Source organism: Streptococcus sp. LPB0220 (assembly GCF_008727815.1).
In the GTDB taxonomy this organism is placed as follows: domain Bacteria; phylum Bacillota; class Bacilli; order Lactobacillales; family Streptococcaceae; genus Streptococcus.
This window is the reverse complement of record NZ_CP044230.1, coordinates 285,344-343,014: the sequence shown is the minus strand read 5'-3', so window position 1 is coordinate 343,014 and position 57,671 is coordinate 285,344. Positions and strand designations below refer to the sequence as shown.

48 protein-coding genes (2 of these 48 running past the window's edge) are annotated in these 57,671 nt (G+C 42.7%); 5 read left to right on the top strand and 43 right to left on the bottom strand.

Features of this window, described 5'->3' with window-relative positions; genetic code table 11:
* On the bottom strand, positions 1-1,684 hold the 5' portion of the coding sequence (locus LPB220_RS01865) for an SEC10/PgrA surface exclusion domain-containing protein (protein WP_150905279.1). 962 nt of this gene lie to the left of the window's left edge; 1,684 of the gene's 2,646 nt are visible here — the first part of the coding sequence; its start codon is at positions 1,682-1,684; its stop codon lies beyond the left edge, outside the window.
* A 47-nt stretch (positions 1,685-1,731) separates the two neighbouring features.
* The gene (locus LPB220_RS01860) at positions 1,732-2,697 is read right to left on the bottom strand and encodes a hypothetical protein (RefSeq protein WP_150905278.1); all 966 of its coding nucleotides are present in this window, start codon (positions 2,695-2,697) and stop codon (positions 1,732-1,734) included.
* A 330-nt stretch (positions 2,698-3,027) separates the two neighbouring features.
* Here LPB220_RS01860 and pepF point away from each other — a divergent pair, with 330 nt between their 5' ends.
* On the top strand, positions 3,028-4,824 hold the full coding sequence (pepF, locus tag LPB220_RS01855) for an oligoendopeptidase F (RefSeq protein WP_150905276.1): 1,797 nt from the start codon (positions 3,028-3,030) through the stop codon (positions 4,822-4,824).
* Positions 4,825-4,878: 54 nt separating this feature from the next.
* On the top strand, positions 4,879-5,670 hold the full coding sequence (locus LPB220_RS01850; RefSeq protein WP_150905274.1) for a DUF2785 domain-containing protein: 792 nt from the start codon (positions 4,879-4,881) through the stop codon (positions 5,668-5,670).
* Positions 5,671-5,834: 164 nt separating this feature from the next.
* On the opposite strand, the gene trxA is transcribed toward LPB220_RS01850, so the two are convergent.
* The 7 genes from trxA to LPB220_RS01810 form a co-directional block, all read right to left on the bottom strand.
* Positions 5,835-6,149 (bottom strand): thioredoxin, encoded by a 315-nt coding sequence (gene trxA, locus LPB220_RS01845; RefSeq protein ID WP_003013593.1) that lies wholly within the window; start codon positions 6,147-6,149, stop codon positions 5,835-5,837.
* 12 nt (positions 6,150-6,161) lie between these two features.
* On the bottom strand, positions 6,162-6,386 hold the full coding sequence (locus LPB220_RS01840) for a DUF4649 family protein (RefSeq protein WP_049475182.1): 225 nt from the start codon (positions 6,384-6,386) through the stop codon (positions 6,162-6,164).
* A gap of 532 nt (positions 6,387-6,918) precedes the next feature.
* Entirely contained in the window at positions 6,919-7,188 is a 270-nt protein-coding gene (gene rpsO / locus LPB220_RS01835; RefSeq protein WP_003004251.1) for a 30S ribosomal protein S15, read from the bottom strand.
* Between the two features lie 410 nt (positions 7,189-7,598).
* Positions 7,599-10,262, bottom strand: a complete 2,664-nt coding sequence (locus LPB220_RS01825) for a Cna B-type domain-containing protein (protein WP_150905272.1) — start codon at positions 10,260-10,262, stop codon at positions 7,599-7,601.
* A gap of 220 nt (positions 10,263-10,482) precedes the next feature.
* Complete coding sequence (locus tag LPB220_RS01820; protein ID WP_049491636.1) at positions 10,483-11,211, bottom strand: pseudouridine synthase; 729 nt, start codon at positions 11,209-11,211, stop codon at positions 10,483-10,485.
* Between the two features lie 2 nt (positions 11,212-11,213).
* Positions 11,214-12,365 carry an MFS transporter gene (locus LPB220_RS01815; protein ID WP_049491635.1) on the bottom strand — a complete coding sequence of 384 codons (1,152 nt, stop codon included), beginning with the start codon at positions 12,363-12,365 and terminating at the stop codon, positions 11,214-11,216.
* A gap of 105 nt (positions 12,366-12,470) precedes the next feature.
* Positions 12,471-13,634, bottom strand: coding sequence for an MFS transporter (locus LPB220_RS01810; protein ID WP_049491633.1), 1,164 nt, complete (start codon positions 13,632-13,634; stop codon positions 12,471-12,473).
* Between the two features lie 144 nt (positions 13,635-13,778).
* Here LPB220_RS01810 and LPB220_RS01805 point away from each other — a divergent pair, with 144 nt between their 5' ends.
* Together LPB220_RS01805 and def are read left to right on the top strand one after the other, a co-directional pair.
* Positions 13,779-14,465 carry a cyclic nucleotide-binding domain-containing protein gene (locus LPB220_RS01805; protein WP_049491631.1) on the top strand — a complete coding sequence of 229 codons (687 nt, stop codon included), beginning with the start codon at positions 13,779-13,781 and terminating at the stop codon, positions 14,463-14,465.
* A 60-nt stretch (positions 14,466-14,525) separates the two neighbouring features.
* Positions 14,526-15,140: a peptide deformylase gene (def, locus tag LPB220_RS01800; RefSeq protein ID WP_049491628.1), complete on the top strand. Its 615-nt coding sequence runs from the start codon at positions 14,526-14,528 to the stop codon at positions 15,138-15,140.
* 53 nt (positions 15,141-15,193) lie between these two features.
* On the opposite strand, the gene LPB220_RS01795 is transcribed toward def, so the two are convergent.
* From LPB220_RS01795 to LPB220_RS01720, 17 genes are all read right to left on the bottom strand, one after another.
* Complete coding sequence (locus LPB220_RS01795) at positions 15,194-16,198, bottom strand: hypothetical protein (protein ID WP_150905270.1); 1,005 nt, start codon at positions 16,196-16,198, stop codon at positions 15,194-15,196.
* 83 nt (positions 16,199-16,281) lie between these two features.
* The gene (locus tag LPB220_RS01790; RefSeq protein WP_150905268.1) at positions 16,282-16,947 is read right to left on the bottom strand and encodes a DUF443 family protein; all 666 of its coding nucleotides are present in this window, start codon (positions 16,945-16,947) and stop codon (positions 16,282-16,284) included.
* Positions 16,948-17,417: 470 nt separating this feature from the next.
* Positions 17,418-18,659 (bottom strand): aminopeptidase, encoded by a 1,242-nt coding sequence (locus LPB220_RS01785; RefSeq protein WP_150905266.1) that lies wholly within the window; start codon positions 18,657-18,659, stop codon positions 17,418-17,420.
* A 101-nt stretch (positions 18,660-18,760) separates the two neighbouring features.
* On the bottom strand, positions 18,761-21,613 hold the full coding sequence (locus tag LPB220_RS01780; protein WP_150905264.1) for an AAA family ATPase: 2,853 nt from the start codon (positions 21,611-21,613) through the stop codon (positions 18,761-18,763).
* Between the two features lie 172 nt (positions 21,614-21,785).
* Positions 21,786-21,935 carry a hypothetical protein gene (locus LPB220_RS10745; protein WP_191904616.1) on the bottom strand — a complete coding sequence of 50 codons (150 nt, stop codon included), beginning with the start codon at positions 21,933-21,935 and terminating at the stop codon, positions 21,786-21,788.
* A 14-nt stretch (positions 21,936-21,949) separates the two neighbouring features.
* Positions 21,950-22,627 (bottom strand): hypothetical protein, encoded by a 678-nt coding sequence (locus tag LPB220_RS01775; RefSeq protein WP_150905262.1) that lies wholly within the window; start codon positions 22,625-22,627, stop codon positions 21,950-21,952.
* 37 nt (positions 22,628-22,664) lie between these two features.
* Positions 22,665-27,059 carry a PolC-type DNA polymerase III gene (locus LPB220_RS01770; protein WP_150905260.1) on the bottom strand — a complete coding sequence of 1,465 codons (4,395 nt, stop codon included), beginning with the start codon at positions 27,057-27,059 and terminating at the stop codon, positions 22,665-22,667.
* Positions 27,060-27,257: 198 nt separating this feature from the next.
* Positions 27,258-27,797, bottom strand: a complete 540-nt coding sequence (locus LPB220_RS01765; RefSeq protein ID WP_150905258.1) for a DUF3592 domain-containing protein — start codon at positions 27,795-27,797, stop codon at positions 27,258-27,260.
* Positions 27,798-27,806: 9 nt separating this feature from the next.
* Entirely contained in the window at positions 27,807-28,175 is a 369-nt protein-coding gene (locus tag LPB220_RS01760; protein ID WP_225305921.1) for a hypothetical protein, read from the bottom strand.
* A gap of 191 nt (positions 28,176-28,366) precedes the next feature.
* Positions 28,367-30,949: an SA1320 family protein gene (locus LPB220_RS01755; RefSeq protein WP_150905257.1), complete on the bottom strand. Its 2,583-nt coding sequence runs from the start codon at positions 30,947-30,949 to the stop codon at positions 28,367-28,369.
* Positions 30,950-30,961: 12 nt separating this feature from the next.
* Positions 30,962-31,576, bottom strand: coding sequence for a hypothetical protein (locus LPB220_RS01750; RefSeq protein ID WP_375788263.1), 615 nt, complete (start codon positions 31,574-31,576; stop codon positions 30,962-30,964).
* A gap of 113 nt (positions 31,577-31,689) precedes the next feature.
* Positions 31,690-36,099, bottom strand: coding sequence for a type VII secretion protein EssC (gene essC, locus LPB220_RS01745; RefSeq protein ID WP_150905253.1), 4,410 nt, complete (start codon positions 36,097-36,099; stop codon positions 31,690-31,692).
* Between the two features lie 3 nt (positions 36,100-36,102).
* Positions 36,103-37,392 (bottom strand): type VII secretion protein EssB, encoded by a 1,290-nt coding sequence (essB, locus tag LPB220_RS01740; RefSeq protein ID WP_150905250.1) that lies wholly within the window; start codon positions 37,390-37,392, stop codon positions 36,103-36,105.
* 1 nt (position 37,393) lies between these two features.
* Entirely contained in the window at positions 37,394-37,636 is a 243-nt protein-coding gene (locus LPB220_RS01735) for an EsaB/YukD family protein (protein ID WP_150905248.1), read from the bottom strand.
* On the bottom strand, positions 37,637-38,092 hold the full coding sequence (gene essA / locus LPB220_RS01730; protein WP_150905246.1) for a type VII secretion protein EssA: 456 nt from the start codon (positions 38,090-38,092) through the stop codon (positions 37,637-37,639). It abuts the gene before it with no gap.
* Positions 38,089-41,112: a type VII secretion protein EsaA gene (gene esaA / locus LPB220_RS01725; protein ID WP_150905244.1), complete on the bottom strand. Its 3,024-nt coding sequence runs from the start codon at positions 41,110-41,112 to the stop codon at positions 38,089-38,091. The genes essA and esaA overlap by 4 nt, the downstream gene beginning before the upstream one ends.
* Before the next feature lie 131 nt (positions 41,113-41,243).
* Positions 41,244-41,531 (bottom strand): WXG100 family type VII secretion target, encoded by a 288-nt coding sequence (locus LPB220_RS01720; RefSeq protein ID WP_003016069.1) that lies wholly within the window; start codon positions 41,529-41,531, stop codon positions 41,244-41,246.
* A gap of 477 nt (positions 41,532-42,008) precedes the next feature.
* On the opposite strand from LPB220_RS01720, the gene LPB220_RS01715 reads away from it, so the two are divergent.
* Positions 42,009-42,560, top strand: a complete 552-nt coding sequence (locus tag LPB220_RS01715; protein WP_061455703.1) for a hypothetical protein — start codon at positions 42,009-42,011, stop codon at positions 42,558-42,560.
* 54 nt (positions 42,561-42,614) lie between these two features.
* Here the strand turns inward: LPB220_RS01715 and LPB220_RS01710 are convergent, their stop codons facing one another.
* The 17 genes from LPB220_RS01710 to LPB220_RS01630 all read right to left on the bottom strand — a co-directional run.
* Positions 42,615-44,465, bottom strand: a complete 1,851-nt coding sequence (locus LPB220_RS01710) for a proline--tRNA ligase (RefSeq protein WP_150905242.1) — start codon at positions 44,463-44,465, stop codon at positions 42,615-42,617.
* 15 nt (positions 44,466-44,480) lie between these two features.
* Positions 44,481-45,740 carry an RIP metalloprotease RseP gene (rseP, locus tag LPB220_RS01705; protein WP_150905240.1) on the bottom strand — a complete coding sequence of 420 codons (1,260 nt, stop codon included), beginning with the start codon at positions 45,738-45,740 and terminating at the stop codon, positions 44,481-44,483.
* Positions 45,741-45,776: 36 nt separating this feature from the next.
* Positions 45,777-46,580, bottom strand: coding sequence for a phosphatidate cytidylyltransferase (locus tag LPB220_RS01700; protein ID WP_023919527.1), 804 nt, complete (start codon positions 46,578-46,580; stop codon positions 45,777-45,779).
* Between the two features lie 9 nt (positions 46,581-46,589).
* Positions 46,590-47,339, bottom strand: coding sequence for an isoprenyl transferase (locus LPB220_RS01695; protein WP_003009971.1), 750 nt, complete (start codon positions 47,337-47,339; stop codon positions 46,590-46,592).
* Positions 47,340-47,493: 154 nt separating this feature from the next.
* Positions 47,494-47,820: a preprotein translocase subunit YajC gene (gene yajC, locus LPB220_RS01690; protein ID WP_003004444.1), complete on the bottom strand. Its 327-nt coding sequence runs from the start codon at positions 47,818-47,820 to the stop codon at positions 47,494-47,496.
* A 155-nt stretch (positions 47,821-47,975) separates the two neighbouring features.
* Positions 47,976-48,221: a hypothetical protein gene (locus tag LPB220_RS01685; RefSeq protein WP_003009969.1), complete on the bottom strand. Its 246-nt coding sequence runs from the start codon at positions 48,219-48,221 to the stop codon at positions 47,976-47,978.
* A 225-nt stretch (positions 48,222-48,446) separates the two neighbouring features.
* Positions 48,447-50,576 (bottom strand): AAA family ATPase, encoded by a 2,130-nt coding sequence (locus tag LPB220_RS01680; RefSeq protein ID WP_150905238.1) that lies wholly within the window; start codon positions 50,574-50,576, stop codon positions 48,447-48,449.
* 356 nt (positions 50,577-50,932) lie between these two features.
* Positions 50,933-51,232, bottom strand: a complete 300-nt coding sequence (locus LPB220_RS01675) for a hypothetical protein (protein ID WP_049473085.1) — start codon at positions 51,230-51,232, stop codon at positions 50,933-50,935.
* A gap of 18 nt (positions 51,233-51,250) precedes the next feature.
* A complete protein-coding gene (locus LPB220_RS01670; RefSeq protein WP_049473086.1) occupies positions 51,251-51,631 on the bottom strand; it encodes a type III secretion protein in 381 nt (126 codons plus the stop codon).
* A complete protein-coding gene (locus LPB220_RS01665) occupies positions 51,610-53,220 on the bottom strand; it encodes a lipase family protein (protein ID WP_150905236.1) in 1,611 nt (536 codons plus the stop codon). The genes LPB220_RS01670 and LPB220_RS01665 overlap by 22 nt, the downstream gene beginning before the upstream one ends.
* Positions 53,210-53,605: a DUF1310 family protein gene (locus LPB220_RS01660; protein WP_150905234.1), complete on the bottom strand. Its 396-nt coding sequence runs from the start codon at positions 53,603-53,605 to the stop codon at positions 53,210-53,212. The genes LPB220_RS01665 and LPB220_RS01660 overlap by 11 nt, the downstream gene beginning before the upstream one ends.
* A 186-nt stretch (positions 53,606-53,791) precedes the next feature.
* Entirely contained in the window at positions 53,792-54,190 is a 399-nt protein-coding gene (locus tag LPB220_RS01655) for a DUF1310 family protein (RefSeq protein ID WP_150905232.1), read from the bottom strand.
* 108 nt (positions 54,191-54,298) lie between these two features.
* Positions 54,299-55,063 (bottom strand): amino acid ABC transporter ATP-binding protein, encoded by a 765-nt coding sequence (locus tag LPB220_RS01650; protein WP_049485857.1) that lies wholly within the window; start codon positions 55,061-55,063, stop codon positions 54,299-54,301.
* Between the two features lie 19 nt (positions 55,064-55,082).
* On the bottom strand, positions 55,083-55,769 hold the full coding sequence (locus tag LPB220_RS01645) for an amino acid ABC transporter permease (protein WP_150905230.1): 687 nt from the start codon (positions 55,767-55,769) through the stop codon (positions 55,083-55,085).
* A gap of 3 nt (positions 55,770-55,772) precedes the next feature.
* Positions 55,773-56,465, bottom strand: a complete 693-nt coding sequence (locus tag LPB220_RS01640) for an amino acid ABC transporter permease (protein ID WP_150905228.1) — start codon at positions 56,463-56,465, stop codon at positions 55,773-55,775.
* 66 nt (positions 56,466-56,531) lie between these two features.
* Positions 56,532-57,410 carry a transporter substrate-binding domain-containing protein gene (locus LPB220_RS01635; protein WP_049498064.1) on the bottom strand — a complete coding sequence of 293 codons (879 nt, stop codon included), beginning with the start codon at positions 57,408-57,410 and terminating at the stop codon, positions 56,532-56,534.
* Between the two features lie 28 nt (positions 57,411-57,438).
* Positions 57,439-57,671: the 3' end of a uroporphyrinogen decarboxylase family protein gene (locus LPB220_RS01630; RefSeq protein ID WP_150905226.1), read on the bottom strand. Its footprint extends 769 nt past the window's final position; the window shows 233 of its 1,002 coding nt (coding positions 770-1,002); its start codon lies beyond the right edge, outside the window — the gene reads right to left on this strand; the stop codon is at positions 57,439-57,441.

The window sequence follows — 57,671 nt, the reverse complement described above, 5'->3', positions numbered from 1 at the left end:
GGTCAGCGATCGCTTTCTTATCTTTAGCTGCTTGTAGTACTTGTTCTTCTTTTTCTACAGAAGCGGTCAAAGATGCTTTATATTCGGCATCCGTACTGATGTAATCAGCTTTATCCTGATTTGTAGACTGTCTTGTTGACAAGATGTGAAGTGAACCAGAACTTACGCTGATACCGATTCCAGTACCTTGAAGACTAATCAAGTGTTTGGCATGACCATTTGATTGACTACCATCTTCGAACATCATCATACGAATGTTATCCGCAATGTCTTGTTTAAGGTTCAACATGGTATATCCGCCCATATTTTTTTTATGCCATTCTGGTAAAAGTTGACCAAGAGATTCTTTTGCACTATATTCAATTAACACATCAAATAGATGTTTGAAGTTTGCAAGCACTATATCAGGAGTCCCACCATTATTCTTGTAATAATCCGTATATTTTTGAGCGATATTATCGGCAAAGTCCTGACCGCCTACTGTCAATTGGAGCGGTTCAATTGTTTTACCAGGTTCGCGTTGGGACCAATATTGTTGGTTAAGGTCATTTAACATTTGAGCCGCAAATTCAGCAATTTCTTTGCGTTGTGCGACTGTGAGGTTTGCAAGGTTAACAATTTCTCCATTAACACCGATACCCATCTGGCTGTAGTCCGTTTTGGGTTGCAAACCCATGTTTTCTTTTTGGTGGGACATGAACCAAGCGGAGTCATCGATATCGTGTTTTGCATAGTCCGCAGGAACGACGATTTTACGAAGAGCTTCGTCTTGTTTCAACTTAGCTACTTTTTCTTGATATAGAGCATTTGCCGCATCAAGAGCTTTTTGAGCTTCATCTACTTCAGATTGAACGACGTTTGCTTTAGCTTTTGCTTCAGCTAATGCTTTTTCTTTAGCTTCTACGTTAGCTTTTGCATCAGTGAGGCTTTGCTCAAGAGCCGGAACGTTCTTTTCTGTACGTTCTTTATCGAGTGCTGATTTTGTCTCATCAATTTTAGCTTGACGTGATGCGTCGAATTCTTTTGCACGATTCAACTCATCTTGAGCCGCTTTGTGAGTTGTTTCAGCGTCTTTTAATTTATTCCCTGCAATCGTTACTGTTTCTTGTGCTTTGCTTAATGTTGTTTCATTAAGAGCTTTTTCAGCCTTCTTAACTTCTTCCTTGGCTAATTCGACTTTTGCTTTTTCATCTTCTACTTGTTTAGTAGCCTCTTCATAAGCTTTTTCTGATTCAGATTCTGCTTTTTCAGCTGATTTCACACCTTCTTCAGCAGATTTTACAGCTTCTTCAGCAGATTTTACCCCAGCCTCTTTTGTTTTAATGGTATCTTCAGCTTTTGCGATATTTTCTGGTGTTGCTTTTTCTGCAGCTTCCTTAGTTTTTTCATAGTTTGCTGCAGTCGTTTTTTCAGTAGCTTCAGCTTCCCTAGCCTTTTGATCAGCCACGCTGACAGCTTTTTCTTGTTCAGCTACTGATTTAGCTGCTTCATCAGCTTTCTCTTTTGCTGTATCAACTGCCTCTTTTGTAACCTCAGCAGGATGATCGATATTTGAAACAGTTGCTGATGTCCCTGTCTGAGGTTGAGCAACTGACGCTTCTTCAGCTTGTACAACTGAAGTCACAGCAGTTGCAGCGATAATAGTAGCACTGATAGCAATACTTTTCTTTGTTGTTTTATTCATAGTTATATTCCTTCTATTTTCTTCCCTACCTATTTATCCCAGATTTCTTATCTTCCATAACGAATATTCTCAAGTTCACTTGCTACAGCACGTGATGCAGCAGCTGCTTCTTGTGTTTCTGCAATTTGTCTAGCGCTTAAAATATTTGCATGTTCCTGAAGCTTGATCATTCGTTCTTGATTAATAATCTGCTCTTTTTCAAGTTCGATCATCTCTGCTTCAAAGGCTCGACGGGCTGCTCGGTCTAAATATGTATCGTATAAATTAATGGCTTCCTTTATATTATCTGCTTTGAAATTATTAAACGCGTGAATAAGATAGTTCACTGCATCTAGTGCATAATAATCTTTAGGGTACCATCCTTGACCAATTGCTACAGCTTGATTTCGGAAATTTTCCATCAAACGTCCCTCTTGCTGATAGGCCAATTCTAATCGTTGATTTTCTGCAACCACTGCTTGGTAATCTCTTAAATGCTGTTCATTTTTATTACGAATACCTTTATTCACAAACGCAATCATTAATTCCAGCTTATTTTGAATGATGAAATAGGTGGCTACAATTGACACTCCAAGTAGAATCAATGTTATAGGATTAGGAGTCAAAAGCAAACGTAGAGGAAATACAAGTAAGACCCCTCCCATAATCAGTGTCGCTGGATAAATCCAACTATCCTTTGAACCTTTCATACGACGAAACAATAGAAATAAAAATCCTGATAAGAACAAAACTTCAAAGATAATATCACCGATTAATCGATTCACAGCACCAAGTAAGATGACATACAATAAATCCCCTAATAGTATTGAAATACTTGAAAATACCATAATTGAAAAAGCAAGCTTGAGGGTTTTATGAGACAATGTTTTATCGTTATATTCATCTTGTTGAATCAACTTGGCTGTTCTCATTTGATTAACAAGTGTAACTTGACGTGAACGGGCTTGAATAAATCCCAATATATTCTCACGAATTAGTTCTAGTTTAGAGACAATTTCTTCTCTTGTTTCCATTAATAACCTCCTCTATCACTAATTAGCAACATTTTACTAAAATTTTGAATATAAGAATTGCCACAAAAAATTATTAAACAATCCTTATATTCTTTAGAGCCATTAGTGTTGAGTATTGCATGAAATGCAATACTCTGATGTACTTAGTATATCAGCGAAATTCCAATCCATGCCTTACTTAAATATAGTAGTTAGACTTAAGTTTTTTAATCTTAACTTTTTTCCAGCTCTTTTCAAGATTTTTACACAAGTATTTTCCCCTCTCCCTCTATGTTTCTGCTCCTTTTTCTGATATACTTAGTATAGTTATTTGATCAAAAGGAGAACACTATGGAATTAAAAAAACGTTCTGAATTTCCTGAGAAGGAACTCTGGGACCTCACAGCCCTCTATCAAGACCAGGAAGACTTCTTGCGTGCCATTGAAAAAACCCGCGAGGAAATTAATGAATTCGTCCGTAACTACAAGGGTAGGCTCCACACTTTTGAAGACTTTGAAGCTGCCTTTGCAGTCTTTGAACAAATTCAGATCCAACTCAGCCACATTGGCAACTACAGCTTTATGCCCCAAACGACGGACTTTGGCGATGAAGCTTTTGCGGAAATTGCCCAAGCAGGGATGGATTTCGAAACTTGGGCCAGCGTTGAACTTTCCTTCTTTGACGATGCTTTGGTAGAAGCGGATGAAGAAGTCCTCGAACGTCTCGGACAACTCCCTCACCTCACTTTTGCCATTCGTCAGGCTAAAATCAAAAAAGCTCACTACTTGGGAGCTGATGTGGAAAAAACTCTGACCAACCTTGGTGAAGTCTTCTACGGACCGCAAGACATCTATACCAAGATGCGGGCAGGTGACTTTGAAATGGCTGATTTTGAAGTAGATGGAAAAGTTTACAAGAATAGCTTTGTCACCTATGAAAACTTCTACCAAAACCATGAGAATGCGAAAGTCCGTGAAAAAGCCTTTCGTTCCTTCTCAGAAGGTCTCCGCAAGCACCAAAACACGGCTGCTGCTACCTATCTAGCCCAAGTCAAATCTGAAAAACTGATCGCTGATATGCGAGGTTACGACTCTGTCTTTGACTATCTCTTGGCTGAGCAGGAAGTGGATCGTGCCATGTTTGATCGTCAGATTGACCTGATTATGAAGGACTTCGCTCCAGTCGCTCAAAAATTCCTCAAACACGTGGCCAAGGTCAACGGCCTTGAAAAAATGACCTTTGCTGATTGGAAGTTGGACTTGGACAGTGCGCTCAACCCAGATGTCACCATTGATGACGCTTATGACTTGGTCATGAAATCTGTGGCTCCTCTTGGGGAAGAATATTCTCGTGAAATTGCTCGCTACCAAACCGAACGATGGGTTGATTTTGCAGCCAATGAAGGCAAGGATTCCGGTGGTTATGCGGCTGACCCTTACCGTGTCCATCCTTATGTCCTCATGAGCTGGACAGGTCGCATGAGCGATGTCTATACTCTGATCCACGAGATTGGACACTCTGGTCAATTCATCTTCTCAGATAACAACCAAAGCTACTTCAACGCCCACATGTCGACCTACTATGTGGAAGCTCCTTCTACCTTTAACGAGCTCCTCCTTAGCGACTATTTGGAACACCAGTTTGACGACCCTCGTCAAAAACGCTTTGCCCTAGCACACCGTTTGACAGACACCTACTTCCACAACTTCATCACCCACTTGTTGGAAGCAGCCTTCCAACGCAAAGTTTACACCTTGATCGAAGAAGGTGGTACCTTTGGTGCTAGCAAGCTCAATAGCATCATGAAGGAAGTCTTGACCGAATTCTGGGGCGACGCTGTAGAAATCGATGATGATGCAGCTCTAACCTGGATGCGTCAAAGCCACTACTACATGGGACTTTACAGCTATACCTACTCAGCTGGCTTGGTTATCTCAACAGCGGGATACTTGCATTTGAAAAACTCCGAAAATGGAGCGAAAGATTGGCTAGACCTCCTCAAATCAGGTGGCAGCAAGACCCCACTTGAGTCAGCCATGATCATCGGAGCAGATATCTCAACTGACAAACCACTTCGCGATACCATCCAATTCCTTTCAGACACTGTCGATCAAATTATTGCTTACAGTGCAGAATTGGGAGAATAGACTCCTCTACAGCTAACTCTAAAATAAGCTAGTAAAAATGCAGAGGTGCTAGGGATGTATCAAGAATTACAAAGTAAAGTGACAGAAGAAAAACCAAGCTATAGTCGGGAAGAAATCCAGTGGTTGCTGGAACATTTGGGTGATCCTTCACCAGAAATTCGCGATGATCTCGTTTTTACAAGCTTGGCTAGAGGGATTCAGGAAGAACTCTTTACACGGGAACAATTTCATTTCATTGCTGAGACGATTTCATCCGACGAAGGAATAGAAAAAGAGATTGATAAGATTGGGCTATCAACACTTGAGCGTTCTTTTAGAGCACTCGTTTATGCCAATCTCTTGTCTGCAGATGCCAACCAACAATCGATTTTTTATCAAAGATTAAAAGCTGATATAAGATATATTTTACTGGATCAAGGTTTACATTATCTTGAAAAAGAAAAGGATACAACAGGTTTTTCCAGTCAGTATGGCTGGGTTCACGCTTTTGCGCATGGAGCTGATCTTTTGACAGAAGTAGTTTGTCATCCAGACTTTCCTAATGACAAAGTTCATAAAGTCTTTAACACACTTGGTCAAATCTTTAAAAGAATTTCAATTCGTTTTACTGATGATGAAGATTGGCGTTTAGCTAGAGTGCTCTATGAACCTATTTTGCAAGGAAAAATCGAGCAAGAACAAGTAGCTTCTTGGATAAAAACGCTTGACTTTCTGATAGAAGAAAGGGAAGATTTTTATAAATTTTCCAACCTTAGATCCTGTCTGTTAGAAGTCTATATTCAACTTGATCAAAGAAACGTTTTACAAGATGAGTTGAAAAAAGCCATTCAATCTTTTCAATACTAACTATTGCACAGTGAATGTAAAACCCTCCAAATATTTTCAAGTCACTTTTCGTGAAAAAAATTATTGAAGACAAAAGAGCCTTGCTCCTCATTTAAGAGGGCAGGGCTCTTTCTTTGGATATATAAAAGCACTCCCATTTTACTACTGGAAGTGTGCTTGTGATATTAACTCAACTCTGCCACAATGGCCTTAATTTGTGCTGCGGTATGCACTCCTGCTACTTGTTTAACAACCTGCCCATCTTTTTTAAAGAGCAAGGTTGGAATGGACATAATGCCGAAAGCACGCGCTGTTTCTGGATTTTCATCCACATCCATTTTTAGGATTTTTAACTCATCTTCCGAAAGTTCTTCCGATAATTTTTCTAAAATAGGAGCTTGCATGCGACATGGACCACACCAGGTTGCCCAAAAGTCTACCAAGACCAAACCTTCTTTTGTTTCTGCTTCAAATGTTGCGTCTGTAATTGCTTTTGCCATTTTCTTTCTCCTTTAGTTTTGGTACTGCGTCAAATCTTGCTTCATCAAATAGAAGAAAACATCCCCGTAAGTCCCTTGGTAATCCAACTCATGCCCATTATAGGTCAGTTTCACAACAGGATAAAAATCTGCTACCCCAATCAAGCAAGCTTGTTGGGAGCGTTCAAACTCTTCGTAGGAATCAAAATGCATGACTCTTTCTTGTTTTGCACTGTCTAGATATGTAATTTCAATCATATCGATAACCTCTATTTCTTATGATGCATCAATTGTAACTCTAGACATTACATCTGTCAAATAAAACGACTTCCTCAGAATGATGAATCTCGTTCGATAAGGAAAAGACAAGAAAAAAGCCCTCTGAATCCAGAGAGCTCCATTCTTGCTAGATAAAACGTTTCTAGACAAGGCGACGAACCGAAGATTGTACCGGATTTCTTCTGAAAACAAAAAATCTCCCCGAAGGGAGATAGTTCTGGTCTATTTTACCTTACGATGCTAGGAACCGTAGCCGAAGATTATACTCGAGTATATCGAGGCAAGGTGACAAAAAACAAAAAAGCTACTCAACTAGAGTAGCTTTATTTCAAGATATGCTCAATTGAACACGGCCTAAGCACTTGGCAAAAAAGAACAGCTCCCTGAATTCAGAGAGCTGTTTTGAGCTCGGGCTAAAATCCTAGTGAAAAAGATGAAACTCCTTGTGTTCATCGAACACTGTGTCGTTTCCCTATTTTCATACGGATTTTTGGCGCCCTTAGCATCATGATTAACGACGAAGTCCAAGAGAGTTGATCAACTCACGGTAACGGTTAACGTCGTTTGTACGAAGGTAAGCCAACAAGTTACGACGGCGACCGATTTTCTTCATCAAACCACGGTAAGTAGCGTGGTCTTTTTTGTGTTGTTTGATGTGTTCGTTCAAGTGGTTGATTTCCCAAGTAAGGACAGCAACTTGTACTTCTACTGAACCAGTGTCACCTTCGTGACGTGCGTATTGTGCAATGATTTCATTTTTTTTCTCTTTTGAGATTGCCATGATAAGCTCCTTTTCTTTATGCTCTATCCGAGTGGCAGGTTTGGCATATCCTGCTACCAAGAAAGAGTTAGTTGTCTATTCGACCTTCTTATTCTACCAAGATTTCATCTTTCTGTCAAACACTTATGTTTCCTTCGAGAGGAGCTTTTCTCTTTTCTAAAAAGAACCTTGGGAATTTGGACAATTTGATGGATCATTCTTCAAGCAACTTATTCAAAAGAGAGTGGGACAGAAATCGGTAATTCGTTAGAATTTGATTTCGTCGTCCCACCTCCGAACAGTTGAGTAGGGCTGTAAAAGCTGATGGAATCAGCGTAGTAGAGCCCACACAACCACTGCGTCTTGCTCGACAATCCAAAAATAATTGAGAGGCTAGGACTTTTGTCCCAGCCCCTTTATCGGTATGAAGCTTATTTCTCTTTCCGTTTACCACGCAAGAGCAAAGCCAAAGCAAAAATTGCTAAGAGTGCACCGAGTATGGTCAATCCGTAAGCAACAACTTCACCAGTTGATGGAAGAAATTTTTTCTTTCCTTCTTTTGGTGTAGTTGGAGTTTCTGGTTTTTCCGGTGTGCTTGGCGGCGTTGTTGGTGGTGTCGTCGGTGGAGTTGTTGGTGGGGTTGTAGGCGGAGTCGTTGGCGGTGTACTTGGTGGTGTGGTAGGAGGTGTTGTTGGTGGTGTATGACGATTGGTTACCGTGAAACCATCAATGTTGCTTGTATAACCTGCTACTGGATCCTCTGTAATCGTGTAGGCAATCTTCTTACCTTCCTTGTATACAGGTAGATCCGTGAAGCTTGCCTGCCAATTATCAGTAGCTGTGATTTCTTTTACAGCTACTTCTTGACCATCCGCAAGGAGACGAACTGTGATTTTTTCAGGACGAAGACCATCTTTATTGTCTGCATCATCCCAGATCTTCTTGACCGCTACTTCCGTTACTTCTGGTGTGCGGCTATTGGTGATCACTACATTTCCCTTGTTACTGTCATCGACCGTACTAGTATAGCCTTTGACTGTTCCAACTTCTTTCACTTGGTACTGAATCTCTTTGCCTTTCGCTTTTAGAGGCAAATTGCTAAAGGTATGAGTCCAGTTATTTTTAGCAGAAAGTTCTACTTCTTTTCCTTGAGCTTTGCCATCTGCATAGAGCTGTACCTTAATGGTGCTTGGACGTTTGCCATCTTGGTCATTGTTGTCTTCCCAACGTTTTGTAACAGTAACGCTGGTTTTACCTGGCTTGTAGCTATTGGTAATGGTTGTTCCATCAATCGCAGCAGAGTAATTGGCTACTGTGTCTTCTGTGACTGTGTAGACAATTTGTTTGCCGTGATTGTATTTTGGAAGATTGGTAAAGACTGTCTTCCAATCAGTCGCTGCACTTAGCTCTTGGCTAGCTACTTCTGTACCATCTGCAAGGAGACGAACAGTGACCTTGTCAGGACGAACGCCATCTTGGTTATCATTGTCTTTCCAAACTTTCGTTACTGGAATCTCAACAACTTCTGGTGTCCGACTGTTGGTAATATTGGTTCCTTCAATAGTCGCTTCATAGCCTTCAACAGGTTCTTCTGAAACAGTGTAGGCAATGACATTGCCAGCATCATCGACCACATCGAGATTATCAAAATGATAAGCCCAAGTTACTACCGCATCTGGTTTCACTTCTTTAGAAGCGACTTTGACACCATTTGCTAGGAGATTGACTGTGATTTTTGATGGACGCTTGCCATCTTGGTTGTCATTGTCATTCCATGTCTTTTGGCCAGAGACACTTGTTTTTTCTTTTTGGTTCACAACATCACGAGAAATCGCAAGGTCATTTCCAAAATCGTCCTTGCTGATCTTGATAAGTTCTTCTGAGAGAACATAGCCAGTTGGAGCTTGAATTTCTTGAACCGTATAAGCTTGTTTGATCAAGCCCGTAATAGTGCCAACACCATTCTCATCTGTCGTAATGGTTCCCACTTGCTCACCAGTATCATCTGCTGTCACAGCAAAGACGGCACCGGCAAGCGCTTGGCCATTTTCACCTTTTTTGTGAATCGTGAAGGAATATTTCTCACCATTGAATTTTCCATCGAGGAACTGATACAGAACGTCTGCTACCTTATTTTGCTCCTTGATTTCTGTAGCTGTCATTGTCGCATTGTTTTTGTAGGATGTATTGATGGCTGGGACCTTGTCCAGATAGACATCATAGCGAACAGTCATCCCTTGTTCAGGAGCTAGATCTCCAATATGAACCGTTAGAGAACGACCATCAGCGCTGACAACAGGGGAGTAATTCTTGGTGACGTTTGTGGTATCTTTTAAATGATAAGCCCCATCTTCGTCACTAACCTGCCAAGTTCCTGTATGGATGTTGACAGAATCTGCTTTGATTTTTCCATCTGTAAAGGCCAATTGGTCTTTAATATCAATATTATGAAGGGCTGTGTGGCCTTGATTGATGTTCAATGTATAGGTCAATTTTAATTTATCATCTGAGTTGGTCCACCCCCACTTGCTAAAGACTTCTGGAGTAGGAGGATTCTCACCTGGATTGACCCCTTTGTAATCGATATTCCCACCTGAAATCACTTTCTTATCGATCGTAAGAGTAAAATCAAGTGTCTTTTGTCCTTTGACGACTTGGTGGTCTACACGCGCAAAGAAACGCAGTTTCCCTGTCACATTGGCCATTCTTTCAGGATAGTCCGTATAGGTTACGGTGATGACTTTTCTTTGATCATCTACTGTTGCTGTCGCAACTTTTTGACCGCTTGGATCCAGCAGGTCAATGGTGTCCGTTTCAAAGACCTTAAAGTCATCTCCAAGTTGGATAACGGTCTTATCTCCCTTTTTTACACGACCATTTGGCAACACAAAGTTTGCTTCAACTTGAAAACTCTCCCAAACACCGAGTGGATCTGTAATCGCTCCACCAGTTGATTTCGAGATGTTTACAGATGTCACAACATCATTGATCGTATCTGCATGGACTTTAGCTGGACTATTGGGTTTGGCAAATCCTAAAGCCGCTAGTAAAAATAGGGCAACTGTTGTCACAACAGAATAAAGCCACTTTTTCATAAACGATTTTTCTCCTTTTTCTACGTTTACTAGATAAGGTATGTGAGTCGAAAAATTATCACTACATATTGTGAATTTATACACAACCTATCTTTTTTCATTATAAACAATTTGCTTTGATAGTACAAGCAATTAAATTCATTTTTTGTCTTTTCAGTACATTTTCTTGATACAAATAAAAACAAGCAGTCTGTAAGAATCAGACTGCTTGTTTTTTTGCTTATAAGGGAACTCCGAAGACCTCTAGGGACTTGAGTTCAGAAGGATGGAGTCTTCGCCATTCTCCCAATTTCAGGCTTGGATCTAGCGTTAGAGGACCCATAGAAATCCGCTCTAAATCCACCACTTCCTTGCCACAGGCAGCGACCATGCGCTTGACCTGATGGAATTTTCCTTCAGCAATTTCGATTTCGACGTAGGAGCTGGTATTTGCCTCATTCACCTCTAAGATCTGCAATCTCGCAGGTAAGGTGGTGAAGTCTTTGAGGGCAATGCCTGCTTCAAAACGGGCTACATCTGTCTCATCCATGATCCCATCCACCTGGGCACGGTAGATCTTCGACACATGCTTCTTCGGCGAAAGCATGGCATGAGCGAGCTTGCCATTATTGGTCAAAAGCAGCAAGCCATGGGTATCGATATCCAGGCGCCCGACAGGAAAGACTTCCTTGTGACGGGCTGTCTCATCCAATAAATCCAGCACAGTTTGGTGGTGATCATCTTCAGTCGCTGAGATGACCCCAGCTGGTTTATTAAGCAGATAATACACGAAGGTTTCATGGACCAGGTCTTCTCCCATAAAGGTCACCTGATCCTTGTCTGGATCAATCTGCAGTTTGCCTGCTGTCTCATTTTTCCCATTTACTGCGATTTTCTTTTGCTTGAGGAGTTGCTTGACCTCGGTCCTGCTCCCCACGCCGCAATCCACTAAAAATTTATCTAGCCGCATAATTACTTCCCGCTCTTTCGCACAATCCAAAGGCCAAAAAAGGAAACCAGGATCATGAGGATACCAGAAAATCCAAAAATGAAGACTGGAGCAGATGAGATCGTCCCTAATAGACTAAGGACAAAGGTCGTTGCGATCGAACCTGTACTACATCCCAAAACCGCAATGGACGTTGCCTGGCTCAAGACCCCTGCTGGCATCTTATCAGATAAGACATTGTAAACTGTTGTCAAAGCCACACTGTAGGCGAAGCCAGAAGCAATGGTTACAAGGGCAAGAATCAAGAGATTTGGAGAGACCCCGATCAACATTTGGGCCACACCATAAGCTACTCCCGAAACCAATAATAAACGATCACGGAATAGATAGGTCAAGGGCGAGAAAGCCAAACCTGCCAAGATCCCAACAAATTGCATGGCTGCTAAAATAACCCCCGCAGTTTGGGCAGTGCCATGTCCCACTTGCTCTACCACACTTGGAATCCGAACGGTGATCATGACATTGGACAAGACGATAGCTGCCGCAACGACTGCTAAGCCGAGCGCTGTCCGCCATTGACCCCCTGTCATCTTGACATCCCGGTGTTTTTCCTCCACTGCTTCCGTCGTAGATCCATAGGGCACAAATAAGAGATACAAAAGTAAGATAGGAATGCTGATGCCGTAAACGAGAAAGGCAGCCTGCCAGCCAAAGCGAATCAAAAGGCTAACTCCAAAGGTTAAAACGGCCGTCCCAACAACCTCTGCAGAACCACGAATACCAAGGGTTTGGACGCGTTCTTTTCCTTTATAGCGCTCACTGATAATGGCAATAGCAGAAACATTGAGCAAACCAACTGCCATCCCGAAAATAATCCGAGACAAAAAGACAACCGGATAAGCTGGACTGATTAAGGGAATAAAGCCACATAGAGCGTAAGCAACTAAGCCCGTCACAATCATCTGACGCTCTGAAAATAGGCGTCCAATCCATTTATTGAAGATGAGTGAAACCATGATCCCGGCAGAAGGAAGCGAGACCAAGAGCTCAATCATGCTGTGAGGAATTCCCTTGTAATAGGCAAACATGGCCGACTGCGCACTCGAAATCGAAAACGAGGTCGTCAAAATAAATGAAAGCGCGAGAATACTCACTTTCTCCATGATTTTTTTCATTATTCTATCCTTTAAACTAATCTTTTTTTCACACTCCTCCTATAATAACACGAGCTAGTGACAGGACGCAATAGATTGAATTAAAAAAACGAAATGATTTCTCCATCATTTCGTTCGTGCTAACAATTGTGAGGCAAAAACTCCCGTTAGGACCATCAAAGCACCAATCCAGACAAAGAGCAGGTTATTAGAGGGAGCTAGTGGCGTCACCAACTGGATGAAGAAAGAAGAGAGGGCTGATCCGAGATTGCAGCCGATCAAGACCAGCGAGGTCGCAAGGTTCAGGAGATTGGTCGGGATTTTTTCAGATAGGTGATAGAAGATACTGGTGACTCCCGTACTGTAAGTAAATCCGGCTAAGAGGGTTCCTAGAACCAAGCTCCACAGCTGTCCGGACAAGCCAATCAAAGCCAGAGCTAGACCGAAACCAATGCACATGATCATGAGCAAGTTCTTTTTGAAAACATGTGTCAAACTGGCAAAGCCTACCCCTGCTACAATCCCTGTTAATTGCATCAGACTCAAGACGGTTCCAGCTGTTGTCGCCGTTCCCATACGAGCGTCAACAATGATATCCGGCACGCGCAGGCTAATGATGGAATTGAAACAAATGATGATACCAGCAATCACGGCTAGCATTAGACTAAAACGCCATTGAGGAGAGCGAAGGCGGACGGATCCTGACTTTTTCACCTTCAAGCTAGCCTGTTTTTTCTCCTTAGGATAAGGGACAAAAAGGATATAGAGGAGTAAAATCAAGTAACCACCACCATATACGGCAAAGATCGCTGGCCAGCCTAGGGGTAAGAGTTGTCCCACCATAAAGGTCAAGATGGCAGAGCCCACCACTTCAGCAGATCCCCGATAGCCCAGCATCCGAGTCTTGTCATTGCCCGAGTAGCGCTCACTGATAATCGAAATAGCCTTGGCATTGATCATTCCTGTCCCCAAACCAAAGAGCAAACGACTTAGAAAGATGAGAGGATAGTCCTGTACGACCAAAGGCAAGAGCCCGCTAGTTGAAAAGAGTAAAAGCCCTGCGACAATCATCTGACGCTCACTCATCCACCGCTCGATCACGCTATTTAAAAAGAGCATGGCCACGACCGCAAAGGCTGGCAGGGAAACCAAGAGTTCTACCTGGCCTGCTGAATAGCCGAAGTGGCTAAAATAGGCCTTCATAGCCGGCAAACCGGCTGTTATTGAAAAAGATGAGATCAACATGAGCGACAAGCTCAAGAGACTGATTCTTTCCATTGTTTTTTTCATTGTTTATTTCCTACACTTTACTGGTAACATTTGATTTTACTGGTTTTTTCAGAAAAGATTCAAACTAGTATTTTTAATAGAATCCTAGTATAATCAATTTAGAAATAGAAAAACAGGACATTTGTCCTATTTTAGGAGATTGAGATGAAAAAAATTTCCCCATCTACCAGACTCAAGGAAATCATCACAGACTACCAATTGGACCAGATCTTTCCGGGCGACTGCCTCAGCCAGCTGGACCTCGTTCTCTACCAGGCTGGAGATTATATCTGCCGCCAGGGTTCTGAGCAAGATGTCATTCCTTATTTTCTCAAAGGCCGGCTCAAGATCGTTCACAGTCTTGAAAACGGCAGTGACACCATCCTTGAAATCCAAGAAAAACCTGGACTCTTAGGAGAGATTGAGCTCCTGCTCGATCGGGTCTGTATTACATCGGTCATTGCAGACCAGGACTCGCTAGTCGTCCAGCTCCCAGCCCAGCACTTTAAGAAACGCCTCCTGCTTGATCCAACCTTTTTGCGCTCTACGGCCAAGACCTTGGCTGAGAAATTGCACCAGATCAACTATTTGGCTCCTGCCAACTTTCATTATTCGGTCAAGGAACGCCTCGCTACGCATTTTCTGGAACATTGCGATGAAAATGGGACCCTCAAACCCAAGATGAATCAGCTGGCCCTGCGTTTTGGGATCAGCTACCGCCACCTTAACCGCGTCATCAAGCAGATGATCGAAGAGGGGTTAGTCCAAAGAGAAGGGCGAGTCTATACGATTTTAGATCCCAAAATGATGAGTGATTTGTCCATCAAACATGCGGAAACCATCGACAGATAACTTTAATTTTAGGCTCTTTTGTGTTATCATGGAGGGTAGAAAGAAAGTGAGAGTAAAACGATGAAAGCAATTGAAAAAGTTACAAGAGCGTCCCATTTGATTGATATGGATGACATTATCCGCGAAGGAAATCCAACACTTCGAGCTGTTGCAGAAGATGTGACCTTCCCTTTGTCTGATCAGGAAATTATCCTGGGTGAAAAAATGATGCAATTCTTGCACTATTCTCAAGACCCTGTTATGGCTGAAAAACTTGGCCTCCGTGGAGGAGTGGGACTCGCTGCCCCTCAGCTGGATATCTCTAAACGAATCATCGCTGTTTTGGTTCCCAATCCAGAAGATGCCGATGGCAACCCACCAAAAGAAGCCTATAGCCTTCAAGAAGTCATGTACAATCCAAAGGTTGTCGCCCATTCTGTTCAAGATGCAGCTCTTGGCGACGGGGAAGGCTGTCTCTCAGTAGACCGCAACGTCCCAGGCTATGTGGTTCGCCATGCCCGCGTGACCGTGGAGTATTTCACAAAAGACGGTGAAAAGAAACGCATCAAACTCAAAGGCTACAACTCCATCGTCGTTCAACATGAAATCGACCACACTAACGGCATCATGTTCTATGACCGCATCAATCCAAACAACCCATTTGAAATCAAAGAAGGACTCTTGATTTTAGAATAGCGTAACCGACAAAAATACCTAACTGAGAATACTCTCGGTTAGGTATTTTTTTGTTATTTTTTGCCTTGCTTTTTCTTTGAAAACTTACGCATAATGGCACGCGCCAGGCTAATAAAGAAATCCAAGACGAGCCCCAAGGTAAGCATTCTGACAATCCACACTAATAAAATTGGTCGTGCTGGACTCGAGCCATTATATCCTAAATGATCAAGTAATTCAATTATTAATACAAAAAATAATATTTCTAGTGGTATGCGAATTTTAGCTTTCTTCAAACTGAAGCCTTTCAACCAATCCCATAGTAAATCCCACAACGTCGGATTATCCTCAGGTTCATCCTCCCAGTATTCCTTGCTTTTTGTTTTCAAATACAAGAGGTAACCCACTTCTGTCAGCAACTGAGTGAAGGCATAGCTGAATAATATGCTTACGGATACTCCCAGCACTACTCCAAAATAGCCAGTAAGGGTCGCTCCTATCATGAAGCAAACGAAGATGATCGTTAGGGCATTGCTACTATAACTACTTGATTTTGCGAAATAATTCCCCAGGGTTCTAGTTGGCGAAAAGCCAATCTTTAACTGCTTCTTAAGCCAAAAATAATGATAAATAAAGCCCAATAAGGTACAAATCACAAGAAAAGGAATGACGATGAAGCCATATTTCGGGAAACCTACCTCAAATTCCTTATTTGCCAGAGCAGAAACAATGATGAGTAAGCCCATGACTTGGAGCGATAAAAACATTCCTGCATAGGTGAATAAGAGTAGAGTCGTTGACAATACTTGTCTTCTATATATAAATGCCCCCATTAACGGCAAGAAAAATGCAATAATATGGTAAAGACAATAGATGACGAGGATATCAAAAAACCAATGACTAAATGGTTTTATACCTTTCGATACATCATACGAATAAAAGCAAAGGATTTCAAATGCGAACAGAAATACGCCTGTCCACGAATTGATCATCATAGCCGATGAAGCGCGTGTATTGGCTAAACTTTGGAAATAGAATTTGTTAGCCTGCTCAATATCGACGTTCTTTTCATTTTTCATTACATGCTTCTTTCTAAGAAATTGTTTTAAGGCCAAAAAGTAGATAGAGGCTGATCTTACTTCTGAGTTTCACTCGACTGGATCTACTTGACTTTAGCTTTGAAATCATCGCCTGGAGCATATAAGCCTAAAATAGCTGATGCTAAATACATAAATGAAGTAACAAATAGGCCCATATGAACAATTAGATTTGGTTTAATTTTACTCAAAACTGAGTAAATCATTGCACTTGACAAAAACAAAGGAACTATCAAAAATAAAAGATTTCTTAGTACTATCCTAAATTTTACTGGGCGACAATAGATTCTTTTAGCTTTCTTAGAAGCTATCATCACCGTCTCTATTTTCCTAGTACTCAGCCAAATACGAAGCCCAATAACAATACATAGAACAAGGATCATTAACACTAGATTGAGTAGATGGGAACTAAAATATAAATAATCCTCTATCGGAAAAGCTCTGCCTAGTAAAACTGCTAAGGAACCAGCACCAAGAGCTGAAATCCCTGCTTTAGTCTGAGTAGAAAATATGTTCTTATCTCTTTCAAGCACTTTCGGAGCAATTGCTTCTACTTCATCCTCTGTCAGCTGATAAGCTTTATGAGGGACAAAATAGGTAAACCATGAGAGAAAATAACTTGTTATAATTGGCCGATCGACTTCCATTAAATACCACTTATTCTCTACTTTTAACAAACGATAGCGAAAATTCATTTTCGGTAAATACTCGATTTTTGCGGGTTTAAACATAGATTGATCTTACTTTCTATACTATTTTATTCTTATACAGTCAAAATTATCTTACTTATTCACGAAAGAACATACCATCCATCATACCTGATTTTACTTTGATGATCAAGTTTTGACCAAAAAAGTATCCAACTTCTTAGCAGTTGGATACTTTTTACTCTATTATTTTTTGGGTACAGGGGTTGATGGCTCAAAACACTGTTTTGAGGTAGTAGATAGGGATTGCGGAGCAAGGACCTTCCTCATCAACTGGGTGGGGGGGACTAAGAAGGTCCTGTGGACCTTTTTTGCCCGAGCCTTAAAATCGAAAAGCGAGGTAGAAATCGAGACTGCGTCTACCGATTTCTGTCTCTTAGCACAGTGGTTGATTGACGGTACTCGAACCTTTCGGTTCTTCGTCCAGTCTAATCAACTGTGTGGGGGCAGGACTACGAAATCGAGACTGCGTCTACCGATTTCTGTCCTGCTCCCTATATTGCCCAATCTCCGTTGCGGAAGACTGGGACGCGGGTGCCGTCTTCTCGGATGCCGTCGATATTCATTTGGCTTGAGCCGATCATGAAGTCGACGTGGACATCTGAGCGGTTAAGGCCGGCTGCTTCGAGTTCTTCTTCTGTGAATTCTGCGCCCCCTTCTACGCTGGTGGCATAGGCTGCCCCGATGGCCAAGTGGTTAGATGCATTTTCATCAAAGAGAGTATTGAAGAAGGTAATGCCTGATTGGGAAATTGGGCTTGGATCTGGTACGAGAGCACATTCACCCAAGGCACGCGCTCCCTTGTTTTTGAAGACCAAATCTTTCATGACTTGATCGCCTTTTTCTGCGGTGATATCTACGATTTCTCCATTTTCAAAGGTCACTTTGATGCCTTCGATGATGTTCCCATTGTAGCTAAGCGGTTTTGTAGAGGTAACATAACCTTCAGCACGACGGAAGTCAGGAGCTGTGAAGACCTCTTCTGTCGGCATGTTTGGCAAGAAGCTTTCACCTTGGGCATTGATGGCTCCGGCAGATTCCCAGACGTGGTTTTTCGGCAAGCCAAGAGTCAAATCAGTCCCTGGGGCTGTGTAATGAAGAGCTGAGAATTGTTCCTTATTCAGTGTATCTGCCTTGCTCTTGAGAATAGCAGCATGCTCTTCCCAAGCCTTGACTGGATCTTCCTCATAGACCCGGCATGTCTTGAAGATTTGATCCCACAGGAGATCCACTGCTTCTTCATCGCTCGCCGCATTAGGGAAGACCTTTTTCGCCCATTCTAAACCTGCTGCTGCAGCAACGGTCCAGCTGACCTTGTTGGATTGAGTAGCGATGCGCATTGGTTTCATGGCCATGCCCAAAGCCTTAGCTGAGGCAGAAAGCTTCTCTGCATCAACACCATTTAAGGCACCTGGATCAGACGAGCGCACACCCAAGCGACTAGCCTTGTGGTCTAAGAGGTAGTTCATCTCCGCGATCTTATAGTCTGGCACATTGTCCAAACGATCCATCGGTGCATGGAGGAATTTTTCCCGGGTAGTGAAGTCATCGGCCCATTGGACAATCACTTCGTGCGCACCCAAAGCATAGGCTTCCTTCACGATCAAGTGGGCCAATTCTCTTTGTTCCACATCGATGTTCAAGACCAAGGTATGCCCAGGTTGCACATTGATACCGTTCGCCACTAACAATTTAGCGTATTTTTCGAGGTTTTCTTTAAAATTTGGTAAAACCATTGTTTTCTCCTTCATAAGTGAATGATCTCCTCCTAGTATACCATAAGTCCATGCAAAAAGGATTCCGCTCCTGCAGAATCCTTTTTCTTGTTCCTTCTAGCTTAAGGAAGAACATATCCTTGATCATCTACCGTATGGGGATGTTCAGTATTGCCATTCTCCCTCAAGGCTTCTAAATCTTGATCCAAAATCGAATTGTAATCCGTACTACCTTCACGGGTTACTCGCGTCGATACTTGGCGCAAGAGTTTTTCATTGAGATTGCGGACCCAGCGACCATTACTATGGTCATTGGCACGCATATAATTTTTTCTGACGATTTCTCCATAAAGAGCTTCATTGACTTGGTAGCCTTGCTTGCGCAATCCCAACAGACCGATCTCAACGATCTCATTTGGGCTGTAGTCTTCAAAATCAAATGTAGTCGGGATCCGACTTTGCAAACCTGAATTGACCTGCAAGAAGTCATGCATCTCTCTGGTATAGCCAGCAAAGATAATGACGATATCACGACGGTGGTCCTCCATAAATTTGAGGACTTCATCCAAAGCTTCCTTCCCAAAATCATCATTTGAACCAGTATAGAGCGTGTAGGCCTCATCGATAAAGAGGACCCCACCCAGTGCACTCTCCAAAACTTCACGCGTCTTTAAGGCTGTTTGACCTTGGTAGCCTCCAACCAGATTGCTCCGCGATACTTCGATGAATTTCTTCTGCTTAATAACCCCTTTTTGGAAGAGGATATTGCCCAAAATGCGGGCCACGGTGGTCTTCCCTGTACCAGGATTTCCAAGAAAGAGGGAGTGCAAGGTCGTGTCTTCGACGATGCCACCTTGTTCAGCTCGTTTTTGATTGAACTCAGCCATGGCTACGAATTGTTCGACTTGCTCTTTCACCTTAGCAATTCCAACCAAACGGTTGAGGGCGGCCATCCCATCTTCTTCCTTGTCGGCTCCTGCTTGATACTTGCCTTGGTTAAGAACAGCATCGATATCGCTATTGAGGATGGTCTCAATATCATCGGAACCTTGGGCCACCACCCGATCTGCCATGGTCTTGGTCAATTGCTCATCCAGGTTACGGATCCAGCGACCATTGCTCTTATCTAGCGAGCCATCATAAGCCCGCTTAACATGCCGCGCATAGTAATCCCGGTCTTCGAGTTTGTAGTCTCCTTTGCTCAGGATCATTTCACCTAGTTGGACAATCTCATCTCCTGTGAAATCTTCAAAGATGAAATTATTTGGTACCCGAGAACGAAGGCCTGGATTGGTCTTTAAGAACTCCTCCATTTCCTTGGTATAGCCGGCAAAGATAATCATGATGTCGTCACGATTGTCCTCCATAAATTTGAGGATGGTATTGATCGCCTCGATCCCAAAGTCCGCACCGCTGTCCTTTTTATCCAAGCTATAGGCTTCATCAATAAAGAGGATGCCTCCTCGCGCTTTTTCAAGCAGGGCTTGGGTCTGTTCAGCTGTTCCTCCAATATTCGAAGAGATCAAATCGGACTCCGTTGCTTCCACGAAACGGAATTCCTCCCCTGAGAGAACACCTGCATCAAAGAGCACTTGTCCTAACAGACGGGCCACAGTCGTTTTCCCTGTACCAGGATTTCCCATAAAGGCAGCATGAAGGGTTTGTTTTTCAGGAGCCTTGCCACTGGCGATTCGTTTCTTGTTAAATTCCACCATGTTGATCATCTTCTTGATCTCATGTTTGACTTTTTCAAGACCAATCAGGCTATTGAGTTCTTGAAGAGCATCTTGTTTCTTCTCTGGTCCAGAGTCTCTTGCGGTGGTTGGAGCCACCGTTGCATCCGTCGCTTGTCTCGTAGGAACGACTTGCACATTGCCCTTGGCCACTTCTCTACCGACAAGATAATCACAGTCATCCTCAATTTCCTTGGTCAGATCACGCGCATCCCCTTGCTTATAGGTCATGGTGCCCACCTTCGCAAAGGCTCCACCTTGAAGCCGTATATTAGGATCCGCAATCTTATGACAAATCATATGCTCAGCCATCAGCACACCATCATCAAAAACGCCAAATGAAATGGTTTCGGCATTCTCATTCAAGAAGGTTGTTTCTCCAGTCAGGGAAGCAAAGGACTCTTCATAGACGCATAAAAATTCTGTAAATGTAGCCTGGTGAGCTCGGATCATACTATTGAATGAATTGATGGAGGTTATACGATCCGAATCCGAATTGAATTGAACATTATTATCAAGACAGACCCCAGTACCGGTAGGTAGCTCAATTTTACAGTTTTCAGACTCCCAGATGACATTCCTCAACCAAACTGGTGGAAAATCCTTTTCCAGATCCCCGCCTGTAATCGTTGAATTTTTTGCAATCACTTCTGAGTCCTTGGCATGGATCGTATTATTCCCAAATTTTTCAATATGGACATTTTCTAAGGTCAATTTAGATCCTTCTGACAGATCAATCTTAGAAAAGATCGTTGAATTGCGAATAGACAATTCCGAAGCGGACATACCGATGGCACTTTGGTGTTTTTCCGGAACCTTCATCCCGACTCCTTCCAGTGTCAACTTCGAATGCGTATCCATATAGATAAAAAATTCATTATTTGTTGGAGTGGTTGCTTCAAAATAGACCTGTTTACAGGTGATATCTGAGCTATTCCATAAGAGCAAGGTAGTATAATTCCCACCAACTTTAAACCACAGATCTTCAAATGTCACCTGAGCTCCCTCTACAAATCGGAAGGAAGCCTCAATCGTGTTGTTAAACATGCGCCCATTGCCATTTGGATTTGGGACCACATGCCCCACGAAATGAAGGTTTTTGTCGATCTCAATCACTTTATTTGTCGGCCATTGAAAGACATACCCATTTTCAAACTCGATGGTATCCCCATCCTGCGCTTTTTCAAGTGCATCCATAAAGTTCCAACTATTGTTGTAAGGACCTACTAAATATCTTGCCACGCGCTTCTCCTCTGTTTCATTTTTTTGGAAGAACATCCATTGTTTTTCTGTTTCCTGTTTACAAACACTTGTCACTAAAAATTGTAACACAATCCAGATCCAAAGAAAACACTTATCCGGTCTGAACGGACTTAAAAACCTCTATTTTCAAAAAGAAAATAGAGGCTATCATCTAATCTTTCAAGGCTGAACATAAGCTGACTAGAGCAATTGCTCCCGAGAGCATGGCGGTGGAAAGGAGCAACACATGGTCTGCCACTTCTAGCTTGTAGACAAAGATTTTTTCAGTAGGTTTGTCTTCTGCAAAAATGTCAATCTTCATGTTCTATTCCTTTCTTAGTCATCCTCCTCACCCAGATAGAGACGTCGTGCCTCTGGGCTATTGCTAAGAATATCGAGATAGGTTTCATACTCATCGGGCAAGGCCTTTCCTAATGAGATATCTAACTCTGGATTCACATTTTCCCCATAAAGAGAGCAGAGATAGAGACGTTCATTGAGCGTAGGAAAGACTTCAAGTGACATGAGCTCAGCCTGACCGACCCGCTCCCAATCTTGCTCTTGGATGTCTGGTAGGATATAGGCTTGGAAGAGGCCCATTAGAGGATTATCCTCTGGTAGGCCACTATCCTTATCGGCCTGAACCAAGGAAAGCCGTTGGCCAAAACCAGCTACTTGGCGCTCCCGTCCCTTCACCGAAACTGTAATCGGATGCCCTCCCATATGGCTATAAATCCATTCTTTAGGCAGCCGATAATCTAAGAAAGGGTCAAGATCTTTGACAATCGTTACAGGACTAGAGCGTAGAAACTGACGAGTGACTGCTTTACAAAAGAGAATATTCTCCTCTTTCAAGGTCACTCCCTTCCAGCTATTTTCCTCCTTAAAATGGTTAAAAAATACCAGATAGGGCTCTCGCACCATCTGTGCTAAGACATAGACGCCATTCCGTAGGCGAATGGAAATGACTTTCCCTGACTTCCAGGGTATTGCTCTTTTTTTCTTTTCTATCATTAGCCAACCTCAAACTGAGCGAGGATCGTTGAATCCATCAAAACAAATCATCAAAGAGACTGAGCTGGTTGTCTTCTGGCATATTGCCAAGAATGCCCATCTCATCCATCTTTTCAACCAGGGTTGAAGAGACACCGCCGCGCTTGCGGAGCTCGGTCTTAGAGAGGAATTCTCCTTCTTCACGCGCCCGCACGATTTGCTTGGCAACGTTCTCTCCCAGACCATCCATAGCGACAAATGGTGGAATCAGGGTATCCCCATCAATCAAGAATTCTGTCGCCTGACTGCGATAGAGGTCGAGCTTGCCAAACTTGAAGCCACGCTCCCACATCTCATTGACAATCTCAAGGGTGGTGTAGAGGTCGATCTCTACGTTGGAAGCTTCATTATTCTTGCGTTTCTCAGCTATTTCTTTCATTCGAGCTTTCACGGCCTCCAGGCCAGCTCCCATGGTTTTGATATCAAAGGCCTTGGCCCGAATCGAGAAGTAGGCACAGTAATAATAGAGAGGATGATGCACCTTAAAGTAGGCCACCCGAAGGGCCATCATAACGTAGGCCGCCGCATGGGCTTTGGGGAACATGTACTTGATCTTTCCACAGGACTCGATGTACCACTCAGGAACATTGTTTTCCTTCATGGCTTGGATGTAGCCATTGCGCTCTTCTTCTGAGATCTTGAGCCACATGCCTTTCCGCACGCGCTCCATGATGGTAAAGGCCGTCTTAGGCTCGAGCCCTGCGTGCATGAGGTAAACCATGATGTCGTCCCGACACCCGATAACGGTCGATAGGTCGGCAATGCCCGCCTTGATCAAGTCTTGGGCATTTCCCAACCACACGTCGGTACCGTGAGACAAACCAGAGAGCTGAAGTAACTCCGCGAAGGTCGTCGGATGGGTCTCTTCGACCATGCCCCGAACAAAGTTGGTCCCAAACTCTGGAATCCCCAACATCCCTGTCGGCGTTCCGATCTGCTCAGCTGTCACCCCTAGCACTTCTGTCCCAGAAAAGAGGGCCATGACCCCTGGATCATCCATAGGGATATCGTTCGGATCAATGCCTGACAAGTCTTGGAGCTTGCGAATCATGGTCGGATCATCATGTCCCAGGACATCGAGCTTGAGGACGTTCTCATCGATATCGTGGAAGTTAAAGTGGGTGGTCTGCCATTCAGCTGTCACATCATCTGCCGGATACTGGACTGGAGTAAAGTCATAGACATCCATATAGTTTGGAATAACAACGATTCCCCCCGGGTGCTGACCGGTCGTCCGTTTGACCCCAGCTGCACCAAGAGCTAAGCGCTCGACCTCGGCATCCCGGTAGTACTTGCCATAGTCCCGCTCATAACCCTTGACAAAGCCGTAGGCAGTCTTAGCTGCGACCGTACCTACCGTTCCTGCCCGGAAGGCATATTCTTCCCCAAAGATATCCCGGACATCCAAGTGGGCACTCGGCTGGTCTTCCCCAGAGAAGTTCAAATCGATATCGGGTACCTTGTCCCCATCGAAACCAAGGAAGGTTTCAAAAGGAATATCCTGGCCATTTTTGCTGAGCTTGTGGCCACAGTTTGGACAATCCTTGTCTGGCATATCAAAACCAGATCCATAAGAACCGTCTGTGATGAACTCACTGTACTGGCACTGGCTACAAACATAGTGAGGCGAAAGCGGATTAACCTCGGTGATCCCAATCATGGTCGCGACAAAGCTTGATCCAACGGATCCACGCGATCCAACCAGGTAGCCCCGCTCATTGGAACGGTGCACCAGCATTTGCGATGCCAGATAAATCACGGCAAAGCCATTCCCCAAGATGGAGGTTAATTCCTTTTCAATCCGCAAATCGACAATATCAGGGAGCGGATTACCATAGATCTCGAAGGCTCGCTTATAGGTCAATTCCGCAACCGTTTCTTCGGCTTTGTCGATAAATGGCGTATAGAGGTCACCCTTGACCACTTCGACCGGCTCAAAGGTCTCTGCGAGCGCATTGGTGTTTTCAATAACAATCTTGCGCGCCAAGTCTTCTCCCAAAAAGGCAAATTCATCCAACATTTCATTGGTAGTTCTGAAATGCGCTTTTGGCAGTGGCGCTGGCTGGGCATCTTCTCCGTGCCCGATGGTCCGGTTAATCATAGCCCCTTGACCGAGACTACGGACAATGATCTCCCGATAGATCTCATCTTCCGGCTCCAGATAGTGGACATTTCCTGTCGCAAGAACAGGCTTGCCGAGACGATCCCCCACTTCGATCAAGCTCTTGATAATGGTCTGGAGCTCCTCCATATCCTTGACCTGCTCCTTGGCAATGAGGGGTGCATAGATAGCTGGCGGCATAACCTCGATAAAGTCGTAGTACTTGGCCACTTCGACTGCCGCATCCACACCTTGCGACATGACCGCATCAAAAACTTCCCCTTCTGAACAGGCCGATCCGAGGATCAAGCCCTCGCGGTGGGCATCCAGCACAGTCTTTGGAATCCGTGGGACTCCTTCGAAATACTTGGTCCCAGAAAGTGAAACCAGTTTAAACATGTTCTTAAGGCCAGTCTGATTCTTGACATAGAGAGTCGCATGCTTAACCCGCGCCTTCTTATAAGAATTCTCATCGATCAAATCGATATTCAAGTCCTTGAGATTGGTCACCCCATGCTTTTCAGCGACATCTTTGATGAAGATAAAGAGCAGGCGTCCCGTTGCTTCCGCATCGTAATTGGCCATGTGGTGGTGCTCCAAGCCTACCCCAAAGCGCTTGGTCAATGGCCCCAAGCCATGGCGTTTAAAATCTGGATAGAGGTTGCGGGCAAATTCCAGGGTATCGATGACCGGTTGAGTGATCTTGGGAAGACCATGGCGCTCATAGTTGGCATTCATGAAGCCCACGTCAAAGGTGGCATTGTGGGCAACGAGAACCGTTCCCTCACAGAAGGCCTGAAATTCCTTCAAGACCTGCACCAAGGGCTTAGCCCCCCGGACATGTTCATTGGTGATCCCTGTCAATTGGGTCGTAAAGGCGGACAAAGGATGGCCCGGGTCGATAAACTCGTCAAACTCCTCAATGACATTGCCCTTGTACATCTTAGAAGCGGCGACCTGGATCAAGTCATTGTAAATGGCTGAAAGTCCCGTCGTTTCCACGTCAAAGACCACATAAGTCGCTTCATTGAGGTCCAGATCCACCTCGTTATAGGTGATGGGCACCTTGTCTTCTACGATATTGGCTTCCATCCCATAGATCAGCTGAATTCCAGCTTTCTTGGCTGCTTTAAAGCCATGCGGAAAACTCTGCACATTGCCATGGTCAGTAATGGCCACTGCCTTATGCCCCCACTCAGCTGCCTTGGCAATCAGCTCTTCGACTTCCGGCAGGGCATCCATCGTCGACATATTGGTATGCGCGTGGAATTCCACCCGGCGCTCACCCTCTGGCATCAGGTCCTTGCGGGCATAATGCACGACTTCCTGGATGTCTTGGACATTCATAGTCAAGTCGCGCGTGAAATTGTTCATTTCGATATTTCCCCGCACCCGTAGCCAGCTGTTCTTCTTGATCATGTCAAACTTCTGGGCTTCTTCCTCATTTTTGACCCACTTCTGAAGGGAAAAACTCGAGGTATAGTCGGTCATCTTAAAGCTGATCAAGACCCGACCGGTCCGTGTCACCTTGTGCTCCACGTCAAAGACCACACCCTCAAAGACAATCCGGTTCTCTTCTGTTGTGATCTCGATCATCGGAGTGATCTCAGCCTTGTCTAGCTTAGGTTTAGCCGCCGCCTTCTTAGCCTTGAAATCAAAGGCAGGCTTTTCTTCAACTGCTGGTGGCGGAGCCATCTGGGCCAAGGATTCCATAGCTCGCAAGGTCTCTTCATTGGCTGCTTGGAAAATCTTTTCATTTTCCTCTTCAAAGCGTGCCACTTCTTGCTCTGTCAACTCCTCATCAGACTCCACCCGACAGGTGAAATGCGGAAAACCATAGGCTTCCAACTGCTTGGCAAGATTGGGCAAATGGTTCTTACGAAAATGCTCCGTATCAACCGAAGAAGGCCCTGAGATGATCAATTCCTGCCCTTCCGCGCGCACCTGCAAGTCTTGGTAGAGCCCCTTAAATCCTTGACTAGCACAAGGACCTTCCTCAAAGACCTCCCGGTAGTAGGCCTGCAATAAATCATCAGAAAAGTCCTGATTAGCCACTTGTATGGTAAAGGTCGCCTGGTTTCCTGTCTTTGAAAATTCATCCTTCAAGCGCTGGCGCAATTCCTTAAACAAAGCAATCGGCAAGACTTCCACAAAGGCAAAGCGGAACTCCCAGACCCGACTGACCTTGTGCACCACGACTTCTTGAATCTCCGCATGCAAAAAGGCACTGGAAGATCGCATCTCCAGCGGCATATCCAGCTGATCCATTAAAATTTCAAAGGTGTTGGACATTGTTTCTCCCTTGATCTTGATTCTTTTGCTCGCTTTTGACTGGCCCGACTCTATGCAAAACCAGACCATTCAAAAACATTCGTAACCCTTATTTTATCACAATTTAAGGATTAATTCGAGGGAGAAGTGAAGACAAAAAAATCACCGATAGGACGGTGATTTTTCTTCATCTTGTATTTATTCAGTTAGCCTGAGCCATCATTTATACTTCATCCCCATGACGATGGACACAACTGCTAAAATAGGCAATAAAATTAACATCCAGATTCCAATCCACATTTCCCGCTTATAAGATTTATCTAGCCCACTATAGCGTTCAACGTATGATTCTTTTGGACAAGCTGGATTATACCAGACCGTCATGGTCGATCCCAGTGGAAAAGCATCTTGAAAAAGATTGCCCTTTGAGACTACAGAATTGGTGTAGATGGTTATCCTTTGCGCCATCAAATCGTTATCACTGGCCGCTTGATTCGTTTTCCAAGGGAGGGTTACCCGCACTACCCGATAATATTTCAGACTATTTCGATAGGTCTGACCATCCACTCTATATTCGACAATTGGAGCCGCTACTATCTGTGTCCTCTTATAGCCAATTACCACTCCCTCAACGCTCTTTGAAGAGAGAGTCTTAATCCTAAGTTCTCTTCTATAAAAATATCCAAAAAAGAGTACTTCAAACAAAGGAAATCCAATAACGGCTACAGCAATTACGATAAGTATTCTGATATCCGGCATACCCAACACCTACTTCATCATAATGTCTGTGATGCTCAGACTCATCTTCGTTCCATCTGTTATACTTTCAACAATTGATTGTTGCTCCTTGGTCAAAGGAAGCAAAAAGATCGTTGCCGATTGCGTTGGTAATGTGCCATTTTCAGAAATACTATACTCGACTAACTGATTTTGATATATAGGTTGTCCATCATAACTCCAATTGAGCTTAAACTCTGCATCATGATCAATATTCGTTGTCGTTTTGTTGACCAACATAAATACTACATATTCTTGTTGGTTCAAAGTATAGGTACTCCCTGTATAATACAAAGTGATCTCACCTTGCTTGCCAGCCTCCGGATGCTCCTTAGCCAACTTCTTACCCAGTTCGATCAAATCAGATGTTTTTCCTTTCAGTAGTGGTTAAAAGTACTGTAAGAATTAAAGGCCTCTTGTTTTCTATGTTCAAGGTTCTGAACTTTATTCTCAATATCAATGCCATAATAAAAACACCTCAAAAGTTAGATTTTTCTGTCTAACTTTTGAGGTACAGTTCAAAGGGGCTCTCTATAAAATAATAATCATTATCAATTTCCAAAACAATCATCAATAACGTGAGATACATTCCCCATCAGATTCGTCATATCTCCTAGTTTGTATCCTAGCGCACCTGATGCGGCACCTGAAGATAAACTTTCCAAATCTCCTTTCAAGTTAACAAAGCGAATTTGTAATGATTTAATAACCGTCGCAACTGCTTTTTGAGCACGAACAATACCTTGTAAATGAGCAGCTCCATAAAAAGCATCCTCCATCCCATTTCTAAATACTGGTTTGAAACCTCCTAACATAGTCAATACCGTATTAATTGTTGTCGATGCTGTGGTCAAATCTAAATCTACAGAATCAATATCTGAAATAGCAGTTCGAATTACACCTGATACCGAAATAAGTGGCTCTACAGTACTATAAAGTTTTTTCTTATTTTTATCATCAGATTTTAACTTGTAGTATATTTTAGTTGGAAATTCATTAACAATTGTTTGGAGATCATATTTAGCAGTGGTCATCACCTTGTTTGTATGTTCAACAGCAGCTTTTACACTATCAAGATAATCACTAAATGCTGGAGACATTTGATTGGCTAAAGCCTCAGATTTAACATCTATTTGATCGTCAAAAGCACTAATTACATCACGATCATCGAATATACCACTCTCCTCTAAGTAAGCATTATAATCCTGTGAAACACTAATATTTACATCTGGAATCGAACTGAAATTTAAAGTGTCAATATTTCTGGCCAATCCTCTATCAGTTTCTTCTAAAGCTGATTTAATAAGCTCAGCTACTGAAATAGTATATGAAATGCAAGAGATAATTGTTTGAATATTTTGTGCTAACACTTTTAAAATTTCATCAACAGCTTGTGGAATTCCATCACCAAAATGAGAGCGATTTGCCAATCCATTTGTACTTTTTTCAATCATATCTTCAAATGAATTCACAAGTTCTGCACCTTTGGTTCCAAACTTCGTATACATGTTTGCTTGAGGCCATATATTCCCGTATTTTCCTTCAGAAGCTATTTTATGCATATTGATATCTGCCTCTATATTTAAAGCATTTGAGTTCATGCCATTCAGCTTAGAAGTAATTGCTCCATGATTAAATACATTTCCAGCACTATCTAAATAATCATAAAATATACTGGAACCTCTCCAATCAAATTTTCTTGAAAACTCGTATGAATCATAGTTACTAAGTGTATCAAAAGTTCCTGTAATACTATTATAGTGACTATAAGCCTTGTCTATCTTTTGGATAGCTTCAATTAAACTTATCGATTGTAAATGTTGGAAGACCACCTCCTTAAGATTATTTATGCGACTCGACAAATTATTCATAACATTTTCATTTGCTTGAAGAGTTTGTTGAGTAACTGATGCTAAATTTTGTGCCTGCTTTAAACATACTTTTAAATTAGTAATCAAAATTGTCATAGATGTAGTATCTATTTTAACTTGTAGTGAATCTCCACTTTTTGGTAATAAATCTCTAGTAGTTGTATTTTCAGGAGTGACCGCAAAATCAAGAATACCATCTCCTTCTATATCAACAGTAAATAATTGTTCTAAAACTATTTGCTTTGTATATTGCATAGCTTCTTCACTTTTTCTATATGCTGTCATATTATGATAAATTGGTAAATCAATTGCAACAACTCTCCCTGGATATTTTGTTTCCATGCTTATTCCAGCAAAATCTAGTATTCCTGGAGTATTAGCATCTAACAACCATTGCAAAAATGCTCCATCTAGTGCCTGTCCTTCAAATTGAATTTCTAATTTATTTTGATTCCATACTAAATTAGTCAATACATCACGAGTTGAGGAAAAAGTAATTGATTGTCCCTTGTAATTTTTCCTTAATTCTTCTATCCGCTTAGCTTCTTTTTCCGAGGATTTTAACATTTCAGGAGAAATATTCTTTAAAGATGAAAAGTAGGTCCAGTATTGCTTAAGCACTTTATCACTTGGCATACTCAGCCCTGTTTGATTGGTTTTCACTTCAACCATGGTTTTGAAATGATCAAAATCTTTATTTACTAGAATCTCATTAAATAATTTAGAATCTCCGTCCTTAATCATCTGCTGAGCAGTTTTCCCATTTACTGACTGAGGAGCCCCCTGATACCCGTAATTGTATGGTACTTGTCTTTCTAACGCTACTCTTCCAGCCTGAAATTCTCCATAAGAATGTCCTGTTGTTGTTGTGATATAGTTTCCTTTTGCTTCTACTCTATCATAAAAATCAAGTGCAGGTTTGTTCTTTTTTTTAAGATATAATGAATCATTGATACCAATTGCAGCATCTACAATAATATCTTTATGACCGTCAGCTTTATAGTTGGTTCCTGCGTAGGAAATATAGGTTTCCTCAGTCAGTTTGTCTTTAACCGCAATTGCGGCAACACCAGAATCTTTATCGTACATGGAGTCGACGATTTCATAACTCTTTGTATTGATACCAGCTTTTTTTAAAACATCATCAGCTTTGAGTGTTGGATCTTTTTGACCGGAAGTATATGCCTTCTCGTATTCATAGACCGCATCCGACAATACAGCCGACATTTCTACTCGACGGTTACTTTTTTCGATTCCGTTCATTAACTACCCTCCCTATTTTTTAAATATCGATAGATCAATTTGAACTGACTTGTTCTTCGATTCCATGAGTATTGAGAAGCCATAAATTGTACCACTAGCACAATCTAATCTAATTCGACAGTTCGTATCTTTTGGTAAATCATACTTATTTTTTAGATATTTATAGAGTTCAGAGTGATTTTCTGGTTGGTAGATGATATCACGCATGTCTGTTTCCGCACTCTTAAAGGTTTCTTTCACATCTAAAGATGAAAAATAATCTCTTTTAACAACTAAATTAAGAATTTCCTCATCAAACAAAGGAGTTATCTCCGATCCATAATTAAGCTTGCCATTAGAATAAGTAACAGGGACAGTCTCTTTATTACCCTCGGTTTTTATTGTATAGTCTCCCTTAATATCAGATTGAGTGATATCTAAATCTACTAAATATCTTTTGACTTCATCTCCGTTTTCTATATAAACACGACTTCTATAAGCTTCTAATCCAGTAAACCCCTTCTTATCTTGTTCCAAAAATTTAAACATGGGCTCAAACGTTTTTTCAAATTCGTACTGTTCTTTTGTTCTGTTTTTGGGAATAGTTTCTCCCCCAAAACTACATCCAGTCAATGTTGTTGCTGTCATAAGTATAACTCCTCCTATCAGTAACCATAAAATTATTTTTATTTTTTTCATCTTTTTTACTCCGCGATTATAATGTTCACTATTGACTCGTGATTGCGTCTTTAATCATGCGTTTAGCGCATCAATGACTTGATCTTAATGTATGTACTCTCACAAACAAAATAATGAACTTGTTTTTCTAATATAGACTCTCGTAGAGGTTTCTTTGCAACAGGTACAACAGTTTGATCATTAAGCCTCATGCTTACCAAGGCTTGTTTGAAACCTTTTGCTAAGCGCAACGGTGCCTCGATATTACGAGAAATACTTTGGTTCGTTATCACAATTGATTTATAGCCAGCAAATAGACCTTGTTTAAAGATAAACTCTAGTCTCTTCTGTGCAATAGGTGTCAGATTTCCAATGATCTCCGTTACATTATAAAGAACAATAGTAGCTACTTGTTCCGTCAATCCTTCTTGGATACGTTTATTTATCTCATTTTCAAGAAATTCCAACCTATTTTCTATATCTTGTATTACATTCTCACAGATAACTTTCTGCTCAAATCCTTCTAAGTTTAGTTTAGAAAATTGTGGCGCCAATACAATCACCTTCTGCTTACTTCGGGCAATTTGTTTGACGAATTGTGTCATCTGCTCTTCCTTGTCTGTCAGATAGAGAAGGTTGCCTTTCTTGAGATCCCACGTTACAGGTTCAACTGTCTCCAGATCCAATCCGAGTGGTACTTTTCCTTCATCCAGCAAGGCTGCTACATCCTCACGTCCGTAGAAGGCTGCTTCTGTCAACTCATCTGGCACCATTGGGATGCCTGCTGGGGTGCGACCAGTCCACATCTCTTTGAGGTTTTGGACTTGATCGCGAAGGTTGTTGATGATTTGGATATCATTGTCCCCTGCGACTGGTAAGGCGAACTGGACGACATCGACTTCGTCACGCTTCATGAGCGCGCGTCCCTTGATGTCTTCCATCGTAGCTGCTAGTGGGGTTGCTCCCACGATACCGCGGACTTCAGAGATATCATTTTGTGGCAAGGTCAGCTGGTGCTTGAAGTTGGAATAGAGCTGAGCTCGTAGGTTGTTTTGTCGGCTAGCTGTGATGATCAGGTGCACACCGATGCTGAGACCTTCACGAGAGATCCGCATGAAGAGTTTGAAGAGGTCTGTCTCATAAGGCTCGTCCTTCATAGACTCATAGCTATCCATCAAGATGACCATGGTTGGCTCTTGCTTACCGGTCACTTCACGGTAGAGGGCGATAGTGCCGACCCCATGCTCGGAAAGGAGCTTCTTGCGGCGATCCAACTCGCGGTTGATGATCCGGATGAATTTCTGGATTTTCTCTGTCTGATCGAGTAGCAAGCTATCGGCCACATGTGGCAATTGGCTCAATGGTGCTAGACCATTGGTTCCGAAATCAAGCAGGTACATGGTCAGATTTTCTGGGCTCTGCTTGCGAGCCAGATCCATGGCGACTGTCTGAAGGAAAGTGGTCTTTCCTGTACCTGGACTTCCGTAAAGAAGGATGTTCCCGTCTTTTGACAAATCGATGGCGACTGCTTCTTGCTTTTGCGCTTGCGGGATATCGGCCATCCCGATCAGGACGCTTGGAGCTGTCCGTTTTTGCCAAGCCTCGATCGGCACGACCTTGTCCAACTCATCCAGCGTGATCCGCTCTTTGAGCGGTGGCAACCATGGTTGGGCCACAGCTGCGATGCCTTCTTGTTGGTGCAAGTGGTTGATCTCTTGCACGATGACATCTAGCTCTGTTGGCACTTCCTTGATTTCTTCTGCCATATCCAGACCGGAGAGGTCTTGATTGAGGACTTCGTATTGGCCCAGTTCATTGATCAAGTAGATGGTGTGGTCTTCGATTCCTAGATGATCTTTCTCAGGCTGGTAGTCTGCTCCTGACCAAGCGGTTTGGAAGAGTTCATAGACTTCGTTATTTCCGACTTGGAGGTAGGCACGACCAGTTTGCGTGATCTCAGCCGCATCTGCCGTCCGCAGCATCTCCATAGAGTCTCCACGGTCTGCCACCTTGAGGGCTAGCTTGAAGCGAGAGTTGGACCAGATCTGGTCATCCACAACCCCAGAAGGTTTTTGCGTCGCAAGGATCAAGTGCACCCCAAGGGAACGCCCGACACGCGCGATAGAGACCAATTCCTTGATAAAGTCTGGTTGGTTGACCTTGAGTTCGGCGAACTCATCACTGATCAAGAAGAGGTGAGGAAGCGGTTCGGTCGCTTCACCCAGTTTAAATTTCTTTTGGTATTGGTTGATATGGTTGACCCCATATTGACCAAAGAGGCGCTCCCGACGATGGATCTCCGCATTAATAGAGGCTAGGGCCCGCATAGACTGGGCACCATCCAAGTTGGTGATGGTCCCCAGCAAGTGAGGCAGATCCTTAAAGAGGTTGGCCATTCCCCCACCCTTGTAGTCGATGAGGAGGAAAGCCACATCGTGTGGGTGGAAGTTGACAGCCAGGCTCAGGATATAAGACTGAATGGTTTCAGACTTACCAGAACCGGTTGTCCCCGCGATCAAGCCGTGTGGTCCATGAGCTTTTTCATGGAGATTGAGGTAAACCAAATCGTCCTTCCCGCGCAGACCGATCGGCACAGCCAAACTTTGGTAAGGAGCATGGCTCTCCCAACGACTCAAAACCTTGAGGTCATTGAAAGTTTCCGCTTGATACATTTCAAGGAAGGTCACTGAGTCTGGAATTGAGCTCTTGAGCTGTTGGATATGTTTCAGTGGGGCAAGGCCACGCGAGATGGCTTCCTTGTCATAACCTTCAGGGAAGTGGTCCAATTGGAAGTCGAGCTCCCGAAGAACCCCTTCTTGCAAGAGCAATTGCCCTTGGTTGCGGTCCTTGATGGAAATAACGGTTTGGATATTTTCAGAAAGAGATGAGAGGACGTCTGCCACATAGATGATGGAGCAGCCCAGCTCTGTCGGATTCTCACGGAAGAACTCCATGATGACATGGTCCAAAATCAAGGTCTCATCGGTGATGAGCACCACATAGTGAGGGTGGAAGATCTTGGTATCATTGGCTTTTTCTTCCTCTTTTTGCGCCTTGCGGAGCTTGAGGATTTGGTTGAGACTGTTCAAGACCTGATCGCGTGTCCGCTGATTGTAGACAAAGCTACGGACATTCATATCTTGCAAGGTCGCATGAGGCAACCAGCGCATCCAATCCCAACTTTCTTTTTCTTCCTCTGGAATGATCGGAATAATGGTCAGATCATGGTAAGAGTGAAAAACAGCTAATTGGGCAACTAGAAGTTGCAACTGCTCGAGCACGATGGGACGAGGGCCAACATAGCCGACCGGTCCCCGATTAAGGCTGGCTACAATCGGAAGATTGTCGATCTTTTGATGAGCTTGGAACAGGGCATAGCCTTCTTCTTCCAAGGCATCTTTCTTCCCACTGCGCTCTTCCTGACCATATTTGAGCTCATAGCTGGTTGGAACCTTGCCCAAGCCTAAGCGATAGGCCAAAAAGTCAAAATGAAGCGGTGTTTTTTCGTAGATCCGCGAGTCATAGCGTTTGACCATCTTGGTCAAATCTTCGATCGCTGGGAAATGGTAAAACATGCCTTCTCGCTGCTTCCGAGATAGCTGTTCCAAGTCCTTGGCCTTGTCCTTGAGATAGAGATGGTAGAGCTCCACGCGCTCTTTCTTGTCTTCTTTGTATTTCTTACGATTCTTGAAGAAGCCTTGGACCGAAAAGATCACACTAACCACAGACATGGATACCGTCGCGATGATATAGAGCCCCCGTGGTTGGAAAATGGTGATCAAGAGGGTCACCCCAACCATGATGAGGGGTGGCATGATCAACTTCAAGAGTTCATCCGATGGCTTTTGAGGCTCCGCTCCCGGAGGATTGATCAAGATCTTGTCTTCCGAACTCCGGTAGATGATTCGCGGAGACCGGTGGTACTCTGGATAGTCCTTGTAAAAGTCGTAACGCGAATGCAAGCGTGGCACCAGATAAGGACTTACTTCGACAGCCCCTTCCACACCAAATTCTTCTGGATAGAGCTTAAAGGTCACATCTCCAATGGCAAGTTCATCCCCAAAGGCCAGTGGAAAAGTCGCTTCACTGACGAGTTTGTGGTTATGGTAGAGTTTTCCAGATAAGAGCTGACAAGTCCAAGTCTGCTCTTTTTTCACAAGGAGAAAGCGTACTGGATAGTGCAAGCGCACATCCGCACCCTTTTCATCTGCTACAAGGATCTCTTCCTTGTCTAGCAGTTCATAGGTATGGACTTCTCCTGTCGCCAAGTAGCAGACTACATCCCCAAGGATCGTACTATTTTCAAGCACACCCTTGTCTTCACCATACTGGTAGAAGATTTCTCCTTGACTCCATTGAAAATGAAGGGGATTTTCTTGCGAAGCCAGGGTCAACTGAGATGTTTCTTGATTCGATACGGTCGCTGTTTTCCCCTCTTCTAGCGCTAGCTCATAGCGAAAACCTTTTTTATAGAGTATGATACGTTTTTTCATAGACTACTCCTTGTGTTCGCTAGACTCAGTCGAGCTTGCAGTTGTAGAAGACGAGCTTTCTGTTGAGGAACCTTCCGTAGATGAAGCCGTTGTTGAGCTGCTAGTAGAAGATTTGGTTTCATCTGTCTCTGCTTCCAAGAGTTTAGAGCGGGCATCCCAGTATTTCTTGTATTCGCCCTCTAGCTCAGAGAGTTTCTTCTCGCGCTGTTCACCAGAGAGTTTTTCGCTATCACGTGTCGCCTTGATTTCTTTACGAAGGGCATAGATGATCAAGTCTGAATCGTCGATCCGCTTGGCTGTATCCAGCGCTTGGGTAAAGTCATGACGACCGATATAGATCCAGTAGTGGAGATAGAGGCTGTCTGACTTGAGCGTGACGTTGTTGAGGATGACCTTCTTTTGGTCCTCTGAGAAATTCAAGCCTTGCAAGTAAGACGTCGCCAACTCGTATTTCTGTGTCGTTGGAAGACTGCTTGGAGCCACTCCCTCCAACTCATCGATCACACCGGTGTAGTCTACTTTAAGAAAAGCCGTATCCGCTTGAAGCAACTTTTCTTTAAAGGGGGCTTGGAAAAAGACCAAATAAATCAAGGGCAAGAGTAAGAGGGCCACTACAGCTGAAAGCCATACTGTTGCCAACTTAAAGATTCGGTGTTGACGACTTGAAACCAAGGTCAAGGTCTTTTCTTCCTCTTCCTTGCGTTCTTGGTAGGCTTTCTCTAAGAGAGCTTTCATCTCTTCTAAGCTAGCAGCATCACGGATTTCCACCAAGAAATCTGGCAGATCTTCTAATTCGAGCGTGCCTTGATAGAGCTCCATGAAATCCCAGTCCCCAAAAAGAGTGACCGCATAACACTTGGCCTGGCGCAAGAATTCAACCTGATCCCACTTGCGTGGCACCATCATTCCCGGAACCCCGCGGTAAGCGATCTTGACTTGCGCATCCTTGGTCACAAACAAATTGATAGGATGCAACATAAAGGTCACTGGAAGCTCCAAGGCCGGCGCCAAATCCAAGACGTTGATGGCTAGACGCAGACGGTCTGATACTGGTAATTCTTGGATTTCTTCAGCACTCAAGCCTAGAGCATCTGTCTGATAGGTCAGATGAATCTGGTCTTGATCCGCTGTCATGCTTTGCTCCAAAAACAAGGGATGATGGAGATCCAAAATCCATAAATTGCGTAAATCCTGGCTATCCACTTCTGAACGCTTGAGGTCCAGCCGCCAGCTCGTTTCTTCTTTTTCAAAACGGAAGACTTGTTCTTCCAGTGTAAATTGTTCTTCTTTCACCTTACCACTCCTCAATCTCGATCAGATCACCACTCGTGATCGGATACTCTTGTACCACCTTGCCTTCATCCAGCAAGATGCCTTTATTTACCACGCGCAACTGATACTTGCTTCTAGGTTTCATGGCAGACCCAAAGATCTGATCCAATTCTCGAATCAAGCGTCGCACCTCCATCCGCGTTGGGATTCGGAGGTCATGGCTTGCACCATTCATACGGAAGGTGACATTGATATGTTGGTCCATTTAGGCCTCTTTTCTATAGATTCGATAGGAAATATAGCCAGCAATCCCAAAGAGAAGGGCACTCCAAGCCAGCATTTGCAAGGCTGGAATAAAATCCGACAAGCTGGCCGAATTGTCCTCCACATTGGACTCGAATTTAGATAATTTTTGATTTTCAGGCTGGAACAGGTCCGCTTCAGGCCCTGTTTTTTTCTTTCCCTTTATAGCAGAAAACAACTGGCCGTCAGAATCGGTCAATTGTTTCTCTTGCTTGCGTTTTTCATCTGCTAATTTTTTCTGATCCTTCTCATTGAAAAGAGACTCAGTCGCATCCAATTGTCCCCCGAGTGTCTTTTCCTGCTCGGTCTCAAGACGTGAGTTGTTGACCTGCAGACGATTATCAATAAAATCATCTGCAGAAACAGCAACTACTGGAATGAGACTAAGGACAAAGAGAAGATACATCATTTTTTTCATAAGCTTGATTCAATTTCCTTTGTTTGAGTAAACTTCTTTGGAACGAAGATATTGGCAAGGGCCAAAAGTCCGAAGAAGACTAACAATCCGAAGAAGACGCCGATACCGGCTGTTTGTCCATCAAAGTAACCCGCAAACTGTCCTTCTAAAATAGAAAGGAGGTTGACATTTTTCACCAGTGCTGGAAGGCCTGACAAGGTCGCGGTCGTTCCGATCGCACTTGATAGGTAGACATAGCTGATCAACATGAAGAAGGCCAGTCCCATTCCAATCACACGGAAGTGTTTCAAGAGAAGGTATTGCAGTTGTACCAAGACAAAGCTTGCTAGAACCGCTAAGAATACCCATGAAGGTACATATTCACGACCAACAGAGAGTTGAATACTTGAAATCATTCCGATCACCAGTCCAAGGATGAGAGAAAGTCCCACAAGGACACCGACAGACAAGAGATCTGATTCTTGCAAGCGATCCAATTTGAAACGATCCTTAACCTTACGGATGATTGGCTGAGTCGCAAAGAGATAAGCTGTAAAGAGGCTCAAGACTTCCAACATAAAGATCCAGATAAATGGACGGTAGACGTTGATGGTCGCTTTCACAGAAGACGATTTCTCTGCAACTGGATTTGACAAGAAGTCAAGCAAGACTTCATTCGGCACTCCGTTTTCATAGGCATTGTTGAAGACCTTACGGAAGGCTTCGACGAAGTTCCCGTTTTCAGACAATTCCTTGTCGAATTCACCCATCAAACTTTCCGCATTGCTAGACAATTTCTCTGTATTGCCTTGGGCTTTTTCCAATTCTTTGTTCAATTGACTAAAGATTTCATTGGTAGAGTTAGCAGCTTCTACATTGCTACGAGATGAGCTCTTAACGCCTTCTGTCGAGCTCAATAATGACGTGTATTCAGAACCAAGGGCTGACAAATCTGCATCGGTCTTGGTTTGAGCCTGTGTCACTGTTTCTTGTGATTTTGAGATCTCTTCTAAACGTTTTTGAAGCTCTGCATATTGCGTCAATTGATCGTTGATATTTTGGGTTAGATCCTTGTTGGTGTTTTCGATCGCTTGAAGATTGGCCTGCAATTGTGGTCCCAAGTCTTGCAACTGTTGGAGTGTACCATCTAACTGGGCTTTCACACTCTTCGTTGCATCCCCAGATTCATCCGTTTCAATACTCTTACGGTAGTCCTTCATATTACTTGAAACGGCAGCCTTCACGACATCGACCAAAGCATCTGTCAAATCCATATCTTCGATCGGATCATAGAGCGAATGACGATTTTCCTTTTCATCTTTTGGATAGTAGGCATCGATCAATGCTCCTGCGCGTTGATAATCCAAGGCGATTTCACTAGCTTTCGATGCATAGTTAGCGACAGCTGTTTTCAAATCTTCTGCAGATACGGTCACACTGGTTGAAGAAACCCCATTCACAAGGACTTCAACATCAATCGCGCTCGGCATAGCTCCTCCATCTTCAACAAGGTGAATTTGAATTTGTTTGCCATCTTTCAGTTCGACTTCCTGCTCACCACTGCCTGCATAAGTCTGTCCATCATAGGTCCAAGTATCAACCTTGACTCCTGCAGGGACATGAATACTGACTTTCTGTTTCCCAGATTTAGCATTAAGGACATCCGCAACTGCCGTTAATTTGGCATCCACTTCAGCAGCCAATCGTTTTAATTCATCGGCATTCCCTTTTGCTTGCGCCTTCGTTCCAGCAAAAGCACTATCAAAATCAATCGCTGCGTTGAAATTCCCATACTTATTCAAATTCAGACTAGCAGGATCTAAAGACGGAAGTTTTTCAATTGCTTTACGAATATCTTCATCCGCTTTATTACGTGCTTCACTTAATGTCTTGATACTCGTCTTTCCAAGCAAGGTACGAAGAGTGACTTTGTCTCCTTCTTTTAGACCATAGTAGTCAAGGATCTTCGCTTTTACAGTAGACTCGATGTTCTTTTCGTGCTCATCTAATTTGTCGCGTTCTGCCTTGATCCCTTTTTCGAGGTCTGCCACACGATCATTCACATCTTTTGTCAAGCCTGCATAGGTCTTGGTCCCTGAAGAATCTCCTTCTGTTTCAGTTGGTTGACTCAATTGTTTGGTAATTGCTTCTTGGTTTTGTTGTAGATTCTTATACAACTCTTGGGTCTTTTCACTGACAACAGACTGGTTCATGGACATCAGCTGGTTCATGAACTCTTCATGGCTGATCTTATCCTCAGAGCGTTGCTTGATCAATGTGTCGAAGTTTTGACCGTACTGATCCTGAGATTGGGTCAATTGATCAAAAGCCTGTGTATAAGACTCAAGGACTGTCTTCAAGGCATTGTTCGACTCAACAGATGACGTAGACAAGCTATAGAGACTTGGGAAGATATTCTTGGAATCCAAGGCTGAATCTAGCAAGTTGCTCCGGTAAGAACCAATGTTGGTAGATTGAATTTTGTTACTTGTTTCCACGTTCTTCTGAGCTGTATAAAGGTTGCTCAAAATGCTGACCATATACATATCAACCAACTGGCTATTCAAGTCTGAAACGATATCTTTAGCGACTTTATTGGCCTCGTTCTCAACCTGAGAATTTCCAGCCGCATTGACCTTATACGTCACCGTTGTCTTCTCTGCATTAACCGCGTTCACTTCCAAGACCTTCTCTGAGAAGTCACTTGGAATGACAATCATCAACTGGTACTTGCCATCTGCAAGCCCTGACTCAGCAGCTCCACGAGGGAGTACAGACCAGTTTTGCGAATTATCCCGTTCGATATTCTTTACATAGCTAGCCCCAAGGTTGTATTCTTTATCATTCAGTTTGACCGCCTTGTCTTCATTGACAACCGCAATGTTGAGCTTGGTGTTTTCTGTCGTTTGCACGGTCTTGGCTTCGTTTTGCTTTTGGTCCTTTTGAACCGTCGTATAAAGACCCACGACAGATCCCATCAAAAGGAGCACAACCGCACTCTGACCGATGTATTTTAACCATTTTTTATTTTTAACTTCCATACCTTTTCCTTTTTCTAATTCATAGATACAAAATAGGGGTTAGGAATTAAGAATCTAACCCCTATTTTCTATATATCAAAAGACAAAAGGGTGATCTACCTACAAGAAGTAAGATCACCTCCAAGACTATCTTAGTGGATTTGTGCAGCGATATCTTGGTCAGTTTGTTCAACGATATCAGCAACTTTGATCAATTGACCGTTGATGTCTTCCAACAATTGAGCGAATTGTTTGATTTTTGGAGACAATTCGTTGAATTGTGCTTCAAAGCTATCAAATGCAGATCCATCCCAGTTTGCGTCGATGACTTGTTGTTCATGAGTCAAAGTAGTAAGGATTTGATCGATTTCTTGAGAACCTTGTGCATAACGTTGTGCTGAAGCACGTAGGTCTTCTGGAGTTAATTTAATTTGAGCCATATTTTTCTCCTTTTGGGCTGATACCCTTATATTTTTTTCATAAACAATACATTTTAGTACGAATTAGTAAAATGCCAGATAACTGTATATTTTACCTTTTTCTCCCTGTTTGTATTATTTACTTAAAAATATCTTAATGAAATATTGCCAGAATGTCAAGTTTAGAGGGCTAACTGATAAAACATTGTAACTTTGTTACAATTGTGTAACATTTTGTCATAAATATGTAATATATTTTCTGAATTCCTTGCCCCAGTAGTCTCCAACTAGTATTATTTCTGAGAAGAAAAGAAGACACTCTGTCCTTTTATATTAACTCAACACATAGATAAAAATTGTTGATTTTAGGTGTTTTTAAAAGCAAATTTTGAAGATTTTTGTATATTTTTTCATTTTTAAAACTTTTATGGTATAATGAAACCTGTTCAAAACTTGTTTCATACAAGATCGAACACCATTAACCTATAAGGAGTATATATGAAAAAATTTCTACTTGCCTCTGTCTGTCTACTAGCTCTTACCGCTTGTAGCCAAGGCCAACAAGGCAAAGGAACTACTGCCGCTTCTTCCAAGCAAGAAGCCACTCAAACCAAAAAGGAGCAAGTCCAAACCAAGACCTTTGTTAGCGACCTCGGCGATCACCACCAAAACAAAATTCAAATTGGCTACAAGAATGATGAGATTGTTTCCATGACCATCATGGGAGTTGCACCAATACCGGAAGATATGCAAAAATCAGATGTCGCTGAATTGAAGGAAGTCTATCAAGAAGAAGCTGATAAAGCAAATTCCAAACACGGTGTTAACGGACAAGCTGGAATCAACACAAGCATCAAAATCGCTGATGATAAACAGACCTATACAAACGTTATGCATGTTGATTTTACTCAAATGAAAAAGGAAGATTTTGTGAAATTACTGGCTGATCAAGGGGAAGAAACCAACACTACCATGTTGAAATACCTCAAAGGCAAACCTCAAGATCTCTTTACCTATTTCAAAGATCAAGGCCTCAAAGAAGAAAAATAAAAAGAGCTTCCTGAGTTTCATCACCACACTGGTGAGAGCTCAGAAAGCTTTTTCTTATTTGTTCAAGATTGAAAGGGTTTCAAGGAGATTGTCCGCATGAACTTCGATGGTATCTCCTGTCGCTTTGATTTTCACTTCTACGATGCCTTCAGCTGCTTTTTTACCAACTGTTACGCGGATTGGAAGCCCAATCAAATCACTATCGCTGAATTTGACACCAGCGCGTTCATTTCGGTCATCCACCAAGACTTCGTAGCCTTTATTCACCAAGGCTTCTTCGATCCGATCGGTCAAAGCAAGGCTTGCTTCATCTTTGACATTGACTGGAATCAAATGCATATCAAATGGCGCCAATTCTTTAGGGAAGTTAATTCCCCAAGCGTAACGGTACTCCCCTTTTGGAGTCTTATTGACAAAGAGGCGAGCATGTTGCTCCATAACGGCTGAAAGAAGACGGCTGACACCGATTCCGTAGCAGCCCATGATGATTGGAACTGCACGACCGTTTTCGTCCAAGACATCTGCTCCCATGCTAGCGGAGTAGCGTGTGCCGAGTTTGAAAATGTGACCGATTTCGATCCCACGTGCAAAGTTCAAGACCCCTTTCCCATCTGGTGAGATTTCGCCTTCACGAACTTCACGGATATCGACGTATTCTGCAGTAAAGTCACGTCCTGGGTTGACACCAGTCAAGTGGTAGCCTGTTTCATTGGCACCGACTACTGCATTGCGGCTGTCTTGGACCTTGCGGTCTGCGATAATCTTAACATTTTCAGGAAGATCAACTGGACCGAGAGAGCCAAAATCAGCTCCTAATAATTCTTTCACTTCCACTTCGGTTGCAGGTTCAAAGAAGTCTGCGCCGAGGTGGTTTTTCAACTTCACTTCATTGAGCTGATCATTACCTACAAGAAGGGCTACAACTGGCTCACCATCTGCGATGTAAACTAAAGTCTTGATAGTAGCTTCTTCTGGAACATCCAAGAATGCAGCTACTTCATCAATCGATTTGACACCTGGTGTTTCCACGCGTTTCACTTCTTCTTCTGCTACGACACGGTTACTAGGCTTGTATTCGTTAGTAGCCATTTCCAAGTTCGCAGCATAGGTTGATTCACTTGAATAGGCAATAGTATCTTCCCCAGAAACCATCCATTTGAGCAATTCTGCTTTGATTTCTTCTTGAACTTCTGCTGGGATCTCATCAAAGGAAGCTACTGATTTGTCTAAAACAACCCAACGGTCCAAGTCCGTACGAGCAGGCGTAACAGCCATAAACTCTTGGCTATCTTTTCCACCCATGGCACCACCATCACCGATGATGGCTTTGTAGTCGATGCCACTGCGTGTGAAGATCCGCTCATAAGCTGCCTTGTATTCATCATAAGTAACGTCCAAGCTATCGTAGTTGGCATGGAAACTGTAACCATCTTTCATGATGAATTCACGGGTCCGAAGAAGACCGTTCCGTGGGCGTTTTTCATCGCGGTATTTTGGTTGAATTTGGTAGAGATTCAACGGCAATTGTTTGTAAGATTTTACTGAGTCGCGCACAATAGCGGTAAAGGTTTCTTCGTGAGTTGGACCCAAGATAAAGTCAGAGCCTTCACGGTTTTTCAACTTATAAAGGTCTTCCCCGTAAGTTTCGTAACGACCAGATTCACGCCAGAGATCTGCACTCAAAAGGGCAGGAGCTAGCATTTCTACTGCTCCAATTTTTTCAAATTCTTGGCGCATGATGCCTTTTGCTTTTTCAATCACTCGATTTGCTAATGGCAGATAAGAATAGACACCAGCTGAGACTTGGCGAACATAACCTGCACGCAACATCAAAGCATGGCTAATGACTTGAGCATCGCTTGGCATTTCGCGAAGCGTTGGAATCAACATTTTACTTTGTTTCATGGACAATATCCTTTTCTATTTCAAAAATAATTTCATAATATCATTCCAGGTGACAGCAATCATCAAAATAACCATTACAGCTACACCTGCAAGCGTCATATAGGTTTCTACTTCCTGTTTCAATGGTTTTCTCCGGACGACCTCGATCAAATTGATCAAGATTTTCCCGCCATCCAAAGCCGGAATCGGGATTAGATTGAAGATCCCAATATTAATAGAGAGCATGGCCATAAGAGACAAGACTGCTGGAATTCCTAATTGAGCAGCTTGTGAGCTGGCATTGTAGATGGCAACCGGACCACCCAGTTTATTGAGACTAAAGTGGAAAATGATATCTTTCAAAGCTCCCAAAATCCGTGTCGCTGTATTCCAGGTATCTGTAAAACCAGACAAGAGTTTATCCACAAATCCTGTCTTGAGGCCATTTGTCACACCCAGATAGTAACGATTCCCTGACTTGGTTGGCTTTACTTTAACTTCTTTTTCTTGGCCGTCTGTTTTGACTTTCAGGGTCAATTCAGGAGCCGTCTTGCTGTCCTTGGTTGCTTTTTCGACAGCATCTGTCAGCTCATCCCAGTTGCTAACGGTATCGTTATTGACTTGAAGGATCTGAACATTGCTTTTGACACCGACCTTAGCCAGCGCCCCATCGGGTGCCACCTGAACATTGTTGCTGTAGTAGTCAATCGCACCGCCTCGCATAAAAGCTAGAAGTGAGTAGACGACAATACTGAGGATAAAGTTGTTCATAGGACCCGCAAAGTTGGTGATCAACCGTCCCCAAATGCTGGCATTCTGATACTGAACATCTCTCGGTGCAATCCGCACCTCTGTCCCATCTTCCTCAACGATGGTCGCATCATGATCGACATCATAAGTCTTGGTCTCATCGAGAACCAAGCCTGTAATTTCCAGTTTGTCTTCAAAGTCAAACTGGGTAACATTCATGGGAAGGGCTGTCTGATCCAGATTCTTTCCTGAAAGATTGATCCGGACAACCTTGCTAACCTCATTTAGCGTCAAGCTGACAGGTGTTCCGGTTTTAATCTCAGTTGTATCCTCACCCCAGCCAGCCATACGAACATAGCCACCTAAAGGTAGAATGCGAATCGTATAGGCTGTTCCATCTTGACCAATATGGGCAAAGATCTTGGGACCCATCCCGATCGAGAATTCTCGCACCAGGATGCCCGATTTTTTTGCAAAATAGAAATGACCAAACTCGTGAACGAGAACGATCACTCCAAAAATAACAATAAAGGCAATAAACTGCATCGTTCTATACGTGGTTTCCTTTCTATTTCTTCTGTCTTAGAACAAACCCAAGAAATGCATCAAGGGAAAGACAAAAATCAAACTATCAAAGCGGTCTAGAACACCACCATGTCCTGGAATAAATTTCCCAGAATCTTTCACACCGAAATGGCGTTTAATCGCGCTCTCTACCAGATCTCCAAACTGACCTGCGATACTAAAGAGGATGGTAAAGAAGATCATAGCAAGAAAACCATGTCCACCTGCCACAGAGCGATCCACGATCATATAGATCACAGTTACCGCAACTGCAGACAAGATTCCCCCAAGACTGCCTTCAATCGTTTTATTAGGAGAAACCGCAGGCATGAGCTTGCGTTTCCCAAACCGGCTTCCTACCAGATAAGCACCTGAATCTGTAGCCCAGACAATAAAGAGGGCTAACAAAACCTTATCAATACCAGCGATTCGCGCATCTACTAAGGAATGGAAGCCGAGTCCAACATAAAAGCTGGACGCAATGGGGTAGACCACATCTTCATAATTATAATTCTGAGCAAGAACAGTTGTCCCCATGAGAATCAAGACAACCAGACCATAGGCAATCATATTGCCATCTGCTGGAAGGTAAGGGAGGTAGTCCTCGATCGGCAAAGTCAGGACGAAGGCCGCTAACATGGCTAGCGCTCCTTCAAAAGTCGCTGTCTCAAGCCCCTTCATCTTGAGCAATTCATGAACCCCTAGCATGGCGATCAAGCCAATCACAATCTGGAAGAATACCCCTCCAACCATTACTGTTGGAATGAAAAAGAGCAGGGCAATTCCTCCAAAAATCACACGTTTTTGTAAATCTTTCGTCATCATCTTCTCCTAAACACCACCAAATCTCCGATGGCGATGGCTATATTCTACTATGGCACTTCGTAGTGCTTCCTCTCCAAAATCTGGCCACATCACATCTGTGAAATACAACTCACTATAAGCAGCCTGCCAAGGAAGGAAATTACTCAAACGGATCTCTCCGCTGGTACGAATAATCAAATCCGGATCCCTTAGGACACGTGGCAAACTCTCAGTATAGAGAGAATCTGCGATCATCTCTTCTGTGATATCTTCTGGACTAAACTTCGCATCCAAGACTTCTTGGGCGATCTGCTTCACAGCCTGAGTGATCTCTGCACGTCCACCATAATTGAGTGCGAAATTCAGGATCAAGCCTGTATTGAGATGGGTCATCGCTTCTGCTCTTTCCAAAGCCTCCAGCGTTTCTTTTGGTAATTTCTTGGTGTCACCAATCATTTGAATCTTGACATTGTTGCGATGCAATTCGGGGACGAAACGATCATAAAATTCGACCGGCAAGTGCATGATGAACTTGACTTCATCTTCAGGGCGTGTCCAGTTTTCCGTAGAAAAGGCATAGACAGTCAAGACCTGAACCCCCATATTTTTTGCTGCAATCGTCACTTCTTGGAGAGCTTCCATCCCTGCCTTATGACCGAAGACGCGCGGTTGCATCCGCTTTTTCGCCCAGCGACCATTGCCATCCATAATGATCCCAATGTGTTTCGGGACTTCTAAAGGTATCTCGATTTTTTCTTTTTTCTTAAAACGAAACATGTTTTTCTACCTATTTCAATATTTATCGCTTCATTATACCATAAATCCCCATAAAATAGGGACTCCGGCCTCTTTTTTGAACCAGCAAGGCTTTCCTTCATCACATCGTCCTATTTGCCCACCAAAAAAGAGGCCCTTGCCTCTTCTTTGATGATTATTCTTCGATGGCTGAATCGGCATCTGAGCTAGCACCTTCTGTAGCAGTGGCTGAGATTCCTTCTGATACAGGAAGAACTGTTTTGATCGCTCCCAATTCAAAGGTCAGGTAGACACCATCAACATCCAAGACAACGGTCTTGCGGTCTGTGTCGACTTCATCGATGGTTCCGTACAAGCCACCAATCGTGATGACTTCATTTCCTTTTTGAAGTTTATTCAAACTTTCCATCCGTTTTTGGTACTGTTTCTTTTGGCTACGGCTCATGAAGTACATCAAACCGACCATAAGAACGAGCATAATTAGCAAACTTCCGCCTTGCATATGTTTCTCCTTTAATTTTCATATATGCTATACTATATCAAATTTCGCCCGTCTTTTCAAGTTTTCCCATCCTCTTCAAGCAAAATCAGAGTCCAGTCTCATAGAGGAGGCAAGTTTTGATGAAAAAGAAAAAACCACGAAAAGTGGGCTACTGACTAGTCAATCGTAATGCCATACTTTTCATGATTCTCATCATACCAATCAATCAAGGCCAAAGCCGTTTGATAGGTAATATTTTTGATTTTACTCGTTCCCTTCGTCAAAGTCGCCAAGCTCATTTTGCTGATGTTTGTTTCAGTTGCGACACGATAGCTCGTCAAGCGACCGTCAACCATCAGTTGAACAACGGCTTCCACTTTTCTGTATTCGGGAGTTGAGTAGATATCAATTGTATTGCTCATCTTACTTCCATTCCTCAAATTTTATTCTTGTATAGATTATATACTTATTTTCTTTATTTATTAATAATTTTGCTCAAATTGGATTAATTTCACTAATTATTGATGTTTTTTTAGCCCAAATAGGAGGATTTTGTCCTTATACGGCGAATAATTTCCCCCAGGTGGGAAGAAAAAATAAAGACCGCTATATTATAGCAGTCTCTATTTTTCACAAACTAATTCGCCTTAGTCTGCTTGTTTATCAGTGTTTTCTTCCTTCTTTGTGTCTTTTTCTCTGATCACAAGGACACCATCTTCCATGTCTGCTTCGAGATGTTTGGCATCCAAGTTATCCAAGTGGAAGTCTGTGACTTTGTCACGGATTTGTTGTTCAACTACCCGACGGAGTGGACGAACACCCATCACTTCATCATACCCTTCTTCAGTCATGTATTCTTTAGCTGCATCGCTCACTGCCAAGTCGATTTCTTTCTTAGAAAGAGTCTTATTGACATCTACCAACATCAAATCAACAATCTTAGAAAGGTCTTCCTTGCTCAAGTGTGAGAATTCAATGACAGCGTTGAAACGGTTGAGGAATTCTGGACGGAAGTAAGGTTTTAAACGATCCATGAGTTCTGGTTTATCCGCATCTTCTGTCAAGTTAGCTTCGTAACCAAAGCCAGCGTTTGAAGTGGCGATAATCACAGTGTTCTTGAAGTTGACCGTGTTCCCTTGACCATCTGTCAAACGACCATCATCCAAGACTTGAAGGAGAAGGGTGATGACTTGAGGATCCGCCTTTTCAATTTCGTCAAGAAGGACGATAGAGTATGGGTTACGGCGAACACGTTCTGTCAAGGTATTGCTGTTGTCATCGTAACCAACATAACCAGCTGTTGTACCAATCAATTTAGAAACGGCTGTGCGGTCGCTGTATTCTGACATATCCAAACGGATGATGGCATCTTTGGTTCCGAACATATCAAGAGCCAATTGTTTAGCCAACTCAGTTTTACCAACACCAGTAGGACCTACAAAGAGGAAGCTACCGATTGGACGGTTCCCTTCGTCAAATCCTGCACGGTTCCGACGGATAGCACGTGCCACTGCTTCAACGGCTTTATCTTGACCGATAACCTTAGTTTGCAAGCGGTGACCCATATCTTTCAAACGTTCAATATCAGTTGCACCCATTTGAGACACTGGAATACCCGTCATCCGTTCTACTGATTCAGCCACATCGTTGATTGTTGCTGTTACTTTATGGTCTTCCGTATGGTTTTCAATTTTCTTTTCAAGTTCTTCGATACGAACTTTTGCATTAAGAGCTGCTTCGTAATCTTCTTTAGCCGCAGCTTCTTCTTGTTTGGTTTTTTCTTCTTCAATTTCATGTTCCACAGCATGAACATCTGTTACAGGATGTTGGGCTGCCAAGTGAGCAGCTGTCACATCGACCAAGTCAATGGCCTTATCAGGCAAGCTACGTTGTGGAATGTATTGGATCGAATAATCAACTGCTGCTTTCAAAACTTCATCTGGCAAGATGACATTGTGGTGTTTTTCATAAAGATCACGGATCCCTTGGAGAATCTTGAAAGTATCTTCAGCTGATGGAGCATTGACTTTCACTTCGTTGAAACGACGAGCAAGAGCCGCATTCTTCAAGATGGTGTTACGATATTCATCTTGAGTGGTTGCACCAATGACAGTCAATTCCCCACGTGAAAGAGCAGGTTTGATGATATCCGCAAGACCTTTAGATCCTTGACCATCACCTGTGCTGCCTGCACCAAGGATTTGATGGATTTCATCAAAGAAGAGAATGACATTTCCCATAGCCTTGACTTCTTGGATCAGATTTTGAATATTTTCTTCAAAGCTACCACGGTATTGCGTACCAGCTTCTAGACCAGAAATATCAATCGAGATGATTTCTTTGTTTTTGATAGCCGCTGGAACATCCCCGTTCACAATAGCTTGTGCCAAACCTTCTACAACTGCTGTTTTACCAACACCGGCATCCCCTACAAGGACAGGGTTGTTCTTGGTACGACGAGACAAGATTTCAGCAGTTTCTTGAATTTCTTTATTACGTCCGATGACCGGATCCAATTTCCCTTCACGAGCTTCTTCGGTCAAGTTACGACCAAGTTTTGCAAGGATCCCATCTTGTTTCATTCCTTTACCTTGATGGTGTTGCACTTGCTCACTTCCTTCATTTGGAAGTTGACCAGTTTGGCGGTAAATAGCGAATTCTTCTGGTGTCACTTCACGACCGTTGATCATGTAGCGACGGCTTTCAGAACGGAAACCACCCATGTTGCCCATTAGTTGATTGAAAAGATCATCCATATTGTTAAAGTTGTTATTCATATTGTATACCTCTAATTTACATAATTTTAATTCATTCTTGAAAATTAGCAGACCAATTGGCTGCCGTTTGATTGTTTACATAATTTTAATTCATTTATTTAATAATAGCCCTACAGGCTAACAGTTTCTATTTTCCCTTTTATCAATTAGTTGTCTTAATTCTGGAAATAGCATATCACCATCTCCTTTCCACTATTGATCTTGTAAACCAGTAGGTTTTCCCAACCTCTTTTTGTTTACATAAATTATTATAACGCAGACTGATTCCTTTGTCAACACTTTTTTACATAATTTTTTAAATTTATTAAAAAAATCTGGAGTCACTCCAGATTCCATATTTAAATAGAAGTTCTTGGCTAGATAGATTTAAATTTACCAGCTTTTTCTTGAATAACCGTCTGTACATTTTTAGCAAATTGACCCACCATGGACTGATCCAGTTGCTTTCCAACTACCTGGACGTCTTCTTCGGCTACTGTTGCAATCGCAGTCAATCCATCATTGTAACGTTTCTCAACTCCTGCCTTGCAGGCCAATAAAATGGGCGCATAGACAACACGGATTAAATCTTTTTCAAGTTTCTTTCGGCTTTCGATGATCCTCATCTTATCTTTCATATCTAAATCAAAAAAATCTTTGACTGGACTATCACCCATACTTCCTCCTCTTCTATACTATGAAACTTTATCTTGTGCAAACTCCTCTTCCAGTTGGCGTCTATCTTTCCGGTAGGATTGCCATAAATTCTCTTCCTCGATTTCGATCTGTTTTAAGGCTACTTGTGCAGCTTCTCTAGCTTCGAGATCATACTCTTCGATACAGCGATGGAGGGACTCCCATCCACAATTGACATCAACCTCCTGCTCTTGTAAGAAGGAAGCTGCCATCGCAAACTCTTCTTCCAGCATCTGGGTGAAGAGCTGCTGTTTTCTTTCCACTAGGCAACGCTTTTCATCTAGCTCCAAACGCGCTTTTTGGAACTCTCTTTCCAAGTGATCTAGTTTCTTTTCCTTTTTTGAAAAAGTAGATGAAATTAATAAGCTAGTTGTTCCCACTGGTTCATTTCTCCTGCTATTTCTTGATCTTTTGCTTTTAAGAGCTCAATTCCTGCATTCACTTGCTCGTTTAAAGCATGGAATTCATTCGATAAGGACTGATATGTAGCCAAACGATTGTCAAACCTTTCTCTTACTTCAGTGACAATTGTTTGCTTTGTTGCACCAGCCTGTGCATAGGCCTCTTCTACTTCCACAAGATTGAGAATGAAGCCTTTCGGAACGGTCTGTAATACTTTCTCCAAAGCTTCTAAATCTGTATCCAGTTGTGCCTTAGATTTCTGAGCTTGCTCCAGCCCTTCATCCACTACTCGAATCAGCTCATCAGAAGCCAAGCGCGCCTGCAAAGCATCCAGATAGATCCGTTCACTTGAGCTCAGTCCACCACCTGTTTTTTGCAATTTATCCTTTAGGCGATAGTAAACCTTCATCCGCTCTTCAATGATTTCCTTCCGAGTGATGGCTTCCGTTCCCTTTTCAAGAACCAAATTCCCATCCTTATCATAGATATAACCATGCATCATGTGCTGCAGGCCAGTATTTATCAAATTCTTAGTTTTGAGGTGCTTGACAATCCCACTGGATTCCTTGCTTCCAGAATCCTGATAGCCCAAGCTAACCAAATCTTTATGGTCAATGTGGTTGTAGATTTTGTACTTCAGCGAATCTATACGCGCTTTTTGCTCGGGTGTTAAGATGGAATAGGCATTAGGGCCATTGTATAGATGGACAGTCCCAATATGAGACGCTTCTTCTTCCGTCAAGCAGGCAAGCGCATACTGAATATTCATAGACCCCAGAGAGTGACCGTATAGATCGATCTTGGCATTGGGGTATTTTCGGATCACCTCTTTCAAATGAGCTGCAGCATCTTTAAACTGCGGAGGCGGGAAAGTACCTCTATCTTTGTTGTACTCTTTTAAAATGGTAGCCCCAATAAATACTGGAAACTTTGCTTGACTATCAATTAGAATATCCGTTCCCATACCATATAGATTTGCTTTCGCCTCACGATAAGCATTTGTTATTGGATTACTTCTAATACTCTTGACAAAGCTTTTTACATTATTTCCAACATTTTTATCGAGTAAACCAAACGGATAACTAATAAGCTCCGAAATATTAGAATCGGCAGTTTCATCCCTTTTTTTCAAATTCTCCTTAATCTTATCTCTAGTGAATCTTTTCGCATAATCTGTCGCATAGTTCGCCGCTCCATTGGGACCAAGAATGTTAGAAGCAGCAGGCAAATCTGTCTTTACCCAATCCGTGAATGTATCATGGAGTAATTTTTGTGTACTTGTTTCAGTTTCAGATCCCTTCATCAAGACAGTCACGTCATGGATTTGGGCACGTTCTTCATCTGAAGCAGTATAGGGGACTGCTTTTTGTTTTTCGCCTTGACCATTGTTAGTAAGAACGAAGACCTGCTCCTCATTGTCATTTACATTATCATAGATGTGAGCGGTATGGCCTATATAATATTTTCCATTTTCAATAGTTTGCTTTTTCCCAATTTCTGATGGAATATATTCTAATAAAGCCACCTCTTTATGTAGATAATCTGAATCTATTGAATTATTGTCCATAATATTTCCCTTCTAAAAGTTCGTCCAACTCTGTAGGTGTACTGGATGCCGCAACATGATATGCTCCTGATTCCTTTTCTATTACTACCATATCAACAATCAACTTATCATCGTTATTAATAACAATCTCAATATTAATCCCTTCCATTGGATTATATTTTAATTTATCTTTTAAAATCCTGTAAGTCTTTATTTTTCCATTTGGAGTCAGTGCTTCCGGGTCCAGTTTTTTAAAATATTTTTCAATCGCCACTTTCATCTTCTTACTCTCTGCAATTTGAATCATTTCTTGTTTTTTGGCAGATTGTCCATTAAAAAAGCTACAGCCTCCTAAGCTCAAGCTAAATACTACCATTATCAACACAATTAATTTACTTTTTTTCATTTCTTCCCATTTCTTTCTCTAGTTTTCTTAAAATTTATTATACAAAATTCCATCAACGTCTGAAATGTTACTTTTGTTAAAAAATGTTGCTAAATCATTACAAGCACTAGCTATTGATGTAACATACCAACTTTGATTCAGAAATGTTTCTATTTTCCTATATTAGGGGTATTTACCTGAATGAGTTTATTTCCCAGTCTTTTCTGCTTCACTTAACAGATCACTTAATTTTGCTGAAATACCGTAACTACCTGCTTCGAACTGTCCTGAATCTTCCATTTGAACAGTCGTATCGATCGTTAACTTTTTATCGCCATTGATAACGAGAGAGACATTCATGCCTCCCATTGGATTGTATTCCAATTCACCTTTTATCAGGGTATAGGAGTGAATGACTCCTTCTGAAGTGAAAGCTTTAGGATCGATACTGATTAACAAGTGTTTTATCGCTCGCTCCATTTTCGTGCTTTCTGCGATCTGAATCATTTCTCTTCTCTCAGCAGCTTTATCCGTAAAAAGACTGCAACCTCCTAGAAACAAAGTCAGTAAGAATAGTAGTACAAATCGTTGTTTTTTATCAGTCATATGTTCCCTCTCACTTATATTATTCGTAATGATTTTAAAAAAATGAGCCAATTTTTAAAAATTTTTTCCAGATCCTAAAAAACACACCCTTACTGGGTGTGTCTCCTGTTAAATCATATATTCGACGCTATAAGTGGCATCGGATAAAATCCGTGAAAGGAATTGTTTGGTTCGTTCTTCTTTTGGACTGTTGAAGAATTCATGAGGTTCGTTTTCTTCGATGATGTGTCCGCCATCCATAAAGATGACATGGTTAGCCACATCACGCGCAAAGCCCATCTCATGGGTTACGACAACCATGGTCACTCCTTCTTTGGCCAATTGCTTCATGACATCTAAGACATCCCCGACCAATTCTGGGTCTAGCGCTGAAGTCGGCTCGTCCAGCAAAATTACGTCTGGTTTCACTGCGATGGCACGTGCGATTCCGATCCGTTGCTGTTGACCACCTGACAATTGAGAAGGATAGTAATCCTTATAAGCGAGGAGACCAACTTTTTCAAGGGCTGATTCTGCCCGTTGGATGGCCTCTTCTTTTGGAACCTTACGGGCTACAACCAGGCCTTCTAAGATATTTTCAAGCGCTGTTTTGTTAGCGAAGAGATTGTAATGCTGGAAGACAAAAGCTGTCTTTTGGCGGATTTCTAGAATCTCTTTTTTGCTGAGTTTTGAGAGGTCGTACTCTTTTCCACCTAGGGTGAGGTGTCCTGTATCTGCCTTTTCCAAGTGGTTAAGGCAGCGAAGGAAGGTTGTTTTTCCTGATCCAGATGGACCCAAAATAACGACGACATCCCCTTGGTTGACCTTGAGATTAACATCTACCAGGACCTGGTGATCCTTAAATTTTTTCGATACGTGTTCTACTTCTAACATCTTCTTATTTCTCCTTCTTCTATGCGAGTGTCAGGCGTTTTTCTAAGAGATTGAATCCCCACTGAATCACCCCACAAATGACAATATAAAGAATAAAAATCACTAGATAGGATTCAAAATATTGATAGCCATAAGAGGCTTCGACCTTGGCAATGGCGGTGATATCCTTGATGGTCATGACAAAAACAAGGGAGGTTCCTTTGACCAAGTTGATGACCAGGTTACACAAATTGGGCAGGGCTGAACGCAAGGCTTGTGGAAAAACAATGCGGATATAGGCTTGGCGATTGGTCAAACCAATGGCTTGCGCTGCTTCTAGCTGGCCCTTATCCACCGTCAGAATGGCTGACCGTAGAATTTCAGCCAGACTCCCCGTTGTCATCAAGCTAAAGATGATAAAGGCATAGTAAATGGGATTGATCTCAAAGACATTAAAGTGACTGCCAATACTCTTAAAAAAGCTATTTAAGAGGCTGGGAAAGAGACTATAAAAGAAGAGAATCAAGAGAATGGGAGGTGTCGCGCGGATAAAAGCTAAGTAAATCACTGAGAAACTGCGAACACCTTTGACCTTATAGATCTGACCGAGCGCCAAAAAGAGGGCTGGAAGGAAACTCAAGAGAATCGATACGACCATGATCAGAAGGGTCACTGGAACACCACCCAAGGTGGCTATAAATGCTTTACTAATAAAATTGAAATCCATAAGCTACCTTTCTGTTACACTGAGTCGTTTCTCAAGGAGTTGAGCGGAGAAGGAGATCACAAGGGCAATTCCCCAGTAGATCACTGCTACAGCTGTATAGGTCTCGAGGGAATAATTCCCAAGATTGCGGCTGATCAAGTTGTTACCTGCTCCCATGATATCGATAAAGCCAATGGTATAAGCTAAAGCGGCATCGCGCATGAGGTTCAAGATGGCAGTCGTCATATTTGGAAGAGCCACGCGAAAGGCTTGGAGAAGGACAATCCGCCAAATGGTTTGAGCCGGCGTCAAGCCGATACTCAAGCCCGCTTCCATCTGACCTTTTGGAATGGCCAAATAGGCTGCCTTGAAAACCTCCGAGATCATAGCGGCAAAGAGAAGAAACATGGCAACAAGGACAAAGACAAACTTGGACCAGTGGTCAATGTCAATGCCCAACCACCAGTTCAAAAATTGGGGTAGTCCATAAAAAACCAAAAAGAGTAAGACAATCGGAGGGGTACAACGCAAAGTAAAGACATAGCCCTTGGCTAGACCTGCTCCTACCTTATCTTCTGATACTTGTGCCCAGGTCAAAACCAAGCCAAATGCAGAACCGAGAACCGTCGTTAAAACCATCAAAGCTAGGGTCGCTGGCAGAGCTTGGACCAAGGTTGGAAGAAATGACCAGACCTTGGAAATGTCGTATGAGACCATGTTTCTTTTCCTTTCTGTATCCGTATAGAAATAAGGAAGCTGGGGCTATGCGCACCCAGTTTCATCTTATTTCTCTTTATCTACATAACTGAAGACATCTTCACCGAAATATTTTTTCGACAATTTAGCAAGTGTGCCATCTTTTTCTAATTCTTTGATGGCCTTGCTGTATTCTTCCGCAAATTTTTCGTTTTTCTTATCCTTATGGATCAATGGGTAAGTTGGAATTCCTTTGTAGGCAAACCAGCTCAGTTTGTCCGCATATTGGTGGTAAGAACCATCTTTATCTGTGACAGCTTTTTCAAAGGAAAGTTTGATGTCAAAGAAGGCATCGTAACGTCCTTCAAGAACCCAAGCATAAGCATCTGCGACTTTGAAAGATTCCGCAGCTGTTAATTCGATTTGTTGGTCCTTATGCTTTTCATTGTATTCTTTAATAACATTCCACTGCGCATTTTGTGGTGAAATTGGAACCAATTTTCCTTTTTCTTTAGCGAAGTCATCGATGTTCTTGTATTTATTCGCATCTTCTTTCCGTACGGTAAATCCGATGATACTTGCTCCGATTGGTTCTTTTGGAATGATAAATTTCTTGGCACGTTCTTCTGTATACCAAGCTCCTTTGGTTCCGATATCGTATTTACCAGATTCTAGACCGATCAAGAGATCGTCATCACTTGTTCCAGTGTACTCAAACTTGTAGTCTGGTAGTTTTTCGTCAATGGCTTTGAGAACGGCTACTTCATAGCCATCTGATTCTCCTTTTTCATCAACGAAATCATACGGTACATAGTTTTGAGTGTGGGCTACTTTCAAGGTTGTTACCTTGTTCGATCCTGTTGAGCCTTTGCTGTCGTTTGCATGGTTCAAGCTCCGTCCAAGAATGGTTGCACCTGCAATGGCAAGAACGGCCACTCCACCGATAATCCATGTTTTTTTACTCATACTCTGTTCTCCCTGATTCTATTTTTTCTTATTCTGTTGCAGCTTCACGAACCCATTCGATTCGTTCTTCATCAATATCACTTGGAATCGTACAATCTGCACCGATAACCAAGCCTGTGGTTCCAGTTTCTGCGATGATGCGTTTGGTTTCTGCTTGAATCGCAGCTTTATCTCCTGTATAGAGAAGACCATTTTTGCCATTTTCAAAACCACCCAGAACCGTACGTCCACCGAAGATTTCGCGTCCTTCTGCTAGGCTGA

What these genes read in the sequence shown, in the direction of transcription:
- LPB220_RS01860 (WP_150905278.1), bottom strand. Translation starts at nt 2,697, where the DNA reads ATGGAAACAAGAGAAGAAATTGTCTCTAAACTAGAACTAATTCGTGAG.
- pepF (WP_150905276.1), top strand. Translation starts at nt 3,028, where the DNA reads ATGGAATTAAAAAAACGTTCTGAATTTCCTGAGAAGGAACTCTGGGAC.
- LPB220_RS01850 (WP_150905274.1), top strand. Translation starts at nt 4,879, where the DNA reads ATGTATCAAGAATTACAAAGTAAAGTGACAGAAGAAAAACCAAGCTAT.
- trxA (WP_003013593.1), bottom strand. Translation starts at nt 6,149, where the DNA reads ATGGCAAAAGCAATTACAGACGCAACATTTGAAGCAGAAACAAAAGAA.
- LPB220_RS01840 (WP_049475182.1), bottom strand. Translation starts at nt 6,386, where the DNA reads ATGATTGAAATTACATATCTAGACAGTGCAAAACAAGAAAGAGTCATG.
- rpsO (WP_003004251.1), bottom strand. Translation starts at nt 7,188, where the DNA reads ATGGCAATCTCAAAAGAGAAAAAAAATGAAATCATTGCACAATACGCA.
- LPB220_RS01825 (WP_150905272.1), bottom strand. Translation starts at nt 10,262, where the DNA reads ATGAAAAAGTGGCTTTATTCTGTTGTGACAACAGTTGCCCTATTTTTA.
- LPB220_RS01820 (WP_049491636.1), bottom strand. Translation starts at nt 11,211, where the DNA reads ATGCGGCTAGATAAATTTTTAGTGGATTGCGGCGTGGGGAGCAGGACC.
- LPB220_RS01815 (WP_049491635.1), bottom strand. Translation starts at nt 12,365, where the DNA reads ATGAAAAAAATCATGGAGAAAGTGAGTATTCTCGCGCTTTCATTTATT.
- LPB220_RS01810 (WP_049491633.1), bottom strand. Translation starts at nt 13,634, where the DNA reads ATGAAAAAAACAATGGAAAGAATCAGTCTCTTGAGCTTGTCGCTCATG.
- LPB220_RS01805 (WP_049491631.1), top strand. Translation starts at nt 13,779, where the DNA reads ATGAAAAAAATTTCCCCATCTACCAGACTCAAGGAAATCATCACAGAC.
- def (WP_049491628.1), top strand. Translation starts at nt 14,526, where the DNA reads ATGAAAGCAATTGAAAAAGTTACAAGAGCGTCCCATTTGATTGATATG.
- LPB220_RS01795 (WP_150905270.1), bottom strand. Translation starts at nt 16,198, where the DNA reads ATGAAAAATGAAAAGAACGTCGATATTGAGCAGGCTAACAAATTCTAT.
- LPB220_RS01790 (WP_150905268.1), bottom strand. Translation starts at nt 16,947, where the DNA reads ATGTTTAAACCCGCAAAAATCGAGTATTTACCGAAAATGAATTTTCGC.
- LPB220_RS01785 (WP_150905266.1), bottom strand. Translation starts at nt 18,659, where the DNA reads ATGGTTTTACCAAATTTTAAAGAAAACCTCGAAAAATACGCTAAATTG.
- LPB220_RS10745 (WP_191904616.1), bottom strand. Translation starts at nt 21,935, where the DNA reads ATGAAGATTGACATTTTTGCAGAAGACAAACCTACTGAAAAAATCTTT.
- LPB220_RS01775 (WP_150905262.1), bottom strand. Translation starts at nt 22,627, where the DNA reads ATGATAGAAAAGAAAAAAAGAGCAATACCCTGGAAGTCAGGGAAAGTC.
- LPB220_RS01770 (WP_150905260.1), bottom strand. Translation starts at nt 27,059, where the DNA reads ATGTCCAACACCTTTGAAATTTTAATGGATCAGCTGGATATGCCGCTG.
- LPB220_RS01765 (WP_150905258.1), bottom strand. Translation starts at nt 27,797, where the DNA reads ATGCCGGATATCAGAATACTTATCGTAATTGCTGTAGCCGTTATTGGA.
- LPB220_RS01755 (WP_150905257.1), bottom strand. Translation starts at nt 30,949, where the DNA reads ATGAACGGAATCGAAAAAAGTAACCGTCGAGTAGAAATGTCGGCTGTA.
- LPB220_RS01750 (WP_375788263.1), bottom strand. Translation starts at nt 31,576, where the DNA reads ATGACAGCAACAACATTGACTGGATGTAGTTTTGGGGGAGAAACTATT.
- essC (WP_150905253.1), bottom strand. Translation starts at nt 36,099, where the DNA reads ATGAAAAAACGTATCATACTCTATAAAAAAGGTTTTCGCTATGAGCTA.
- LPB220_RS01735 (WP_150905248.1), bottom strand. Translation starts at nt 37,636, where the DNA reads ATGGACCAACATATCAATGTCACCTTCCGTATGAATGGTGCAAGCCAT.
- essA (WP_150905246.1), bottom strand. Translation starts at nt 38,092, where the DNA reads ATGAAAAAAATGATGTATCTTCTCTTTGTCCTTAGTCTCATTCCAGTA.
- esaA (WP_150905244.1), bottom strand. Translation starts at nt 41,112, where the DNA reads ATGGAAGTTAAAAATAAAAAATGGTTAAAATACATCGGTCAGAGTGCG.
- LPB220_RS01720 (WP_003016069.1), bottom strand. Translation starts at nt 41,531, where the DNA reads ATGGCTCAAATTAAATTAACTCCAGAAGACCTACGTGCTTCAGCACAA.
- LPB220_RS01715 (WP_061455703.1), top strand. Translation starts at nt 42,009, where the DNA reads ATGAAAAAATTTCTACTTGCCTCTGTCTGTCTACTAGCTCTTACCGCT.
- LPB220_RS01710 (WP_150905242.1), bottom strand. Translation starts at nt 44,465, where the DNA reads ATGAAACAAAGTAAAATGTTGATTCCAACGCTTCGCGAAATGCCAAGC.
- rseP (WP_150905240.1), bottom strand. Translation starts at nt 45,740, where the DNA reads ATGCAGTTTATTGCCTTTATTGTTATTTTTGGAGTGATCGTTCTCGTT.
- LPB220_RS01700 (WP_023919527.1), bottom strand. Translation starts at nt 46,580, where the DNA reads ATGACGAAAGATTTACAAAAACGTGTGATTTTTGGAGGAATTGCCCTG.
- LPB220_RS01695 (WP_003009971.1), bottom strand. Translation starts at nt 47,339, where the DNA reads ATGTTTCGTTTTAAGAAAAAAGAAAAAATCGAGATACCTTTAGAAGTC.
- yajC (WP_003004444.1), bottom strand. Translation starts at nt 47,820, where the DNA reads ATGCAAGGCGGAAGTTTGCTAATTATGCTCGTTCTTATGGTCGGTTTG.
- LPB220_RS01685 (WP_003009969.1), bottom strand. Translation starts at nt 48,221, where the DNA reads ATGAGCAATACAATTGATATCTACTCAACTCCCGAATACAGAAAAGTG.
- LPB220_RS01680 (WP_150905238.1), bottom strand. Translation starts at nt 50,576, where the DNA reads ATGAATAACAACTTTAACAATATGGATGATCTTTTCAATCAACTAATG.
- LPB220_RS01675 (WP_049473085.1), bottom strand. Translation starts at nt 51,232, where the DNA reads ATGGGTGATAGTCCAGTCAAAGATTTTTTTGATTTAGATATGAAAGAT.
- LPB220_RS01665 (WP_150905236.1), bottom strand. Translation starts at nt 53,220, where the DNA reads ATGGACAATAATTCAATAGATTCAGATTATCTACATAAAGAGGTGGCT.
- LPB220_RS01660 (WP_150905234.1), bottom strand. Translation starts at nt 53,605, where the DNA reads ATGAAAAAAAGTAAATTAATTGTGTTGATAATGGTAGTATTTAGCTTG.
- LPB220_RS01655 (WP_150905232.1), bottom strand. Translation starts at nt 54,190, where the DNA reads ATGACTGATAAAAAACAACGATTTGTACTACTATTCTTACTGACTTTG.
- LPB220_RS01650 (WP_049485857.1), bottom strand. Translation starts at nt 55,063, where the DNA reads ATGTTAGAAGTAGAACACGTATCGAAAAAATTTAAGGATCACCAGGTC.
- LPB220_RS01645 (WP_150905230.1), bottom strand. Translation starts at nt 55,769, where the DNA reads ATGGATTTCAATTTTATTAGTAAAGCATTTATAGCCACCTTGGGTGGT.
- LPB220_RS01640 (WP_150905228.1), bottom strand. Translation starts at nt 56,465, where the DNA reads ATGGTCTCATACGACATTTCCAAGGTCTGGTCATTTCTTCCAACCTTG.
- LPB220_RS01635 (WP_049498064.1), bottom strand. Translation starts at nt 57,410, where the DNA reads ATGAGTAAAAAAACATGGATTATCGGTGGAGTGGCCGTTCTTGCCATT.